At 48.5% G+C, this 57,207-nt stretch carries 49 protein-coding genes, 1 tRNA gene and 2 pseudogenes (1 of these 52 only partly in view); 25 read left to right on the plus strand and 27 right to left on the minus strand.

Going from position 1 to position 57,207, the window contains the following annotated elements; translation table 11 throughout:
• From ACJAYR_RS03030 to ACJAYR_RS03040, 3 genes and pseudogenes are all read right to left on the minus strand, one after another.
• Window positions 1-527: pseudogene (locus ACJAYR_RS03030) on the minus strand (two-component sensor histidine kinase); the annotation flags it as partial.
• On the minus strand, window positions 515-1,198 hold the full coding sequence (locus ACJAYR_RS03035; protein WP_415235235.1) for a response regulator: 684 nt from the start codon (window positions 1,196-1,198) through the stop codon (window positions 515-517). The gene ACJAYR_RS03035 and the pseudogene ACJAYR_RS03030, both read right to left, overlap by 13 nt.
• Before the next feature lie 20 nt (window positions 1,199-1,218).
• Window positions 1,219-1,713: a MarR family winged helix-turn-helix transcriptional regulator gene (locus ACJAYR_RS03040; protein WP_169543049.1), complete on the minus strand. Its 495-nt coding sequence runs from the start codon at window positions 1,711-1,713 to the stop codon at window positions 1,219-1,221.
• A gap of 103 nt (window positions 1,714-1,816) precedes the next feature.
• Between ACJAYR_RS03040 and ACJAYR_RS03045 the strand changes: the two genes are divergently transcribed.
• Together ACJAYR_RS03045 and ACJAYR_RS03050 are read left to right on the plus strand one after the other, a co-directional pair.
• A complete protein-coding gene (locus ACJAYR_RS03045) occupies window positions 1,817-2,701 on the plus strand; it encodes a branched-chain amino acid aminotransferase (RefSeq protein ID WP_415235236.1) in 885 nt (294 codons plus the stop codon).
• Between the two features lie 182 nt (window positions 2,702-2,883).
• Window positions 2,884-4,311, plus strand: coding sequence for a hypothetical protein (locus tag ACJAYR_RS03050; protein WP_415235237.1), 1,428 nt, complete (start codon window positions 2,884-2,886; stop codon window positions 4,309-4,311).
• 35 nt (window positions 4,312-4,346) lie between these two features.
• On the opposite strand, the gene ACJAYR_RS03055 is transcribed toward ACJAYR_RS03050, so the two are convergent.
• The 10 genes from ACJAYR_RS03055 to ACJAYR_RS03100 form a co-directional block, all read right to left on the minus strand.
• Window positions 4,347-4,796 (minus strand): molybdenum cofactor biosynthesis protein MoaE, encoded by a 450-nt coding sequence (locus tag ACJAYR_RS03055; RefSeq protein ID WP_415235238.1) that lies wholly within the window; start codon window positions 4,794-4,796, stop codon window positions 4,347-4,349.
• Between the two features lie 2 nt (window positions 4,797-4,798).
• Complete coding sequence (gene moaD, locus ACJAYR_RS03060) at window positions 4,799-5,050, minus strand: molybdopterin converting factor subunit 1 (protein WP_415235239.1); 252 nt, start codon at window positions 5,048-5,050, stop codon at window positions 4,799-4,801.
• The gene (gene glp, locus ACJAYR_RS03065; protein ID WP_415235240.1) at window positions 5,047-6,300 is read right to left on the minus strand and encodes a gephyrin-like molybdotransferase Glp; all 1,254 of its coding nucleotides are present in this window, start codon (window positions 6,298-6,300) and stop codon (window positions 5,047-5,049) included. The genes moaD and glp overlap by 4 nt, the downstream gene beginning before the upstream one ends.
• 3 nt (window positions 6,301-6,303) lie before the next feature.
• Window positions 6,304-6,804: a molybdopterin-guanine dinucleotide biosynthesis protein B gene (mobB, locus tag ACJAYR_RS03070; RefSeq protein ID WP_415235241.1), complete on the minus strand. Its 501-nt coding sequence runs from the start codon at window positions 6,802-6,804 to the stop codon at window positions 6,304-6,306.
• The gene (gene pgsA / locus ACJAYR_RS03075; RefSeq protein WP_169543042.1) at window positions 6,801-7,373 is read right to left on the minus strand and encodes a CDP-diacylglycerol--glycerol-3-phosphate 3-phosphatidyltransferase; all 573 of its coding nucleotides are present in this window, start codon (window positions 7,371-7,373) and stop codon (window positions 6,801-6,803) included. Before pgsA ends, mobB begins: the two co-directional genes overlap by 4 nt.
• A gap of 82 nt (window positions 7,374-7,455) precedes the next feature.
• Window positions 7,456-9,354, minus strand: a complete 1,899-nt coding sequence (gene uvrC / locus ACJAYR_RS03080; RefSeq protein WP_415235334.1) for an excinuclease ABC subunit UvrC — start codon at window positions 9,352-9,354, stop codon at window positions 7,456-7,458.
• A gap of 405 nt (window positions 9,355-9,759) precedes the next feature.
• Window positions 9,760-10,182 (minus strand): dihydroneopterin aldolase, encoded by a 423-nt coding sequence (folB, locus tag ACJAYR_RS03085; RefSeq protein WP_415235242.1) that lies wholly within the window; start codon window positions 10,180-10,182, stop codon window positions 9,760-9,762.
• A gap of 4 nt (window positions 10,183-10,186) precedes the next feature.
• The gene (locus tag ACJAYR_RS03090) at window positions 10,187-10,927 is read right to left on the minus strand and encodes an SDR family oxidoreductase (protein WP_415235243.1); all 741 of its coding nucleotides are present in this window, start codon (window positions 10,925-10,927) and stop codon (window positions 10,187-10,189) included.
• A 51-nt stretch (window positions 10,928-10,978) separates the two neighbouring features.
• Window positions 10,979-11,956 (minus strand): calcium/sodium antiporter, encoded by a 978-nt coding sequence (locus ACJAYR_RS03095; protein WP_415235244.1) that lies wholly within the window; start codon window positions 11,954-11,956, stop codon window positions 10,979-10,981.
• A 169-nt stretch (window positions 11,957-12,125) separates the two neighbouring features.
• Window positions 12,126-13,049, minus strand: a complete 924-nt coding sequence (locus tag ACJAYR_RS03100) for a TraB/GumN family protein (protein WP_415235245.1) — start codon at window positions 13,047-13,049, stop codon at window positions 12,126-12,128.
• A gap of 140 nt (window positions 13,050-13,189) precedes the next feature.
• On the opposite strand from ACJAYR_RS03100, the gene ACJAYR_RS03105 reads away from it, so the two are divergent.
• On the plus strand, window positions 13,190-13,648 hold the full coding sequence (locus tag ACJAYR_RS03105) for an SRPBCC family protein (protein ID WP_415235246.1): 459 nt from the start codon (window positions 13,190-13,192) through the stop codon (window positions 13,646-13,648).
• A gap of 31 nt (window positions 13,649-13,679) precedes the next feature.
• Here the strand turns inward: ACJAYR_RS03105 and uvrB are convergent.
• Window positions 13,680-15,803 (minus strand): annotated as a pseudogene (gene uvrB / locus ACJAYR_RS03110) (excinuclease ABC subunit UvrB); the annotation flags it as partial.
• A gap of 189 nt (window positions 15,804-15,992) precedes the next feature.
• Window positions 15,993-16,220 carry a DUF1127 domain-containing protein gene (locus ACJAYR_RS03115; protein WP_415235247.1) on the minus strand — a complete coding sequence of 76 codons (228 nt, stop codon included), beginning with the start codon at window positions 16,218-16,220 and terminating at the stop codon, window positions 15,993-15,995.
• 150 nt (window positions 16,221-16,370) lie between these two features.
• Between ACJAYR_RS03115 and ACJAYR_RS03120 the strand changes: the two genes are divergently transcribed.
• The 4 genes from ACJAYR_RS03120 (at window position 16,371) to msrP (ending at window position 22,004) form a co-directional block, all read left to right on the plus strand.
• A complete protein-coding gene (locus tag ACJAYR_RS03120) occupies window positions 16,371-17,297 on the plus strand; it encodes a transcriptional regulator GcvA (protein WP_415235248.1) in 927 nt (308 codons plus the stop codon).
• 176 nt (window positions 17,298-17,473) lie between these two features.
• Window positions 17,474-18,676, plus strand: coding sequence for a pyridoxal phosphate-dependent aminotransferase (locus ACJAYR_RS03125; protein WP_415235249.1), 1,203 nt, complete (start codon window positions 17,474-17,476; stop codon window positions 18,674-18,676).
• 206 nt (window positions 18,677-18,882) lie between these two features.
• Window positions 18,883-20,910, plus strand: a complete 2,028-nt coding sequence (locus ACJAYR_RS03130) for an elongation factor G (protein WP_415235250.1) — start codon at window positions 18,883-18,885, stop codon at window positions 20,908-20,910.
• Between the two features lie 122 nt (window positions 20,911-21,032).
• Window positions 21,033-22,004, plus strand: coding sequence for a protein-methionine-sulfoxide reductase catalytic subunit MsrP (gene msrP, locus ACJAYR_RS03135; RefSeq protein ID WP_415235251.1), 972 nt, complete (start codon window positions 21,033-21,035; stop codon window positions 22,002-22,004).
• A gap of 852 nt (window positions 22,005-22,856) precedes the next feature.
• Here the strand turns inward: msrP and ACJAYR_RS03140 are convergent.
• The 3 genes from ACJAYR_RS03140 to ACJAYR_RS03150 form a co-directional block, all read right to left on the minus strand.
• Window positions 22,857-23,747, minus strand: coding sequence for a LysR family transcriptional regulator (locus ACJAYR_RS03140; RefSeq protein WP_169543030.1), 891 nt, complete (start codon window positions 23,745-23,747; stop codon window positions 22,857-22,859).
• Window positions 23,748-23,878: 131 nt separating this feature from the next.
• The gene (trxB, locus tag ACJAYR_RS03145; RefSeq protein WP_415235252.1) at window positions 23,879-24,850 is read right to left on the minus strand and encodes a thioredoxin-disulfide reductase; all 972 of its coding nucleotides are present in this window, start codon (window positions 24,848-24,850) and stop codon (window positions 23,879-23,881) included.
• A 106-nt stretch (window positions 24,851-24,956) separates the two neighbouring features.
• The gene (locus tag ACJAYR_RS03150) at window positions 24,957-25,937 is read right to left on the minus strand and encodes a mitochondrial fission ELM1 family protein (RefSeq protein ID WP_415235253.1); all 981 of its coding nucleotides are present in this window, start codon (window positions 25,935-25,937) and stop codon (window positions 24,957-24,959) included.
• A gap of 159 nt (window positions 25,938-26,096) precedes the next feature.
• Between ACJAYR_RS03150 and ACJAYR_RS03155 the strand changes: the two genes are divergently transcribed.
• The 3 genes from ACJAYR_RS03155 to ACJAYR_RS03165 all read left to right on the plus strand — a co-directional run bounded on the left by ACJAYR_RS03155 (window position 26,097) and on the right by ACJAYR_RS03165 (window position 28,677).
• Complete coding sequence (locus tag ACJAYR_RS03155) at window positions 26,097-26,585, plus strand: Lrp/AsnC family transcriptional regulator (RefSeq protein ID WP_169543027.1); 489 nt, start codon at window positions 26,097-26,099, stop codon at window positions 26,583-26,585.
• Between the two features lie 42 nt (window positions 26,586-26,627).
• Window positions 26,628-28,247 (plus strand): acyl-CoA synthetase, encoded by a 1,620-nt coding sequence (locus ACJAYR_RS03160; protein ID WP_415235254.1) that lies wholly within the window; start codon window positions 26,628-26,630, stop codon window positions 28,245-28,247.
• Between the two features lie 151 nt (window positions 28,248-28,398).
• Window positions 28,399-28,677 (plus strand): hypothetical protein, encoded by a 279-nt coding sequence (locus tag ACJAYR_RS03165; protein WP_219821543.1) that lies wholly within the window; start codon window positions 28,399-28,401, stop codon window positions 28,675-28,677.
• A gap of 11 nt (window positions 28,678-28,688) precedes the next feature.
• Here the strand turns inward: ACJAYR_RS03165 and ACJAYR_RS03170 are convergent, their stop codons facing one another.
• The 3 genes from ACJAYR_RS03170 to ACJAYR_RS03180 all read right to left on the minus strand — a co-directional run bounded on the left by ACJAYR_RS03170 (window position 28,689) and on the right by ACJAYR_RS03180 (window position 31,621).
• Window positions 28,689-29,477: an alpha/beta fold hydrolase gene (locus ACJAYR_RS03170; protein ID WP_415235255.1), complete on the minus strand. Its 789-nt coding sequence runs from the start codon at window positions 29,475-29,477 to the stop codon at window positions 28,689-28,691.
• A gap of 10 nt (window positions 29,478-29,487) precedes the next feature.
• Window positions 29,488-30,804, minus strand: coding sequence for an O-acetylhomoserine aminocarboxypropyltransferase (locus tag ACJAYR_RS03175; RefSeq protein ID WP_415235256.1), 1,317 nt, complete (start codon window positions 30,802-30,804; stop codon window positions 29,488-29,490).
• Window positions 30,805-31,438: 634 nt separating this feature from the next.
• A complete protein-coding gene (locus ACJAYR_RS03180) occupies window positions 31,439-31,621 on the minus strand; it encodes a DUF1192 family protein (RefSeq protein WP_415235257.1) in 183 nt (60 codons plus the stop codon).
• A gap of 121 nt (window positions 31,622-31,742) precedes the next feature.
• On the opposite strand from ACJAYR_RS03180, the gene ACJAYR_RS03185 reads away from it, so the two are divergent.
• The 3 genes from ACJAYR_RS03185 (at window position 31,743) to ACJAYR_RS03195 (ending at window position 35,679) form a co-directional block, all read left to right on the plus strand.
• Window positions 31,743-32,744 (plus strand): NAD(P)H-quinone oxidoreductase, encoded by a 1,002-nt coding sequence (locus tag ACJAYR_RS03185; protein WP_415235258.1) that lies wholly within the window; start codon window positions 31,743-31,745, stop codon window positions 32,742-32,744.
• 124 nt (window positions 32,745-32,868) lie between these two features.
• A complete protein-coding gene (locus ACJAYR_RS03190) occupies window positions 32,869-33,627 on the plus strand; it encodes a DUF1013 domain-containing protein (protein WP_169543022.1) in 759 nt (252 codons plus the stop codon).
• A gap of 150 nt (window positions 33,628-33,777) precedes the next feature.
• A complete protein-coding gene (locus ACJAYR_RS03195; protein WP_415235259.1) occupies window positions 33,778-35,679 on the plus strand; it encodes a propionyl-CoA synthetase in 1,902 nt (633 codons plus the stop codon).
• Between the two features lie 70 nt (window positions 35,680-35,749).
• On the opposite strand, the gene greA is transcribed toward ACJAYR_RS03195, so the two are convergent.
• From greA to carA, 3 genes are all read right to left on the minus strand, one after another.
• Complete coding sequence (gene greA / locus ACJAYR_RS03200; protein ID WP_169543020.1) at window positions 35,750-36,223, minus strand: transcription elongation factor GreA; 474 nt, start codon at window positions 36,221-36,223, stop codon at window positions 35,750-35,752.
• Between the two features lie 94 nt (window positions 36,224-36,317).
• The gene (carB, locus tag ACJAYR_RS03205; RefSeq protein WP_415235260.1) at window positions 36,318-39,542 is read right to left on the minus strand and encodes a carbamoyl-phosphate synthase large subunit; all 3,225 of its coding nucleotides are present in this window, start codon (window positions 39,540-39,542) and stop codon (window positions 36,318-36,320) included.
• Window positions 39,535-40,710 (minus strand): glutamine-hydrolyzing carbamoyl-phosphate synthase small subunit, encoded by a 1,176-nt coding sequence (carA, locus tag ACJAYR_RS03210; RefSeq protein ID WP_415235261.1) that lies wholly within the window; start codon window positions 40,708-40,710, stop codon window positions 39,535-39,537. Before carA ends, carB begins: the two co-directional genes overlap by 8 nt.
• Before the next feature lie 211 nt (window positions 40,711-40,921).
• On the opposite strand from carA, the gene ACJAYR_RS03215 reads away from it, so the two are divergent.
• From ACJAYR_RS03215 to ACJAYR_RS03230, 4 genes are all read left to right on the plus strand, one after another.
• On the plus strand, window positions 40,922-41,380 hold the full coding sequence (locus ACJAYR_RS03215) for a GatB/YqeY domain-containing protein (RefSeq protein WP_169543017.1): 459 nt from the start codon (window positions 40,922-40,924) through the stop codon (window positions 41,378-41,380).
• A 52-nt stretch (window positions 41,381-41,432) separates the two neighbouring features.
• Window positions 41,433-43,322 carry a DNA primase gene (gene dnaG / locus ACJAYR_RS03220; protein ID WP_415235262.1) on the plus strand — a complete coding sequence of 630 codons (1,890 nt, stop codon included), beginning with the start codon at window positions 41,433-41,435 and terminating at the stop codon, window positions 43,320-43,322.
• A 61-nt stretch (window positions 43,323-43,383) separates the two neighbouring features.
• Complete coding sequence (rpoD, locus tag ACJAYR_RS03225) at window positions 43,384-45,417, plus strand: RNA polymerase sigma factor RpoD (protein ID WP_415235263.1); 2,034 nt, start codon at window positions 43,384-43,386, stop codon at window positions 45,415-45,417.
• Window positions 45,418-45,568: 151 nt separating this feature from the next.
• Window positions 45,569-45,645: transfer RNA gene (locus ACJAYR_RS03230), tRNA-Ile, on the plus strand.
• Between the two features lie 26 nt (window positions 45,646-45,671).
• Here the strand turns inward: ACJAYR_RS03230 and ACJAYR_RS03235 are convergent.
• Entirely contained in the window at window positions 45,672-46,265 is a 594-nt protein-coding gene (locus ACJAYR_RS03235; protein ID WP_415235264.1) for an NAD(P)H-dependent oxidoreductase, read from the minus strand.
• A 103-nt stretch (window positions 46,266-46,368) separates the two neighbouring features.
• Here ACJAYR_RS03235 and ACJAYR_RS03240 point away from each other — a divergent pair, with 103 nt between their 5' ends.
• Window positions 46,369-46,965, plus strand: coding sequence for a TetR/AcrR family transcriptional regulator (locus ACJAYR_RS03240; RefSeq protein WP_415235265.1), 597 nt, complete (start codon window positions 46,369-46,371; stop codon window positions 46,963-46,965).
• Window positions 46,966-47,262: 297 nt separating this feature from the next.
• Window positions 47,263-48,981 (plus strand): PAS domain-containing sensor histidine kinase, encoded by a 1,719-nt coding sequence (locus ACJAYR_RS03245; RefSeq protein WP_415235266.1) that lies wholly within the window; start codon window positions 47,263-47,265, stop codon window positions 48,979-48,981.
• A gap of 2 nt (window positions 48,982-48,983) precedes the next feature.
• On the opposite strand, the gene ACJAYR_RS03250 is transcribed toward ACJAYR_RS03245, so the two are convergent.
• The gene (locus ACJAYR_RS03250) at window positions 48,984-49,592 is read right to left on the minus strand and encodes a LysE family translocator (RefSeq protein WP_415235267.1); all 609 of its coding nucleotides are present in this window, start codon (window positions 49,590-49,592) and stop codon (window positions 48,984-48,986) included.
• Window positions 49,593-49,688: 96 nt separating this feature from the next.
• Between ACJAYR_RS03250 and ACJAYR_RS03255 the strand changes: the two genes are divergently transcribed.
• Both ACJAYR_RS03255 and ACJAYR_RS03260 read left to right on the plus strand, forming a co-directional pair.
• Window positions 49,689-51,077, plus strand: a complete 1,389-nt coding sequence (locus ACJAYR_RS03255) for a PLP-dependent aminotransferase family protein (RefSeq protein WP_415235268.1) — start codon at window positions 49,689-49,691, stop codon at window positions 51,075-51,077.
• A 52-nt stretch (window positions 51,078-51,129) separates the two neighbouring features.
• A complete protein-coding gene (locus ACJAYR_RS03260; protein ID WP_415235269.1) occupies window positions 51,130-52,074 on the plus strand; it encodes a nucleoside hydrolase in 945 nt (314 codons plus the stop codon).
• On the opposite strand, the gene ACJAYR_RS03265 is transcribed toward ACJAYR_RS03260, so the two are convergent.
• Complete coding sequence (locus ACJAYR_RS03265; protein WP_415235270.1) at window positions 52,067-52,477, minus strand: YbaN family protein; 411 nt, start codon at window positions 52,475-52,477, stop codon at window positions 52,067-52,069. The two genes, ACJAYR_RS03260 and ACJAYR_RS03265, sit on opposite strands and share 8 nt — an antisense overlap.
• Before the next feature lie 482 nt (window positions 52,478-52,959).
• On the opposite strand from ACJAYR_RS03265, the gene ACJAYR_RS03270 reads away from it, so the two are divergent.
• The 4 genes from ACJAYR_RS03270 to ACJAYR_RS03285 all read left to right on the plus strand — a co-directional run.
• Window positions 52,960-54,234 carry a branched-chain amino acid ABC transporter substrate-binding protein gene (locus ACJAYR_RS03270; RefSeq protein ID WP_415235271.1) on the plus strand — a complete coding sequence of 425 codons (1,275 nt, stop codon included), beginning with the start codon at window positions 52,960-52,962 and terminating at the stop codon, window positions 54,232-54,234.
• A 111-nt stretch (window positions 54,235-54,345) separates the two neighbouring features.
• A complete protein-coding gene (locus ACJAYR_RS03275) occupies window positions 54,346-55,296 on the plus strand; it encodes a branched-chain amino acid ABC transporter permease (protein WP_169543007.1) in 951 nt (316 codons plus the stop codon).
• Window positions 55,293-56,585, plus strand: coding sequence for a branched-chain amino acid ABC transporter permease (locus tag ACJAYR_RS03280; protein ID WP_415235272.1), 1,293 nt, complete (start codon window positions 55,293-55,295; stop codon window positions 56,583-56,585). Before ACJAYR_RS03275 ends, ACJAYR_RS03280 begins: the two co-directional genes overlap by 4 nt.
• Before the next feature lies 1 nt (window position 56,586).
• Window positions 56,587-57,207, plus strand: the 5' portion of a protein-coding gene (locus tag ACJAYR_RS03285; RefSeq protein WP_169543005.1) for an ABC transporter ATP-binding protein. Its footprint extends 135 nt past the window's final position; the window shows 621 of its 756 coding nt (coding positions 1-621); the start codon lies at window positions 56,587-56,589; the stop codon falls past the right edge of the window.

Raw genomic sequence — 57,207 nt, forward strand, 5'->3', positions numbered from 1 at the left:
GATGAGAAAAGCCGTTTATCCCGCACGACAATTTGCAGGATATCATTGGGCAACTGAAGGCGGATGACGACACTTTCCAGTTTTTCGTTGCTGGTGAGTGTGAAATTGCGGGCCGGCAGACTTTCCTGAAGAGCCCTGGCAAGTTGACGATCGAGAAAACCGGAATGTTCCCTCTGTATTTCAGAATCATCCAGTTGCCCGTTTTCTTCAAAAGAAATGGCAAGACGCATTTGGTCCCGGGCTATTGTCAGGATGCTGGCTCGGGCTTCAGGGCCTGGAAACCGATCGGTCAGCGAGATGACAGCCGCAACTTCACCTGCAACACCCTGAGCCAATCTGCGGGCAACGTTATCCCAGTGACGTTCATAGAAAATATAGGTTACCAATACCTGCAGCAGAATAATCGGCAGGACAACGATCAGCAGTGAACGGCCAAACATTGTATTTGGCATCAGTCGTTTCAACAACCTGAAGAACGTCGATAAAAGCCAGGCTTCGTTTTTAATTTTAGACCCTAGTCTGCCCATAAAACATATCCTTCGCCGCGGACGGTTTGTAAGTAACGCGGTAATTTGGGGTCTTCTTCAATTTTCCGTCTCAGGCGCGTGATCTGCACATCGACGGCTCGCCCTTGCGCGCCACTGGATAAGGACAGGTTATCCCGTGAAATGGGAACGCCTGGTGTTTCCGCTAATGTTTTTAAGAGGATCTGCTCACTGGAGGTTAAATTGACAATGGTTCCGTCTTGTGTCAGCTCGCTTTTTGTCAGATCAAATGAAAAGTCGCCAAAAACAATTCGGCTGTTTGTCTCAATCTTGGCGCGTCGCAAGATTGCTTCGATGCGCAGCAGAAGCTCTCTGGGTTCGAACGGTTTTGTAAGATAATCGTCAACGCCTGCTTCCAATCCATCGATCCTGTCAGAAGAGTCGGCCATGGCTGTTAGCATCAAAATCGGCTTGGTTTTGGACGCAATTTGATCGGCACGAATTGATTTTGCCAGTGATAACCCATCTTCACCGGGCATCATGCGATCCAGAACCATCAAATCAAAGGTCAGCCCCTTCATTTTCTGTCGCGCAATATCGGCCGATTCTGCCACAGTGACCCGGTATCCATTATCGGACAGATACTGCTTCAGCAAAGAGGCCAGCCGGGCATCGTCATCGACGACAAGAATATGAGACGCATTATCGATCATAGGGGAAGACATCCGTAACCTTATTTTTTCTGTATTCGTTTCAGTGCCTGTTCGCGATCGTCTTCGTCAATCAGGCCTTCCAGGACTTTCCGATACCCGGCGACCGCATCGCCTCCAGCCTCTCGAAATGCTTTGGCGACCTGCTTTTGTTGAACCGCACTGATTTTCTGTTCCAGTTTTTTACCTTCCTCCGTCAAGTAAAGAAGACGTTGACGTCGGTCGGTAACCCCCGGTTTTTGATGAATAAACTCTCTTTCAACAAGCGCGTTCAAAACCCTGCTTAGACTTTGCTTGGTAATGCGCAGGATATCCAGAAGTTCGGATACTGTGATTCCAGGGTTGCTGCCCACGAAATGGATAACGCGGTGATGGGCCCGCCCAAAATTATAGTCTTTAAGAATCTCATCAGGACCTGCTGTAAAGTCGCGATACGCGAAAAAAAGCAGTTCTGCACATTGTCTGAGTTCTTCTTCCCTCAAAAATAAAGGGTTTGTTCCAGATTTTACGTCAGTCATGTTGACTTATTTTTCTCATAATGTTACCAAAACCGAATTCGATGAGTAATAATCGAACAATTAATGCTATAAAACGATATATTATAACTCAAGGTGTATAAAAATGGATACCACCTCCTTTGCCGAACGGGACGGCTTTATCTGGTTTAACGGAGAATTGGTCGATTGGCGAGATGCCAATGTCCACGTCCTCACTCATGGATTGCATTATGCCAGTAGTGTGTTTGAAGGGGAACGGGTCTATGACGGTGAAATTTTTAAATTAACTGAACATAGCGAACGCTTGATCAAATCTGCAAATATTCTGGGTTTTGATCTTGGCTTGACGGTTGATGAAATTAATCAGGCCTGCCTTGATACAATGCACGCCAATAACATTGTGGACGGATACTTGCGGCCTGTCGCATGGCGCGGATCTGAAATGATGGGTGTTTCGGCACAGCAGAATAAAATCAACTTTGCTGTCGCGGCGTGGGTATGGCCTAGTTATTTTGACCCGGAAGCGCGGATGAAAGGGATCCGGCTGCAGATTTCTGATTGGCGCAGGCCGTCACCAGATACCATTCCAACACAGTCCAAGGCGGCGGGTCTTTACATGATTTGTACGTTGAGTAAGCATAAAGCAGAATCTGATGGATTTGATGATGCGGTGATGCTGGATTATCGCGGTCGCATTGCAGAGGCAACCGGCGCAAATATTTTCTTCACCAAAGATGGTGTTTTGCATACTCCTACACCTGATTGTTTTCTGGATGGGATTACCCGGCGCACTGTGATTGATCTTGCTAAAGCAAGGGGTATTGAAGTCGTCGAACGGATCATCATGCCCGAAGAAATGGCTGATTTTGAAGAATGTTTCCTGACCGGTACGGCTGCAGAAGTAACCCCCGTAGGGGCAATCAATGATTATAAATTCACGCCGGGTACAATTTGTCAGACATTGATCGAAGACTACGAAAACTGCGTTCGTCGAAAAGTGGCCGCATAATCATACCGCTATGACATTTTTAAAGCCGCTGACTTTGTGCAGCGGCTTTTTTGTTGGCGGTTTGATTTTCCTTTATAATAACGTGCAATCACGGTATGCATGGGAAGTGGTCATTTGGGCCGCAACTTGGACATATGGAATGCGTAACCTTTTAAGGTTCGCGGAGGCGCACGGGAAAGATAATGAAGCGAGTTGGATTTGTTGTAGGGTTAGCTCTTCTCACAGCCGGACAGGCATGGGCGGATTTTCAGTCAGGTTTGGACGCTTATAACAAAAACAATTTTTCTCTGGCTGTTGAACTCTGGTCCAATGAGGCGTCTCAAGGCGATCTCAATTCACAATATAATTTGGGTCTGCTGTTTGAAAAAGGCGTTGAGGGCTTTCCTAAGGACTTAAGTGCAGCCTATGGCTGGTACCGTTTGGCCGCCGCTCAAGGAGCGCCGCAAGCAGAACAAGCCATTTCCCGGATCAAACCGATTATGACCGCAGGTCAAATCGACGCAGGTAACGAACAGGCAATTCAGATCTTCGGCAAGTGGTTCCGGAAAAATATTGGTCGGAGTGAGGCCGAGTATCAGGCCGCCAAAGCGAAACTGGAAGCGGACCGAAAAGCCCAGTTGGAGGTCGAGCGCAAAGCCTCGGCTGCACGGGCACAGCGCCAGAGAGATTTAGCCGAACAGCGCAAAGCGGATGCACAACTTGCGGATCAGTTAGAGCGGGAAAGCAGGCAGGCCGCAATTAAAGCCGCGCAGGAAAAGGCAGAAGAAACCAAAAGACGCGCCTTGATCGAACAGCGCCGCCGTGAAGAAGAAGAACGCCTTGCGGCGTTGCAGGCTGAACAGGATAAGCAGCGTCAAATAAACGACGCGCGTGCACGCCTTGCCGAGTTACAGGCAAAAAGCAGTGGGGGCGCTATTGTTGTCCCTCAGGCATCCCCTACCCAGCCTGTTGCAGGCCAGACTTCAGCCACAGTGGCCGCCGCCCAGCCAACTGTTCAAGCCAGTCCGGCTGCAACAACGGCGCTCAGCAAGCCTGTTGCCAAAGCGGCCCCGACACCAGTTGTTGAAGCTGTTCCGAGCCAGAGCCTTGCGAGTAAAACAGACGCGGCCTCGAACACAGCTATGTCCGCGCCGGTACAAACGCAACCCGCTGTAAAGACGCCAACCGTTACCGCGCAGTCCGCACAAGCACCAACTATAAAGAATACTCCTGCTAAGGCCCCCGCAGTAAAAGCAGCGACACCCACACCGGCAACGAAAGTTCCTGCCGCGAATACTACCGCACCGAAACAGGCTTCCGTGGTTGCCAAGGCGACTTCGCCAAAAGTTTCTGTACCCGTTCTTACAAATGGATTGGATGCGACGGTGATTACCGAGATTGTTGCCGCTGCTAACCGGGTTCCGCTTGATACACCCGCAGCAAAAGCAGAAATTTCCAATGGGCGGACTGATATTGAGGCCCTTAAATGGTCTTTGATTTCAGCAGCGCGCGGCAAGGGAAGTGCAAAAAAGATGAACGCCATTCTTGTTCAAAGCATGAGCCCGGTGCAGATAGCAGAAGCCAATCGTTTGGCAGCTGAGTGGATTAGCAAGCGTCAAAAACGGCAATAAAAGCGTTATGGAAGACAGCTGGAGGTAGCGTTCTGTTACTTCCAGCGGTCGGCGGCCGTATGATCACTTTGTCGTTCACTGACCCAGTCTTCTGTTCCGTCTTCGCCAGCTTCAAGTTTCCAAAACGGTGCCTTTGTTTTAAGCCAATCCATTAAGAACTGCGCGGCTTCAAAAGCATCCTGACGGTGTTTGGAGGCTGTCAGGACAAGAACGATGGGTTCGGCAAGCTCCATTTTTCCATAGCGGTGGACAAGGATGCATTCCTGAAGATCCCAACGACTGCGTGCTTCGGTTTCGATCTTCTCCAATTCTCGTTCCGTCATTCCCGGATAATGTTCCAGAGTGAGCGTGCGAACGGCCGCGCCTTCATTAAAATCACGCACCAGACCGGTAAATGTCACAACAGCCCCAATATCGGTTCTATTTTCGACCGCTTTTCTCAGAATTTCTCCGGTATCAAAAATATCATGTTGGACAATGACCATTTCTACCCTCCTGTAACGGGGGGAAAGAACGCGATTTCAGAAGCATCTGCCAAAGGAATATCCGTTGTCACATATTCCTGATCAACGGCGATGCGAATGACATCCAGATCATCAAAGACTTCGGCAAAAGCGGGACCACGCGATTTCAGGTGACCGACCAGTTGATACAGTGTCGTGACGTCAGAGGGCAGAGTGATGGTTTCCTCAGCCATACCAAGCTTGCTTCTAAGCCATGCGAAATACAAAATTTTCATTTAAATAACTCCGTAAACGGATAGAAGCGTATCATATTGCCAGGCTCCACCCTGTTCACATCTTCGCCAAGTTCTATCAGGCCGTTGGCCCATGTTAGAGACGAAATGATACCGGATCCATCTTGAGAATATTTGTCAATAACAGGCTCGTTCTGTTCGTTTATCCGGTAGCGTCCTCGCAACCATTCTGTACGTCCGGGCTTTTTATCCATCAGAAAACTGCTTTTGCCAAAGACAGGTAAAGCCGCATCCATCATGTTCAGTCCCGAGAGGCCTGTGATAAGGGGGCGAACAAATTGTAGGGCACAGACGAGGGCGGCTACGGGATTTCCCGGGAGGCCCACAAAGGCCGTGCTTTTGACCTGACCCATAGCAAGAGGACGTCCAGGTTTTATGGCAATCCGCCAAAAGTGGAGATTGCCCGTCGCTTCTACAGCAGCCTTGACGTGATCTTCGTCGCCCATTGAGACGCCGCCCGACGTCAGAAGTAAATCACACTCATCCGCAGCTTTGGCAAGCGCATCTTTGACTGTGGCAAGTTTGTCTTCCAGTATGCCGTAATCCTGAATACTGCAGCCGTAATTTTCGAGGAGGGTTCGGATCATGAAGCGGTTTGTATCAAAAATAGAGCCGGGCTTATGAGCATCGCCTGGATTGCACAATTCGTCGCCTGTTGAAAAAAGGCCAACCTTCAATTTTGTATGAACTGGTATGTCGCATATCCCGATTGATGCGAGTTGACCCAGTTCCTGTGGCCTCAAACGTGTACCGGCCTTGAGTATCAGGCTCCCTTTTTTAAGGTCTTCCCCTGCTTTTCTGTGGTTTGCCCCGTCCTTCAAGCCTTCAGGGAAAAAGACCCTTTTGCCGCGAACGGTTACATCCTCGACCATCGCAATCGTATTGCATCCAGCGGGTAACAGGGCGCCCGTAAAAATCTGGATACACTCCCCTTTTTGAACAGAACCCGAGAAGGGAGCGCCAGCAGCGCTTCTTCCAACACACTCCAGGGTTCTGCTGTCTTGGTAACTGGTATACGAAAATGCGTAGCCATCAACTGCTGAATTCCCTGCCGGTGGGACATCCATATTGGCAATGATGTCTTCGCCCAGAATTCTGAAGCCCGCCTTGTCGATCGAAACCTGTTCAATGTCAGTGCATGTTTTTGCGACCTTGGCAATCTGTTCCCGCGCCTGATCTACAGAGATCATATCAGCAGAGTTTGCAAAGCAGTCATTCGGCAGGCGAGGCATTATTCAGGCCTTTGTCATGAATTTTTGTATAATAAATTCTGCAACGGCATCCTCATCGTTTAGATCTAGAAGAGGAAGATCCGTTTTTAATGTGCCACTATCTGTTGCAACAGCAACGACGGTTTCATCCTTCAGGTGAAGAGGCGGTGCGTCACTTTCCTCTCTCCAAACTTCAATTTTTGGGAAATTCTCAGATTTGAAGCCTTCAACCAGCAAAATATCAACAGGAGTCATTTGGGCAATCAGGCTTACCATGTCGGCTTCCTGACCATCCCGGTTTTCATGCATGAGAGCCCAACGGTTTGACGACGAAATCAAAACCTCCGTTGCCCCGGCTTCCCTGTGCCGAAAAGAGTCTTTTCCCGGCTTGTCGATGTCAAAATGATGATGGGCATGTTTGAGCGTTGAGACGCTATAGCCCTTTGACATGAGAGAAGGGATCAGTCGTTCAAGGAGAGTGGTTTTACCGTTTCCACTCCATCCGGAAATGCCAATTATTTTCATTGACCATCCTCGTCACGCTCAATCATGTGTTTTAATCCTAGGTTCAGGTAATCATACCCCGTCCAAACGGTCAGTATACCGGCAATCCATAAAAGAATTTCACCGGTCAGCAAAGCGTCGAAATCCTCTTGAACGGCGGGCCCTCCCAAAAGAAAGCACAGGGCCAAAATCTGAGAAGCCGTTTTCCATTTGGCCAGTTTGCTAACAGGCATGCCCACACGTAGTTCAGCCAGATATTCACGCAAACCAGAAACCATAATTTCCCGGCAAAGAATAATCACAGCGGGGATTAGGGCTAGGCCAGCGATACGGTCGACCCCCACAAGAAATAGTAAAACGGCGGCGACAAGAAGTTTGTCGGCAACCGGATCCAAAAAACGACCAAGGTTGGACGTCTGGCGGTTTCTGCGTGCAAAATAGCCGTCGAAAAAATCGGTAATGCCTGCCGCGATAAAAAGGACAAGCGGAACCCAGCTTGATGCCTTACCCGGAAGGTAAAAGGCCGCAAGTAAGAGCGGAATAACAACTATTCTGGATAAGGTCAGAATGTTGGGAAGACTAAACAACATATCCGAATTATCCTGACATATGTTGACGGTGTTGAATTGGCGTCAGTATAAGGACAGGCTGCTCGGAATTAAAGGCCGCAATTCATCTTTCTTCATGGAAAAAATCAAAGATGGATTGTGCCAGTGCTGAGGATATCCCTTCAACGCCTTCCAAGTCGGCAAGGGCCGCCCCTTCGACGCCCTTTGCAGAGCCAAATCTGTTCAGCAAAGCTTTCTTCCGTTTGCCGCCGATCCCCGGAATTTCATCCAATGGTGATTTACCAATTGCCTTAGATCGTTTTGCCCGATGGGTCGTGATGGCAAAATGATGTACTTCGTCACGCAAGCGTTGAAGAAAATAAAGAGTAGGGTCCTTTTCAGGTAAGGAGAAAGGGGCTTTTCCTTCCATGAAAAACCGTTCTCGCCCGGCATTTCGGTCAGGTCCCTTTGCAATACCGACCAAAGTCACGTCTTTTATTTGTCGTTCTTTAAATACATCCAGTGCGGCGCTTAATTGTCCTTGTCCGCCGTCGATTAAAACGAGGTCAGGCCATTGCTCGCGGGAGCCGGATCCTTCCCCAATTTTGTCGGGGTCTTCTTTTTGCAAACGGGTAAAGCGTCGCGTCAGGACTTCACGCATCATTCCATAATCGTCACCCGGCGCGAGATCAGCATTTTTAATGTTGAATTTTCGATAGGCCTTTTTAACAAAACCTTCCTCGCCCGCAACCACCATGCCGCCCACCTGATGGGTGCCGGAAATGTGACTATTGTCGTAAACCTCAATTCGTTTGGGAGGATGGGGCATTTCGAACAACTCACCAACTGCCTGCAGGTGTTTCTTCTGAGATGCGTTTTCGGCCATTTTCCGGGAGAGAGCCCCTTTTGCATTGAAAATCGCGTGATCCAGCATTTCCTTTTTCTCGCCCCGCTTCGGTGTTGAAATGGAAATTTTCTTTTCTGCTGCAATGGATAGGGCTTCCTCAAGCAGGCTGCTCTCCTCCAATTCGTGGCTCACCCAAATATTTTTTGGTGCGGGTCTGCTATCATAGAACTGGCTCAAAAAGGCACTGATAACATCTGCTGGTGTGGCCTCTTTGGTATGGGATGGATAATGCGCCCTGTTGCCCAGATTTTGTCCGGAACGAATGAAAAAGATCTGAACGCAGGTTTGCCCGCCCTCCTGATGGGCCGCCACAACATCGACTTCGTCAACATTGCTTAGATTAATGGTTTGCTTGGACTGGATATGCGCCATTGCCTTTAGGCGATCTCGAAGAACGGCGGCCTGTTCGAAATCCAGATTGTCACTTGCCTGCTGCATTTTATCTGCAAGTTGCTGCTGAATGGAATGACTTTTGCCCGAAAGGAAGGCTCTGGCTTCGGCAACGACAACGTCATAATCTTCATGTGAAATACGATCAACGCACGGGGCGGAACATCTTTTGATTTGATATTGCAGGCAGGGACGCGTCCGGGACTGGAAATCAGAATCTGTACAGGATCTGAGCGGGAACAGGCGTTGGAATGTTGCCAGCGTTTCGTTAACCGCGCCTGCAGAAGCAAACGGCCCAAAATATTCGCCCTTGCGAGACCGACTTCCGCGATGCTTGGTGATTTGGGGCCATTCGTGATCGCCCGTGATCAGGATATAGGGAAACGATTTGTCGTCGCGCAAAATGATATTGTAGCGCGGCTTTAGTTTTTTGATCAGGTTGGCTTCAAGGAGAAGGGCTTCCACTTCCGTATGGGTTGAGACAAACTCCATGGCATGGGTGAGGGACACCATGCGCAAAATGCGCGACGATTGACCGTTGGATTTTGTATAGCTTGTTACCCGGTTTTTGAGGTTCTTGGCTTTGCCGACATACAGGATTTGATCGTCCGCATCGATCATTCGGTACACCCCGGGAGAAGAGGGGAGTGTCTTCAAAAACTTCTGGATGACCTTTGCGCCTCTTTGGAACGGCGATTCGAGATTTCCAAGCTTCGATTCTTCCATTTTCTGACTACTTTTTGTCTTCACTTTGGAGGGCTTTCCGAACGATAACCCTGAATAAAATGCTCTAAACCCCTTAAAGAAAACAAACATTAGAGTTCGAATTCTACCTGCAGGTTAACTGTTTTACAGTTTTTTTACACTATCCACCGAAGTTGTGGATAACTTTGTGTGTAACCTGATGACATCGTGCTGTATCTCACTCTATACCTAGGGTTTCAACTCATTGCCTATTTTTTGTGCAATTATTTAAGCTATTGTTTTTATTGATATTTATTGTTGTCAAGGCCGCCTGAGCCTGTTCCTTCAATATTTTTTTTTAAAATCAACATTTTTTAGCATTGCTTTTTTTTGCTGTGCACAACTGCAATGCTTGATAATCATCGAATCACGAATTTCGAGCTATTTTCAGCGATTTAGGTGCTTTGACCGGTTAATTTCGATACCGACACTGGCCGTGTTTGCAACTGCCGTCAGTTTTTCGACTTTGACCTTGGCATTAATGACACGCTGATGTTCAAGGCAGATGTCTGCAACGCCTTCTGCAAGTGTCTCAACCAGGTTGATATGTTCTTTCAAGGCATAGGCATGGATGGCTTTTGCCAGCGTCTCGTAGCAGACAACATTATGATAATCATCGTTCATCGGGCCCAAATGGTCGGTCACAGTAAGGTCCACATTCAGTCGGACCGGTTGGGTTATGCCCTGCTCGTGTTCGTAAACACCAATTTGCATGTCGATCAGGTAGTCACGGATAAATATCTGGTGTGTTCTTTCTGCGGGTTCTGCGCGCGGGAGGGCACTGATTTTACTGGGTTCAATCTGGGTCATTCGCCTAATCCTCTTCCGCGCGGGACGTGGGCAAATGTTGCCCGCCATCCATCATAATAATATCGCCAGTAATGGACGGGCTGTTCACTAAAAACAAGACCCCATCGGCGATTTCGTCTGGTGTTGGCCCATACTCTAGCGGGACAGCTTCGCACTGCTGTTTAAATTTCGCCGCTGACTGTCTTTTATTAGCCAGTGTCGGCCCCGGACCAATGGCATTTACCCGTATTGTGGGCGCAAGTTCCATCGCGGAGGTTTGCGTGAGTGTCCATAAGGCAGATTTAGCCAATGTATAGGATAAAAAGCCCGGTCTCAAATTCTGCACGCGCTGGTCAATGATGTTAACAATATTCCCTGTGCCGCCGTTTATCTGCGCGGCAAAGGCTTTTGTTAAAAGAACCGGTGCGGTTAGGTTGACAGCCAGATGGTCATGGTAACTGCTTTCTGTGATCGTCGCCAAGTCATCATGTTCAAACAGCGAGGCGTTATTGATCAATGCTGTAATGGACCCAAGCTGTTCGCTTGCTTGGTCCATGATGAATTGTGGTGCGTCGAAGGAGGTTAAATCCCCCTGGATCGGGATGGCTTTTTGGCCAAGATCTTCAATTGTCCGAACGAGATCAGCGGCCTGAGCTTCTGAACGATGGTAATGAAGAGCAATATTCCAACCGGCTTTAGCGAGGCGGATTGCAATAGAACGTCCGATACGTTGACTGCTACCCGTTATAAGAACATTTTTTTCCATGTCCGGAGGCTGTCCTTCTTTTGCGTGCGCCTGTTCCAAATGCTGGTGTGATTATGACATCATCGCGACAGAATGAACACCCGACATCCCCAGAAACTGAGCGGAGATGTAGGCAAGATACGCGATGCAGAAAACAGCTCCAAGGACCCGACCGACAGGTTTACGTGTCCAGAAGATAAAGATCAGGCTTGCCGAAGTGATAAGCATGATGTTGAGGTCAAAATGGAGGATCTGAGACGGCGCTTCCATGGGCTTGATGATCGCCGTGGCTCCAATGATGCCTGTGATGTTAAACAGGTTAGAGCCAAGAACATTTCCGATAGCCACATCACCATGCCGGCGAAAAGCTGCAATCAGGGATGTTGCTAGTTCGGGTAAGGACGTTCCCAAAGCAACAAGTGTCAGACCAATAATTTCTTCTGAAACACCTGCCGCGGTTGCAATCATAACGGCACCATCGACAAGCAAGCGAGAGCCCGCAACCAAACCAATCAAACCGATGAAGATGAACAGAAAGCTCATCCATTTGCTTTTCGGCATGTTCTCTTCATATTCTTCAAGCGCGTCATCCGCACTGTCTTCGCCCGTCTCCTTGGCTCTGCGATAGGCAAGAAAAATGACGAACGCCAGCGCAGCGACCAATATGGCACCTTGCCAAAATCCGATAAAGCCGGTCCAGGCGAGTATTGCGAACAAGATTGAACCGCCGATCATTATGATGCTGTCGCGCATCGCGGATTGGTTGTCGCAGGCCAAAGGGTAGATGAGAGCAGGAACGCCAAGGACTAACAGAACGTTGGCGATATTGCTTCCGACAACGTTACCAAAGGCGATACCGGGGGCCCCTTCCAGTGCTGCATTAATGCAGACCACCAGTTCAGGCGCGGATGTGCCAAAGGCGACAATTGTAAAACCAATAATAAGCTTGGAAATGCCAAATTGTTCTGCAAGGGCAACAGCGCCCCGTACGAGAAGTTCACCACAAATGAGCAAAATGACCAATCCAGCCGCTACTTGAAGATACATCATACAGGATATCTACCTTCTTGGCGGTTCATGTGGTGCCCTTTACAACGCTTGATACAATACGAATTTGATTGGTGATATATAGACATGCCTTTTAGGCAGTAAAAGGGGGAAAGCCAACAAATTTGGAAATAGTGGTAAAAATGTGCATGGGAAAGCACACTAATTAGCATCAATATACTCGGGTTACCGTATAGCCTTCTTTTTGCAGCATCGAAAGAATCCCCTTTTCTCCCGGCATATGCAAGGCACCAACGGCGATAAAAATACCGCCTCTCGGCAAGATATTTTTGATGCGTTCGACCATTGTAAAATTGCGATCGACAAGAAGTGTTCGGCGAATGAAATCATTAAGGGCGCGGCTGCTTCCTTTCATTTGGTTGATCATCCGGCAATAAATCCAACCCGTTTTGCCCCTGATATAATAATCCGTCATACGGCCCAACTCTTCCTCCAGGGTCACATGATCCTGAATTGCCTCGTCCAGAATTTCGATTTGTAGGTTCTCAGGCTGGTCAGCAAATAAGGAGAGCTGTTCCGTTATGGTTTCAAGAGACAGAACCTGCTTTTTTTGCACGCGGGCCATTTTTTCCAGTTCTTTGTCTAGATACTTTATTTCGTTGTTTGAACCTTTGATTTTTTCTGGCGGTTGCCCGACGATTGTTGCAGCGGCCCAAATCTCCATTTTATCAAGCAGCTCTGGCGGAATTTTGTAACTGGCCATTATCTGTTCGAGCTGGGAAAAGCGGCTGGCGCCAATGGTTCTTTTAAGGCTATAGGGCGGTTTCCGAAACATCATACTCATGCTTTTCTGGGGATTGCTATCTGCCAGCGAAATTTCGACAACAAGGGTATTGACTGCGTTAAATGCCTGTAAAATGAGGCCCGGCATTTGCATGATTTTAGGGTCACCAGAATGCATCGTTCCAAAGGCATAGCTTTTGGGTAAGCCGGGTTTGGTTATCGAAAAGAGCCGCCCACTGCCAAAGGGAATTTCGGTGCAGTTTTCAGGCTCATTATACCGCGCATGGGAGGCATCCGAAACGATGATCCCGATAAAGATTACAAGAAAGCTGAGCAACCAAGATTTCCGCATTATGCGCCCTTTGTTAAGTTGGTTTTTCCATCACAAGTGAGAAGAAACCCGAAATTTTCTTGAATTTAACGAGGTATCCATACACCATGAAATTAAAACTAAGGACTGCGCCACAAAAAGAAACATAAAAAGGAAACGGCATGACAGAAAAAGTTACGTCCTATTTTTCCCATGAGATTATCATTGATGCGCCAGCGGGGGCGGTCCTGGATTATGTTTCCAATCCAAATTCATGGCCGGAATGGATTGCAGCCTCTCACGAAATGGACAGCCCGGACCGGCCATTGGAAGAGGGGGATACCTTTATTGAACAATGGCAAACCCGAACAGGGCCAGCTCAATTAAAGTGGAAAGTGACAAAACGGGAGCATCCGTATGTGTGGAAATGCGAAACCAGCACACCTTTCACAGGGCCAATTCTAATTACCTATACGGTGGTGTCGTTGGATGATGGTCGCAGCCTCTATACCCGTATTGTGTCCAACCCTGATCGTCCAAAATCGATAACAGAAGCGGCCAACAAAGCCATGAACGAAGAGGCGGCTATATCGCTTGCCAACATCAAAGCCAATGTAGAAGCCCGGCAGGCCCAGCAGTAACAGGGAAAGACGGATCGGCTTATTTCCGTTTTCCGCTGCTTGAACGACCGCCAAGGATATGACCGCTGCCTGATTTTCCTGCCCGTGAACGGCCTTGCGGTTTCCCGCTGCGCGGTGCACCGATACCAAGTTCCCTGTCCTGTAGTTTTTTGATTTCATCTCGAAGACGGGCGGCTTCTTCAAATTCAAGGTCAGCGGCTGCCGTTTTCATCTTTTTCTCTAGATCTTCGATATGTGCCGACAGGTTATGGCCCACCATATTGTTTTTGTCTTCAAGGCCAATATCCAAATCATGGTGGTCCTGCTCGTAAACGCTTTCCATGATGTCGCCAATATTTTTGCGGACAGATTGTGGGGTAATGCCGTGTTCAGCATTATAGGCTTCCTGTTTGTCTTTACGGCGTTTAGTCTCGCTTAAGGCGCGTTCCATGCTGCCTGTCATTTTATCGGCATAGAGGATAACACGGCCGTCAACATGTCGGGCTGCCCGTCCTATTGTTTGAATAAGCGAAGTTTCTGACCGCAGGAACCCTTCTTTATCCGCGTCCAATATTGCAACCAATGCACATTCCGGAATGTCCAGGCCTTCCCGGAGCAGGTTAATGCCAACAAGAACATCAAACGCACCAAGCCGCAGATCACGGATAATTTCGATGCGCTCCAGCGTATCAATGTCTGAATGCAGATATCGTACCTTAATCCCGTTTTCATGAAAATATTCGGTCAGGTCTTCGGCCATTTTCTTGGTGAGGGTCGTGACCAGTACGCGCTCCCCTTTTTTTGCGCATTCGCGGCATTCCGCCATTAGATCGTCAACCTGACTTTCGACAGGGCGGATAAAGCAATCAGGATCAGTTAGCCCGGTCGGCCGAATTACCTGTTCCGCATAGGTGCCGCCGGTGCGTTCAAGTTCCCATTTTCCAGGTGTGGCAGAGACGAAAATTGACTGGGGGCGCATCAGGTCCCATTCTTCGAATTTAAGAGGCCGGTTATCCTTGCAGGATGGTAATCTGAAACCATACTCGGACAATGTTGATTTGCGCCGGGCATCGCCTTTATACATCGCGCCGATTTGACTGACGGTAACGTGACTTTCATCCACCATTATCATGGCGTTGTCCGGAAGATATTCGAAAAGTGTGGGGGGCGGATCTCCAGGGTTGCGGCCTGAAAGGTAGCGGGAGTAATTTTCAATGCCAGCGCACGCACCGGTGGCTTCCATCATCTCCAGATCGAAGGTGGTGCGCTGTTCAAGCCGTTGCGCTTCCAACAGTTTGTTTTGCTCTTCAAACTCAGCCAGTCGTTCTTTTAGTTCAGCCCGAATTTTCTGTTGCGCCTGTCGCAATGTCGGTTTTGGCGTCACATAGTGGCTATTCGCGTAAATACGGATTTCATCCAGCTTTCCGGTTTTTTCTCCGGTAAGGGGGTCAAATTCGGTGATACTTTCAAGCTCATCGCCAAATAGGGATAAACGCCAAGCACGATCTTCCAAGTGGGCCGGAAAAATTTCGACGGTGTCACCGCGTACCCGAAATGTACCTCGGGTAAAACTGGCATCGTTCCTGCGATACTGTATCTCGACAAGTCTTTTTAACAGGTCCTGCCTGTTCAGCATTTCCCCCTTTTTGATGGTGAGGGTCATTTCGCTATAAGTCTCTACGGACCCGATACCGTATATGCAGGAAACCGAGGCAACGATAATAACATCATCCCGTTCCAGCAGGGCCCGCGTCGCTGAATGTCGAAGCCGGTCAATCTGTTCGTTTACGGATGCATCTTTTTCGATATAGGTGTCCGTGCGCGGGACATAGGCCTCTGGCTGGTAATAGTCATAATAAGAGACAAAATATTCGACAGCATTATTGGGGAAGAACGACTTCATTTCGCCATATAGCTGAGCGGCCAGTGTTTTATTGTGTGCGAGAATAAGCGTAGGACGTTGAACCTTTTCAATCACCTTGGCCATTGTGAAGGTTTTTCCTGACCCTGTAACACCAAGCAGAACCTGATCTTTGTCAAGCTCTTCAATACCGGAGACCAGTTCGCCAATGGCTTTCGGCTGATCGCCTGCGGGTTCATATTCTGAGACGACTTCAAAGGGGATGCCGCCCTGCGTTTTTTCAGGTCGTTCGGGACGATGAGGGAGAAAAGTCTCTGATGTTGCAGTTTTGTTCTCGTTTTCCATGGGCTGTATATAAGCCGAGAATGGTCAATTGCCAATTCAAAAGAGCAGTGGAACAAAAATTAAATTGTAAAATATACGGAGAGGAAAGGCTGGGTGCCATCCGGAGAAACTAAAAGACAGGAAGGAATTTTAAGTTGGCTCCAGATGGCTTGGGAAATCTTAGTCTTGCCAGAAGTATTTGTTTGTTTCTTTAGAAACTTCTTCAAATGACAATCCCATATCGTTCAAATTTTCTTCATTAAGGGCGGCGAGCTGATAACGCATTGAAGCGCGCTCTTGCCATCCGATAACTGTTCGTGTCAAAGCTGCAAGTGGTCCAGATTTCTGGGCCTTTGAGTCGAAACCGAAATTGTTGGAATGCCCGGCGTATAGTGTTTTCATTGACATAATGATGACTCCTTTCTTACAGTTTGATGGAGCGATGAGAAAAAACTCTGTGCTTTTTCGATGATCTGTATATGGAATAAAAAAAGGTTGGTTTCAAACGATACTTTCTAATAGTCTTTGTTAGAATTTCTAATCTGAAAGGGAGGGCCAATGCGGTTGCCGCCTCTAAATGCATTGCGGGCGTTTGAAGCCGCAGCAAAATATCTAAGCTTTTCAAAGGCCGCCGACGAGCTGTCTGTCACCCCGGCAGCCATCAGTCATCAGATAAAAGCCTTGGAAGAATGGCTGGGGGTTCCTCTTTTTAGAAGAATGAACCGTGTTGTGATTTTGACGGACGAGGGACAGTCCTATGTCGTCGGCATTCGAGAAGGCTTGTTTGCGATTAACGATGCAACTGAAAAACTGATGAAACAGGAGGTGTCCGGAGCCCTGACCGTCAGTACATTGCCGTCCTTTGCCGCCCGATGGCTATTGCCTCGCATCGGAAGGTTTCGGGAATTGCACCCGGATATTGATGTGATGATTTCTGCAACCGATACAATTACGGATTTCTCCAAGGAGCCTGTCGATCTGGTTATCCGGTATGGCAGCGGAAATTATCCGGGGCTGCATGTTGAAAAATTATTGACCGAAGATAGCCTGTTTCCGGTTTGCAGCCCGAGCCTGCTGGAAGGAAAGCATCCTCTGAACACGCCTGAAGATCTTGTACATCATAATCTGTTGCATGATGATCTGCGGGTTGATTGGGAAACCTGGCTTTACGCTGCGAATGTAAAAGGGGTCGACCCTCGCAAGGGGTTAAGTTTCAATGATTCGTCCATGGTGCTGACAGCGGCAATAACGGGGCAAGGAGTCGCGCTGGGCCGCAGTACGTTGGCCGCTGACCTTTTGGCATCGGGGGTTCTGGTCAAACCTTTTGAGCAGGAGTTGAAGGCGGGACATGCCTATTTCGTTGTCTGCCCGGAAGATATGGTTGAACGACCACGTTTTGTCGCGTTCCGTGATTGGCTTATGTCAGAGGCAGCGACAGATCCGGGACGCTTCATGTCAACACCAGACGAACTGACTGAGATTTGATCTTTTCTTCGGTGAAAGTGACTAACCGGTTACAGTTCACGACAGTTTTGACGAAAAGTGCAATTATCTGGGGTCTGTCTCGGCTTAATCGTTGAAACCTTTTGCGGACAGGCGTAGCTTGGCCAAGGCTATGGGAGCCATTGTGAATTTCACACTTAAAATTGAGAGAAAAGGTTATGTCTATCATTGCGGAAAGTCTGGGGCGAATTAAACCATCCCCGACAATTGCTGTTACTACCAAAGCAGCAGAATTACGAGCAGCTGGTCGCGACGTTATTGGTCTTGGCGCAGGTGAGCCTGATTTTGATACGCCGGACAATATTAAAACGGCCGGAAAAAACGCAATTGATGAAGGCAAAACGAAGTACACGGCGGTTGACGGTATTCCTGAATTGAAGCAGGCGATCTGCGCAAAATTCAAGCGCGAGAACGGACTGGATTACGAGCCTTCACAGGTTACTGTTGGCAGCGGCGGAAAGCAGATTATTTACAATGCCATGGTCGCGACGCTAAATCCTGGCGATGAGGTCCTTATTCCTGCACCTTATTGGGTTTCATACCCGGATATGGTCCTGTTGGGCGGTGGTGAGCCGGTTTTCGTAGAAACAACCGTTGAAAACAGTTTTAAAATGAAGGCTGCTGATCTTGAAGCAGCGATCACACCAAAAACCAAATGGCTGATCTTTAATTCACCCAGCAATCCATCCGGTGCGGGATATACAGCAGAAGAGCTAAAAGAGCTGACAGACGTTCTTGTGCGTTATCCGCATGTATGGATCCTGACGGACGATATGTACGAGCATCTGGTCTATGATGATTTTAAGTTCGTGACACCAGCTCAGGTAGAGCCAAAGCTGTATGATCGGACGCTGACAATGAACGGCGTTTCCAAAGCTTATTCAATGACCGGTTGGCGGATTGGCTATGCTGCAGGACCGCAAGTCCTGATCAAAGCAATGGCCAAGGTTCAATCACAAAGTACGTCAAACCCTTGTTCGATCAGTCAATATGCGTCGGTTGAAGCGTTGAACGGCCCTCAGGATTTCCTTGCCAGTCGCGCAAAAGTTTTTGAGGAACGTCGCAATCTGGTTGTCGACATGCTGAATGCGGCTGAGGGTATTCTTTGTCCTATGCCCGAAGGTGCCTTTTACGTTTATCCGTCGGTTGCCGGCTGTATTGGTAAGAAAACACCGTCTGGGAAGGTCATTGAAAATGATCTGGATTTTGTAAGTGAATTGCTGGAAGCCGAAGGCGTCGCTGTTGTGCATGGTGAAGCGTTTGGTCTGTCTCCTTATTTCCGGGCTTCTTATGCAACTTCAACAGAGGCACTGACAGAAGCCTGTACCCGTATTCAAAAATTCTGCGCAAGTCTGGTTTAAGCAACCCGAATTGTCCGAAGTTTAAAAGGCAGCCGTTGATTCGGCTGCCTTTTTCCGTTTTTGGCCACAGGCATAAAGGTAAGCATCTTTGACCTGACGGAGAAAAGAGCATGTCTCCAAGCTCCTAGAACCCTGTCGAGATTCTACTTGCTTCTTCTTCTGAAGTTAAGAACATTAGAAGAGTCTAAAGAATAGGGAGGCATGGTATGAGCTCAATCAAGCCAACGGGGCCTCGCAGCATTGCGCTGATAGGTCCCTATTCAAGTGGGAAGACAACGTTACTGGAAACAATTTTGCATATTTGCAAGGAGGTGGACCGGAAAGGCAGTATTTCCAAGGGGACAACAGTTGGAGACGCGTCGAAAGAGGCGCGGGACAGGCAAATGAGCGTTGAGGTAAACTCCGCTCATTTTTCATTTATGGGGGATGACTTTTATATTCTGGATTGCCCCGGTTCAATTGAGTTTTTGCAAGAGAGTGAAAATGTTCTTGTTGGTGTCGATGCGGCAATTATCGTGTGCGAACCTGTAGAGGACCGATCTGTCACACTACTCCCTTTGATGAAATTTTTGGAAGGGAGAGAAATTCCAACCTTCATCTTTGTGAACAAAATCGATACGGCCTATGGCACGGTGAGCGATCTGTTCCAGGCGTTGGAGTCGATTTCAAATCGTGATCTAGTCTTGCGGCAGGTTCCCATTGTCAAAGATGGGATCGCCACCGGTTATGTGGATCTCGCGTCTGAGCGCGCATATGTTTACAAGGAAGGAAAGCCTTCCACCGTTATCGATATGCCCCCGGACATGGCAGAGGAGGAGGGGAGCTCGCGTTTCACGATGCTGGAAACTCTGGCAGATTTTGACGATCATCTGATGGAAGAATTATTAGAGGATATCGAGCCGGAAAAAGACGAAATTTATGATTTATTGAGCGAAGACTTGCAAAAAGGATTTGTCCTGCCCGTCTTTCTAGGGTCGGCAGAACAAGGCTTTGGTGTTCGCAGGCTGCTTAAGGCATTGCGCCATGAAGTACCCGCAGCGGCGACTACTGCGAAGCGGGCAGGTCTTCATAGAGAAGATGGGCAGCCGGTTGCACAGGTTTTAAAAACTTATATGAGTGCACAGGGCGGAAAACTGTCTTTGGTCCGGGTTTGGTCAGGTCAGTTGAATGACGGGGATAGTTTTGAGAAGGGTCGGATAGGTGGCATGTTCAAGTTGCAGGGGAGTAAACCTACAAAAGTAACATCCGTTGTTGCAGGAGAAGTGGTGGCGCTTGGTCGCATGGACGACCTGCATACGGGCGACTTTCTGCAAGCGAGTGATCAGCAGTCTGTAGAGCCGACCGAAATTTTGACCCCCGTTTATAATTATGCTCTGTATTCTGATAACCGGGATGACGATGTGAAATTGTCCGCAGCTTTGAACAAGCTGGTTGAGGAAGACCCTTCGCTGATTGCAGAGCATAAGCAGGAAACACAGGAATTATTATTAAAGGGACAGGGGGAAATTCATTTGCGGGTCGCGCTGGAACGACTGCGCAACAAGTATGGACTGAACGTTGCGTCCCGGAAGCCAAAGGTCGCTTACAAAGAAGCAATTCGCAAAAAAGTTGTGCAACATGCGCGCTACAGAAAACAAAGCGGCGGGCATGGACAATTTGGGGATGTTCAGATCGAGATAAATCCGCTGCCAAGAGGGTCCGGGTTCTTGTTCGAGGAAAAGGTCGTCGGCGGATCGGTTCCCAAGCAATATATACCCGCTGTTGAAAATGGTGTGAAAGAATCGCTTATTGAAGGCCCGCTCGGGTTTCCGGTGGTTGATATTGCAGTGACCCTGTTTGATGGACAGCACCATTCTGTCGATAGTTCTGAAAACTCGTTTCGTTCGGCGGCCCGAATTGCTATGACCGAGGGTATGCCCAAATGCTCGCCAGTATTGCTGGAGCCGGTCTACAAGGTCGAAATATCGATGCCCAGTGAATATACGTCCAGGGTAAACGGGATTGTAAGTTCACGCCGCGGACAGATCTTGGCCTTTGATGCAAAAGAAGGCTGGGTGGGGTGGGACGTGTTGACCGCCATGATGCCAGAAAGCGAACTGCAGGATTTAATTGTCGATTTGCGATCTGCAACGTCGGGTGTTGGCACGTTTCGGTATGAGTATGACCATTTGCAGGAATTGACGGGTCATATTGCAGATAAGGTCATTCAGTCCCACTCTTCTGAGAAGCATTAGCTGCAAGGATAACGTCTGTTTGCTCACTTACGTCTCACAGACAGTTGACTTGAGTTTAAGCCCCTGATGATCCATTTGTTAGTCTAAATATCTCATATGATATCTGGAGGGCAAAGGGCCGCATGCTTATCAGGAACAAACAAGGCTGGGAAATCAGCGAAAACAGGGCGACATCGGAAGATGTCTTTTTAAATCGGCGACACCTGCTGAAGATGATGGGGATTGGTGGATTGATCGCAGGAGGCTCCAGTCTTGCGTTCCCCGGCATACCGGGCGCTGCTGAAACTGATCCGAGTGCAGCGTTATATCCTGTGCCCAGGAATGATGCATTTGTCGGCGGACGTCCCATTACGCCTGAAGAAATTTCGACGACCTATAATAATTTCTATGAATTTGGATCTCACAAAAATATATCCAAAGCGGCACAGGCGCTAAAAATTCGGCCTTGGACAGTCAAGATCGACGGCATGGTCGAAACGGAGATGGAAATCGGTATAGATGATCTTCTGGCAAAGATGCCTTTAGAAGAGCGGGTCTATCGCCACCGTTGTGTCGAGGCATGGTCAATGGTCGTGCCATGGAGCGGCTTTCAACTGAGCGAGCTTGTGAAATTGGCAGCCCCTAAGGCGTCGGCTAAATACTTGGTAATGCAGACATTTGAAGATAAATCGGTGGCCTCTGGTCAGAAGCAGTTTTGGTATCCTTGGCCTTATACAGAAGCCCTTACTCTTGCCGAAGCAACCCATGAGCTGGCGTTTATGGTGACAGGCATGTATGGCAAACCGATGCCAAAACAGAACGGCGCGCCGCTTCGTTTGGCGGTTCCGTGGAAATATGGTTTTAAGCAGATTAAATCTATTGTGCGATTCCATTTTACAGACAAGCGTCCGGAAACCTTCTGGGAAAAGCTGAATAGCCGCGAATATGGTTTTTGGGCCAATGTAAATCCTGAAGTCCGTCACCCGCGCTGGTCACAGGCAACAGAACGGGACCTCGAAACTGGTAAGCGTATTCCGACCCTTCTCTATAACGGATATGCAAACGAGGTTGCTTCTCTCTATAAAGGCTTAGGGAGCGAGCGTTTGTTTATGTAACAAATTGACTTAGCAACGATCTGAAGTAGCCCGTTTTTTGCGGGCTTTTTCTTTGGAAAAAAAACGCCAGCCCCTTAAAGAGGCTGGCAAGTCTAACAGGGAGGTCCTGCTAAAAGCAGGGGGCGATCTACTTGGGAGATGTTGATCGCCAAATACCGGACTAACCCGGTGAGGCAAACCCGCATTGGGGAACGACCTTGCCCTATCCTACATATAGGTAGCGACGGATGTTTTTGATTTGATGAAAATGCATGCCTGCTATGCGTTAGTCGCATATGTCGGGCAAAAAAAGGCCAGCCCCAAAAGAGGCTGGCAAGTCTAACAGGGAGGTATGTCATCCAGAGATGACATATCGTTACTTGCAACTGGGAGGAAAACAAGTAACGGGAGCACCAACAATATGAGGTTGATACTCGATCATTGCTGCAGTGCAGCGCTGATGATTGAAATATATGCAACTGCTCAAAAAAAACCACTATTTATTTTGCAGTGCACCTATGCATTCTCTGCAACTCTATATTTTTTGGCTATTTATAAGGCATTTGCGTAAAAATAAACTGGTTGCGACGCAGCAAAATGAGCAAAAAAAAGCCAACCTCAAAAGAGGTTGGCAAGTCTAACAGGGAGGTTCATGCCTGGGAGGGCATGAATATCTGTATGTCTTGGGAGAGAACATACAGTCAATTCGCGAAGAGTTGGGAGACTGACGCGAATTGGATGCGCTCATGAGCGACATCGACATCCCGTTTTTACGAAAATATTTCATGAATGAGTAGTTCAATATTGGCAGATCCGATATGCATTTGCTGCATAGCACCGTCAAGGGCCATGTTTCCTGCCAAAAATGACGCTTTAAAACGGAGTTTCTGCGACTTTTTGAATGAGAAAATCGCGGAAGATTGTCACTCTTTTCGATTTTCTCAGTTCTTCTGGGTACACATAATAGGTATCAAAGCTGGGCCCCTCGATCTCTGGCAGGACTTTTACAATATTCTGATGCCCCTGAACGATGTAATCAGGCAGGCTTCCAATACCAAGGCCACTTTGAATAGCCAGTAGCAAGCCATAGACATTGTTCACTTTAAAAACGGGGTCAACGCTTTTGTCATACTCACGCAGGGTATGAAGAACCCAGTTAATATTTGAGATGTTGGACGGAGCTTCTTCGCCATATACCAAAATATTGTAGTCGGTCAGGTCTTCAATCCGGGTTGGGGTGCCGTTTGCTTCCAGATATTCCGGGGACGCGTAGAGATGGTGGCGCACCGCCATTAACTTCCTCTGGATTAGGTCCGGCTGAACCGGGGCCCGCAAACGAATAGCGATATCTGCTTCACGCATGCTCAGGTCCAATTCCCGGTCAGCCAGGATCAGATTGACCGTGACGTCTGGGTATAACTCGGTAAATTCACGGATGCGGGGTGTCAGCCAGTTTGATCCCAACCCAACTGTCGCTGTCACTTTGATTTCGCCAGACGGTTTTTCCTTGGTGTCCGTTAGCATGACTTCTGTCATGGCTAGTTTGGCTGAAAATTCATGAGCTGTCCGATATAGCATTTCACCTTGCTCTGTGAGCAGCAAGCCTCTGGCATGGCGGTGAAAAAGAGGTGTTTTAACGCTTTCTTCAAGCGCACTCACCTGACGGCTAACCGCAGACTGGCTTAAATGGAGCATTTCGCCCGCATGTGTGAAGCTTCCTGCTTCAGCAACAGCATGAAAAATGCGCAATTTATCCCAATCCATAACCTGCCCCCCAATAAAGTACGGATGCCGAACGTGACGTCTCAGACCCTCATTCAATCAGAATAAAGGCCCAGAACCTACCAATTATTTAACTTTTTACAGCTGACAGTACCGATTAGTGCGCAGGGGCACTATTCAGCGGCAGCGTTGGCTCCTGCATCTTCCAACTCAGAAATAAACCGTTCGGCTTCCAACGCAGCCATGCAACCTGTACCCGCAGCGGTAACGGCCTGACGGTAGATTTTATCCTGAACATCGCCGCAGGCATAGATGCCGGGAAGGTTGGTGGCAGTCGAATCAGGGGCGGTAATCAAATACCCTTCATCGTCCATCTCCAGCTTGCCTTTAAACAAGTCTGTATTTGGGCTATGGCCGATTGCAATGAAGACGCCATGAACAGAAATATCTCTGAGTTCGCCGGTCTTGGTGTTTTTCAAGCGTGCCGCCACGACGCCAAAAGGATCTTCTTCACCCAGAATCTCTTCAAGAACATGGTCCCAGATGACGTCGATTTTTGGATTTTTATGCAGGCGGTCGACTAGAATTTTTTCTGCGCGGAATTGGTCCCGGCGGTGAACAATAGTTACCTTGTCGGCATGGTTGGTCAGATACAGGGCCTCTTCAACCGCTGTGTTTCCGCCGCCAACAACAAGAACCTCTTTCTGGCGATAGAAGAACCCGTCACAGGTTGCACAGGCAGAGACACCAAACCCCATATATTTTTCTTCAGACGGAAGTCCAAGCCATTTTGCTGCCGCGCCTGTCGAGATAATGATGCTTTCTGCGATGTAGGTTGCGCCAGAATCAGCCGTCGCCACATAAGGGCGTTTGGAGGTATCAACGGCGGTGATGACATCATTATGGATCACAGTGCCGACGTTTTTTGCCTGAGCTTCCATCTGTTCCATCAGCCAGGGACCTTGAATGGGATCGGCGAAGCCCGGATAGTTTTCCACGTCAGTTGTAATGGTAAGTTGCCCGCCCGGCTGAATGCCGTGCACCATGATTGGATTGAGGGAAGCCCGCGCCGCGTAAATTGCCGCAGTACAACCGGCAGGGCCGGATCCGATAATCAAAACACTGGTTTTATGGGTTTCAGCCATATCTGACGACTCCTGACAAACATTTTGCCCACTTTGGACAGTTGCCATTATGTATTATGCCGTTCTTCTGCTGGCAAGGGGGCAAGCGGGTAAAAATTGGAACTTCTTATTTCTGATCAGTGCGCCATATATCCTGGACGATCTTTGCGATGCGCACTGTTTCTGAAAGGGCAGGAGGGGTCCAAATGGTAAGATCGTCGCTCAAGGGGCGGCAAAACCCTTGCTGCTGCATCGATCGATGAAAGAAATTGAACTTCCGATTGCCGCCGGGAAGTGGGAAAATCAAGACCGGTTTGCCCGCTGTCGCGGCTTCGCAGATCATGTTGACCGAATCAGAGGTCGCGATAACGGCGTCTGCTTTTTCCAGATAAGCAAAATAGGGGTTCTCTCCATCGCCCGACCACATCTTGTGCGGAAGCGTCTGGAGAGCCTGTTTTAATTTTTCCGTGTTCTCCGGTCCAGTGCGCCGGGAGGTGGTGACCAGGAATTCACAATTGCTGTTTTTGTGAAGCGCGGTTAGTTGTTGGCATAACTTGTCCATCGTCTCAGGGGTAACGTCATAACAACGGTTGGGGCCGCCCACCAAGACGGTCACAACAGGGGAATGAACATCTCGAAGGTCAGCATCAAATTTTTGTTTTTCGGCGTGGAGTTTTTCAGCAGTGATCCGTGTGAGGGATCCCATACTGACAACTACATTTTGCCCGCGCAATTTGTCGTGTTCAGGCACGACTACCAAATCGAAAGAGGACGGATGAATGTTTGGCGTCTGAATATGAACCGTAAAGGTTTGGTTCTGGCTTGCTTTTCGAACGGCGATACAGATCGGGATGGCTTGTCGGCCGCAGGATATGACAAGATCGGGCCAAGGAGGGGTTGCCAGATCTCCGTCTTTCTTGAGAAAACGCAAGGGTGCCAACCAAAGTTGAGGTGGAAGCCATTTCCAGGGTTTGGCTGTTTTGATGCGTTTTACCAGAAATGGGACTTCCATGGCTTCCGCTAAACCAACGCACTGATTCTCCATTCCCGCGCTTCCATCGGTAATGATCCAACAGGATTTGATGGATTTGGGCATATCAGAAGGCATTCAGGCGGTTTCTCCACAATAAACAGACCACTAGTGTGGACTAAAGCTTCTCATTCCTGTCGGTCAAGCCCTTAAATTCGCAAAATCAAACTTTCTAAGCCTTGGCGTTATGCTGTTGTTGTAATAATGTTGCGTGAAATTGATTGTTGGAGACAATTTATGCAACGAGTAAAACTCGATGATATTGATCGGCGTATATTACACGATTTACAGGAAAATGGCCGGATTACGAATGTAGAGCTGGCGAAAAATGCTGGAATATCGGCACCGCCCTGTTTGCGGCGTGTGCGTGCCCTTGAAGAGGCGGGCTATATCGAAGGATATCATGCACAACTGAATTCAGAGAGTCTGGGATTCGGTGTGACGGTTTTTGCGCTGGTTGGCTTGCAAAGTCAGGCCGAAACCGACCTGAACGCTTTTGAAGAACGTGTCCAGCATTGGCCTTTGGTTCGAGAATGTTTCATGTTGGCGGGTGAAAACGACTTTATCTTAAAAGTTGTGGCTAAGGATTGGGATGCCTATCAGCAATTTCTGACCCATGAATTGACAGCTGCACCAAATGTTGAACATGTGAAAACCTCGCTTGGTATTCGCGTGTCCAAGTTTGTACCTGGGGTTCCGGTGAATTTGGAAAATAGTGGTAGTTAAACTCGGAATAAGAAAACTGATTAAAGCATAGGGTCGGGAACAATGGGTCTGTTTGATATTGGGCTTGAACAAAGGCGGGCAAATTATGATCCGCTTTCACCCCTCACATTTTTAGAGCGGTCAGCGTCGGTTTACCCTGACAAGACAGCAATGATCCATGGAGATTGGTCCTATAGCTATTCAGAGTTTTTTGCCCGGTGCAAAAGGTTAGCCAGCGCTCTTTCCAAGCGGGGTATCGGTAAAGGAGACACTGTTTCCATAATTGCGCCGAATATTCCGGCGTTGCTGGAAAGCCATTTTGGCATTCCGGTGACCGGGGCTGTATTAAATGCCCTGAATACCCGGCTGGATGCAGAAACACTTGCCTTCATACTCGATCATTCAGAATGCAAACTCCTTTTTGTTGACCGTGAATTTTCCGAAGTGATGAAACAGGCGCTGTCGCTGGCCACTTGCGCGCCAATCGTCATTGATATTGACGATATTCTCGGCGCTGGCGGTGAGTGCATCGGGGAAATGGACTATGAGGACTTCCTGAAAACAGGGGATGAAGCATTTCCCTGGGCCGGGCCGGATGATGAATGGCAGGCTATTTCTCTGAATTATACGTCAGGCACCACAGGGGATCCCAAAGGGGTCGTCTATCATCACCGCGGCGCCTATCTGGCAGCAACGGGTAATTCGATGTCATGGGACATGGCAAAGCATCCGGTCTATTTATGGACGCTGCCCATGTTCCATTGTAATGGCTGGTGCTTCCCATGGACGATCACCGCAGTTGGTGGTACCCATGTGTGCCTTCGAAAGGTTGAGGCGGACGGTATTTTTGACGCAATGGGGAAATACAAAGTCGATCACATGTGCGGCGCACCCATTGTTTTGTCCATGCTGATCAATACCTCTGATGAAAATAAAGCCAAAGCCCAAAAGGGTATCAAGGTTATGGTTGCTGCGGCGCCCCCTCCTGCGACGGTGTTGGCGGAAATGGATCGTTTGGGGTTTGATGTAACCCATGTGTACGGACTGACAGAATGCTACGGACCGGCAGTTTATTGCGATTGGAATTCCGACTGGAATACAAAATCCGTTGAGGATCGCGCGGCACTGAAAGCCCGTCAGGGGGTCCGGTATCACGCGCTTAGTGAACTGGATGTTCTGGATCCGGAAACCATGAAGCCGGTTCCGCGCGACGGGAACACCATGGGTGAGGTGATGATGCGCGGGAACCTGATCATGAAAGGATATCTGAAAAATCCCAAAACCACCGAAAAAACCTTCGAAGGGGACTGGTTTCGGACTGGCGATCTGGGAGTTATTCACGAGGATGGCTATCTGGAACTTAGAGACCGTTCAAAGGATATCATTATTTCAGGAGGCGAAAACATTTCCACCATCGAAGTGGAGGGTGTTTTATACAAACATCCTGCCGTTCTTGATGTCGCCGTCGTTGCAAGACCGGATGAAAAATGGGGCGAGACACCCTGCGCGTTTGTTACCTTGCGAGAGGGAATGACGGCAACAGACAAAGAAATTATCTCCTTTTGCCGGGATAATATGGCCCATTATAAATGCCCTAAAACAGTGGTTTTTGATGAATTGCCGAAAACATCGACGGGGAAGGTGCAAAAGTTTGTTCTGCGCGAACGGGCGCGAAATCTTTAAGCGTCTTTTGACGTCTATCTGTCCAGATAAGGAAAGGGTGATAGCGTGGCCTGGCTTGGCAAGGGCTAGCCTGTCGTGTTGACCCTGTTATCTATTTTTTAACCAGGAATATTGCATGCTCTTTTAACCACTAACTGCATGCAGGTTAAAGATGATGACCCATTTTCTGGTAACTGAAGAGAATCCCGGCGGGCATAAACTGGAAGAAATACTGGCAATGGTGCGGGCTGATATTGTTAACCGCTGTACCCTTATTGTTGATGATAGTCGTCCGGAAGCACAAGCCGTGCTCGCCAACAATATGAAGATATTAGGATTGCTGACAGATGCTGTCGCATTGGCCGATGACAGCACGCGTATTCTGGACAAGGCTTTTGGGCCTAGTCAGGCGTCAAAAGGGGGGCCACCACGCATTGGTGTCAAAGCGTGATGGCCGTTGCTCTATAGAAAGGCGCGAATGGCGACCCTGACTTCGTCCGCTTTCTCGATCATCTGCATGTGACCACAGTCCTTTAACAGGACTGTTTCGCTGTTCTCAATTGTTTTGATGAGCTTCTGCGCCGCCCGGGGCATTGTCATCATGTCATTTTCACCGAGAATAAACAAAGCAGGGCAGACGACTGAACTGGCCGCGTCGAAACCGCCCTCGTAGCTGTTACAAATGGACAGCCCTTTGTACAATGTGTCGTCCCCTGAATTCTCAACTGTTTTTAATGCATTCCCGATCATCCATAACCCGGGCACTTCTGAGGCTCCGATGTGGGATGGGCGCGCATGTGACCAGTCAATCATCATTTTAAAGGCATCAGGGCTATTTTCTTTCGCCTTGTTAAGAAAGAACTCCCCGACCACCATGGGAAAGGCAACACCGATCATAATCAGATGACTGACCCGGTTGGAATGCCGTCCGGCAATCGAAAGCGCCGTCAGGGCACCCATGCTATGACCGACCAGAACGGCCTCATCAATTTTGGCACAATCCATAAAAGCGACAACCGCATGTGCAAGGTCATCGATACTTGCGGGGATGTCGCCACCGCTTTTCCCGTGGCCCGGTAAATCCAGCGCAAACACATTGTACCCATGATGGGCGAAATAGCGACTTTGCAAGGCCCAAGCCGTATGATCCATCGCGGCACCATGCAAAAAAATCATCGTTGGTTTTTCGGTATCGTAGGCCTGACCACCTGTTGCCGCAAATACTGGTATCTCGTTTACATTTATTTTCATTATTTCCTCGTTACGCAGCGTCTGCTTTTTCAGCAGCTTTCGCAGCCGATCTCAAGCCAAGTTTCAAATCTTTGATCAAGTCATCGGCATCTTCAATGCCCACTGATAGACGGATCATACCTTCTGAAATTCCAGCGGCCTTCAAAGCGTCCTTATCCATTTGCTGGTGGGTCGTGGATGCTGGATGAATAACAAGGCTTTTGGCATCTCCCACATTGGCGAGATGGGAGAATACCTGCAATGCGCCAATAAATGCTTTACCCGCTTCGCGGCCCCCCTTAACAGTGAAGCTGAAAATAGAGCCACAGCCTTTGGGGAACATCTGTTTGGCAAGTTCATGATCTGGATGGTCGGGAAGTTCCGGATAGGAGACGCTTTCCACCGCGTCATTGCCTACGAGGAAGTCAATAACTTTGCGGGCATTCGCGACATGCTTTTCCATTCGAATAGACAGGGTTTCGACACCCTGAAGGATTTGAAAGGCGTTTGTCGGACTAATGCAGGCACCGAAATCACGGATCCCTTCAGTCCGTGCCCGCATCAAGAAGGCAAGGGGACCAAATTCTTCGGCATACTGGATACCATGATATCCTTCATAGGGCTCAGTCATGGTCGGAAATTTGCCGCTTTTTTCCCAGTCAAAATTACCGCTATCAATCAGGGCGCCACCCATTGCAATACCATGTCCGCCCAGAAATTTGGTTGCGGAATGCATTACCAGATCGGCCCCAAATTCAAACGGGCGGCATAGATAGGGAGTGCCAAAGGTGTTGTCGATCAGGAGTGGAATTCCTGCGGCGTGGGCGATGTCGGCGACTTTTCGGATATCGGTCACTTCCAGACCGGGATTACCAAAGGTTTCAGAGATAACCAACCGGGTCTCATCATTGATCGCATCGGCAAAGGCCTGAGTATCCTGCGGATTAACAAATGTCGTATGGATGCCAAACCGCGGCATAGTGTGTTTCAGGAAGTTATAAGTGCCGCCGTAAACGGATCCCGAACAAACAATATGGGCGCCGGCGCTCATCAGGGTAACGATGGCCAGATGAAGGGCCGCATGGCCAGATGCTGTACAGATCGCGCCAATACCCCCTTCCAGGCTGGCCAGACGTTCTTCCAGCACCGCTGTCGTAGGGTTGGACAGTCGTGTGTATATATGGCCCGTCGCTTCCAGATTAAACAATGAGGCAGCATGGTCTGCATCTTTAAACACGTAGGACGTTGTCTGGTAAATAGGAACAGCACGGGATCCGGTAACTGGATCTGGGCGATGACCTGCATGAAGGCTAAGGGTATCGAACTTTAAAAAATTTGGATCTGCCATGTGCTTCCTCTGACTGAATGTATTCTTTTGCTGCAAGCTATACTGAGTGAGAAAACAGGTCCAGATGAAATCAAAAAGCAGGACGGGATTTATCAGGTATCCAATCGGTCGTATATTTAAGAGGAATTTTAGGAGGTTCGCAAAGACATTCTTTTGAAGGGTGCCTTTATTGAAGACGGGCTTAACAAAGATGCTCTCAACAAAGACACGCTTGATAAAGATGTGAAGAAAGAAGTCTCTGAAAATTAGTGAGGGGGCTGCCGGTTAAAGCGCCCCCTCGTTTTGTTTTTAACCTCAACCTGTCAGACTCGACATGTTGGGAGGAATAAAACGATTTATTGAGATAAGAGTCAAGGAGAAGTGTCATAAAAAAATAACAAATATGCTAAAAATATTTCTTGACAAATTCAGGCAAAAAAAGAGCCGCCAGAAGGCGGCTCAAGTCAACAGGGAGGCGTCAAACAGATTGGATGAGATCCAATCGGCAACCAATTTCTCGGCTGCTATAGATAAATTTAGGACCATTTTATTAAATTACAATTAACGAATACAAAAAAAGAGGCATAAACCGTCATTTTTTGAAATAAATGCAAAAAAAGTACACCAACTGCAGCAATAAGCGGGTTCTTTGGATTTAGTTATTAAAAATACTATGGGCTGATGCCGCAGCTTTGGTTTTTGAATCGATCGCTATTTTTGCTTTTTCTATTTCTGAATGAAGTTCTTCAATATAATGCTTCAGTTCTTCAATTGACATTTCGTTTAACTGATCACTCTGAAGGGATTGCAGTATTTGCTTGCTCTCATCACTTGCCATAACGGAATTCCTGAATATTGTATGTATCCCACGCCAGTATGTAGGGGCCATGCTGATAACAAAGTTACGTATCTTCGGATTGTGACAATAACAGAATAAAATGTAGGACCTGGAGAGAAAAATGACTTCCTTACCGACGGAAATGACTGCAATCGAAATCAAGGAGTTTGGCGGGCCAGAAAATCTAATCCCTGCAACGCGTCCAGTACCGTCACCTGAAAATGACGAAATCCTGATTAGGGTTGAGGCCGCGGGCGTGAACAGACCGGATGTCCTTCAGCGGATGGGTGGATATGCACCGCCTCCTGGGGCGTCTGATATCCCGGGGCTCGAAGTGGCCGGAACCGTTGCCGCCGTTGGTAATGGCGTTACAAAATATAAAGTCGGTGATGCTGTCTGTGCATTGGTGGCCGGCGGTGGATATGCAGAATATTGCGTTGCCCCTGAAGCACAATGCCTGGATATCCCGGATGGAATGACTATGGTACAGGCTGCCGCTATTCCAGAAACGTATTTTACGGTTTGGACCAATGTGTTTGACCGGGGCCGTTTGACGGGCGGCGAAACTTTTCTGGTTCATGGCGGCGCCAGTGGAATTGGAACAACCGCGATCCAGCTTGCCAAGTCGGTGGGCGCGCGGGTTTTCGCGACGGCATCAACAGATGAAAAATGCCGTGAAATAGAAGCGCTGGGGGCGGAAAGAGGCATTAACTACAAGACCGAAGATTATGTCGAAGTCGTAAAAGAGCTGACCGATGGAGAAGGGGTGAACCTGATCCTGGATATGGTCGGCGGCGACTATATCCAGCGGAACATCACCGCTTTGGCGGTTGAGGGACGCTTGGTGTATATCGCTTTTCTGGGCGGTCCGAAGGCTGAAGTTAATTTTGCGCCGGTTATGTTGAAGCGGCTGACAATTACCGGTTCTACATTGCGTCCGCAGTCTATTGAAGCAAAGGCCCAAATCGGAAAGAGGCTGGTTGAAAATGTCTGGCCACTTTTATCCGCAGGGACAATTGGACCGATCATTGACAGTACCTTTCCTTTGGCTGAGGCGGAGGCTGCACATCGGAGAATTGATGATTCCGGGCATATCGGGAAAATTGTTCTGACAGTTTCATAGAATTGGTGCAAACTGCATGATTATTGAGAGCCGGCCCTAGACTTCCGGTCGGTTTTCAGCCATATATGCATGTAATAGTGCGAAACGATTGCGGGGTTGTCCCGCCTTCGAGTGAGGAGAAGATATGTCAACGCCGTTGATGCCAAAAGCAACCGCTGTATGGCTGATTGATAACACAATGCTGTCCTTTGAACAGGTTGCAGATTTCTGCGGTCTGCATCGTCTGGAAGTTCAAGCAATTGCAGATGGAGATTCTGCTTTTGGTATTGTTGGTCATGATCCTGTTGCAAATGGTCAGTTGACCCAGGAAGAACTGGATCGTTGTCAAAAAGATAGCAAGGCGCGGCTTGAATTGGCCAAACCTGTCGGAGATGTGCCGCAGCCCCGCAGAAGTGGTGGCAGATACACACCGGTATCCCGTCGTGGCGATCGCCCGGATGCGATTTCCTGGCTGTTGAAATTCCATCCGGAACTTTCAGACGCGCAGATCGGAAAATTGATCGGAACGACGAAAACGACGATCAGCGCCGTGCGAGAGAAAACACATTGGAATGCGCAGGCTATTAAGCCACGTGATCCGGTAAGCCTTGGTATTTGTACACAGCTTGAACTCGACGAATTTGTCAAAAAATCTGCTCATCTGCGGAATGACGATGATCGTGAAAAACTGATGGATGAAGTCGCCGCGAAAGTGGCAGCTGATGCGGCCTCTGTTCCTCTTACGGAATATGAACGCAAGAAAATGCAGATGCAAAAAGAAGAAGAATATAATCCGAAGGCAGATGCGGATGCTGTTTTTGGAAGCAGCAGCAGTTCCAGAAGCGAGGAAAAAGCAAAAGCGGTCAAGAATTTCGAGGATTTGTTTAAATCCAACAAGGACTGACGAGTAAAAATTTAAAAAAAGCCGTGATGTCTTTCACGGCTTTTTTTATGTCTGAATTATGGGCATAGTAGGATCGGACGTAGGGTAAAGAAGTCTCGAACGAATACGAGCACTGCCCGGATTAAACAAAATGGTGGGAGGGACGCTATAATGCCAACCTATGAAGAGGATTTCCAACGGTCACTAACAGATCCTGAGGGGTTTTGGGCGGACGCGGCAAACGAGTTGAAATGGTCTAAGAAGTGGGATCAGGTGCTGGATGATTCAAAGTCTCCGTTTACCCGTTGGTTTCCTGGGGGAGAGCTGAATACCTGCTATAACTGCCTGGACCGGCATGTCGAAGAAGGCCGTGGAGAGCAAACAGCGCTGATCTACGATAGTCCCATGACAAATCTGGTCGAGAAATTCAGTTATCGTCAACTGACAGAAATCGTCGCCCGGTTTGCAGGGGGGCTTGCTTCCCTTGGTATTAAGAAGGGAGATCGGGTCATCATCTATATGCCGATGGTCCCTGAAGCGGCTATTGCGATGCTGGCTTGCGCCCGTATCGGTGCAATCCACTCGGTTGTTTTTGGTGGCTTTGCGGCCAAGGAATTGGCAACCCGAATTGATGATGCCAAACCGGTTGCCATAATTGCAGGATCCTGCGGGTTGGAGCCGGGGCGGGTTGTTGAATACAAACCTCTGTTGGATGAAGCCATCGAACTGTCGGCCCATAAACCAGAGAACTGCGTTATTCTTCAGCGTCCTGAACTAAAAGCTGATTTGATCCCCGGCCGAGACGTGGAATGGAAAGCCCTTGTCGCGGAGGCAGATCCGGTCGATTGTGTTCCTGTTGCCGCAACGGATCCGTTATATATTCTGTATACGTCTGGAACAACAGGGGTGCCCAAGGGGGTTGTTCGTGATAATGGCGGTCATGCTGTCGTGCTTAAATGGTCGATGAAGCATGTTTATGACATTGATCCGGGCGAAGTATTCTGGGCAGCCTCCGATGTGGGCTGGGTGGTCGGACATTCCTACATTGTCTATGCCCCCCTGCTTCATGGCTGTACCACTATTTTGTTTGAGGGGAAACCTGTGGGTACGCCTGATGCAGGCACCTTTTGGCGGGTTATTCAGGACCATAACGTCAAGGCCCTGTTTACGGCCCCCACGGCCTTTCGCGCGATTAAACAGCAGGACCCGGAAGGGAAACTGGTTGGCAACTATGATCTAAGCCATTTCAAAACCCTTTTCCTGGCGGGCGAACGAGCGGATCCTGACACAATTATTTGGGCGCAGGAGACCCTTCAGGTGCCTGTGCTCGACCACTGGTGGCAGACAGAGACAGGTTGGCCCATGGGGGCGAATTGTGCGGGATATGGTATCAAACCGGTGAAGTTGGGTAGCCCAACGCTTCCGGTTGCGGGATACGATATCCAGATTATTGATGAAGAAGACCCGTCAAAACAAATGCCCGCGGGTGAAATTGGTGTCATTGCTGTCAAGCTGCCGTTACCGCCGGGGACCTTGAAAACCTTATGGGAAAATGATGAAGGGCTTATCAAATCCTACATGAGTGAAATACCTGGTTATTATAAAACGGGCGATGCGGGATATATTGATGAGGACGGCTATCTGTTTATCATGGCGCGTACTGATGACATCATCAATGTTGCGGGTCATCGATTATCTACGGGCGGAATGGAAGAAGTGCTTGCTGGGCATAAAGATGTTGCCGAATGCGCCGTCATCGGCGCAAAGGATCAATTGAAGGGACAAATTCCTATGGGATTTGTGGTCTTGAACGCCGGTGTCAATCGTCCGGATGCTGATATCGTGAAGGAATTGGTAACACGGGTTCGCGAAAAAATCGGGCCTGTTGCAGCGTTCAAAGAGGCGATGATTGTTAATCGTTTACCCAAGACCAGGTCGGGTAAAATTTTGCGCGGCATTATGAGAAAGATTGCAGACGGTGAGCCTTACAACCCTCCGGCAACCATTGATGATCCGGCGATCCTGGACGAAATCACTGAAATTCTTAAGAAAATCGGGTATCCAAAGCAGTAATATTGCTGGAAACGAGCCAAACAAAAAAGCCCCGTTTTACACGGGGCTTTTTTTTCGTCCTACAGTCAGATTAGACATATTTGACTTCAAGAATTTCGTAAGCTTTTGAGCCGCCGGGCGTTGTGACTTCAACACTGTCGCCCTGCTCTTTATTGATCAACGCGCGTGCAAGAGGAGCCCGAATGGAGAGGCGACCTTCTTCAATATTGCTCTCATCCTCACCAACGATCTGATAGGTCGTTTCTTCATCGGTGTCTTCATCGACAATCAGAACGGTCGCACCAAACTTGATTTGACCACCCGTAATGGCGGCGACGTCGATAACTTCCGACCGTCCAAGCTTGTCTTCCAGTTCCGCGATGCGACCCTCGATGTGAGACTGCTGCTCTTTTGCAGCATGATATTCTGCATTTTCCGAAAGGTCACCATGCTCGCGTGCTGTGGCAATTGCCTGAATAACAGCTGGGCGTGAGTTGGACTTAAGGTTTTTCAGTTCTGCTTCCAGCCGGTCGAAACCGGCGGCAGTCATAGGTAATCTTTCCATAAAATCTCTGTTTACGCTATCACGCAAATGCTCTCTTGTTGCGTCTGATGTTTGAGACGCATCGTGTTAATGCTCTTTTCGTTTGCACAAAGAGTTAAGAATAGGATTGAAGTGGATTGACTTCAAGTGTTCCTGACTTAATTTTCTCAATTGCCATTGCAGATGCTCTGGCGCCAGCGATTGTCGTCGAGTATGGCGTCTTCATTACAAGGGCTGTGTGGCGAATATCATAACTGTCTTTTAGAGCCTGTACACCCTCAGTTGTATTAATAACCATTGCGATTTCTCCATTTTTCATGAGATCAACAATGTTGGGGCGTCCTTCCATCACTTTATTGATGCGAGAGACATCTATTCCGTTTTCTTCGAAATAGGCGGCTGTACCGGCTGTTGAGACAAGACTGAAGCCAAGTTCTACGAGCTTTAAGGCGACGTCTTTGACCAATGGTTTATCCAGATCTTTCACAGAAATGAATACGTTGCCCGATGTTGGTAAAACGACCCCTGCGGCCATCTGTGATTTCAGGAAAGCAGAAGCAAAGTCTTTATCTATGCCCATGACTTCACCAGTAGAGCGCATCTCCGGTCCGAGAATAACGTCAACGCCCGGGAACCGTGCAAACGGGAATACCGCTTCCTTGACCGTAACATGATCAAGCGTTTTTTCTTCAAGGTTAAAGGATGCAAGTGTTTCGCCAGCCATGATCCGTGCTGCAATTTTAGCAATCGGATAGTTGATGCTTTTTGCAACAAAAGGAACTGTCCGGCTTGCTCTTGGATTGACCTCCAGGATGTAGACGGTGCCTTCTTTAACCGCAAACTGAACATTCATCAGTCCGACAACATTGAGGGCAATCGCCAGCGATTCAGATTGTTTGCGAATTTCAGCGATGGTTTCTTCGCTTAATGTGTAGGGCGGTAGGGCACAGGCACTATCACCGGAGTGAATGCCCGCTTCTTCGATATGCTCCATAATGCCGGCAACATACACGTCTTTGCCGTCACAGAGGCAATCAACGTCAACTTCAATGGCGTTCTGAAGATAGCCGTCAATCAAGACAGGATTTTCGCCAGACACCTGAACAGCTTCTGTCATGTACCGGTTCAAGGCGTCATCACTGCGCACAATTTCCATCGCACGGCCGCCAAGAACATAGGATGGGCGGACAACGACGGGATAGCCAATTTTATGGGCTGCTTCAAACGCTTCTTCAACTGAGCGCGCAATACCATTTTCAGGCTGGACCAGCCCCAATTTATGGAGGAGTTGCTGAAAACGTTCGCGGTCTTCAGCCAGATCAATCGCATCCGGACTTGTTCCCAAAATCGGAACGCCCGCCGCTTCCAGGCCGGCGGCAAGCTTCAGGGGTGTTTGCCCACCAAACTGCACGATAACACCGTGCAGACTTCCGTTGCTTTGCTCTTTTCTGATAATCGCAAGGGTATCTTCGATCGTCAAAGGCTCGAAATACAATCGATCCGATGTGTCATAGTCGGTGGACACAGTTTCCGGATTGCAATTGACCATAATGGATTCGTAACCTGCGTCTTCCATGGCATAGGCTGCATGAACGCAACAATAGTCAAATTCAATCCCCTGACCAATCCGGTTCGGGCCGCCGCCCAGAATGATGACTTTCTTCCGGTCGGTTGGCATTGCTTCGCAGACCGCCGGATCCCATTCATTTCCTTCAAACGTGGAATATAAATAGGGAGTTTGCGAGGTAAATTCACCTGCACAGGTGTCGATTTTCTTGTAGACCGGCTGGACGTCGAGGGTGGCGCGTAAAGCGCTGACTTCTTCCGCGGTTTTTCCTGAAATTTCAGCAAGACGCGCGTCCGAAAAGCCCATTTTTTTAAGGGTCAGCAATCCGCCCTTGTTGGTCGGAAGGCCTTTTTCACGAACCGCTTCCTCAGCAAGAACCAGGCTTTCAATTTGTGAGAGAAACCAGGGTTCAAACTTGCTGGACGCTCTGATCTCTTCAAATGTCAGGCCGGCCCGGAAGGCCTGTGCAATATTTAGAAGCCGATCAGGTGTGCTTTTAGCAAGCACGTTCATGATGCCTTGTTTGTCGTCGCCAATGGCGGTCTCGTTCAGACCGGTCAAGCCGGTTTCAAGGGACCGCAGGGCTTTTTGCAGGGATTCCTGAAAAGTCCGTCCGACAGCCATGGCTTCGCCCACCGACTTCATCGCAGTGCCAAGGATAGCTTCCGCGCCTTGGAATTTTTCGAATGTAAAGCGCGGGATTTTGGTGACGACATAGTCGATCGTTGGTTCGAAAGACGCAGGCGTGGACCCCGTGATATCATTGTCTAGTTCATCCAGCGTGTATCCAACAGCCAGCTTTGCCGCAATTTTGGCGATCGGAAAGCCTGTTGCTTTTGACGCCAGAGCACTGGAACGAGACACCCTTGGGTTCATTTCGATAATAATCAGGCGCCCATTTTCAGGATTTACGGCAAATTGAACGTTTGACCCGCCTGTTTCAACACCGATTTCCCGAAGGACCGCCAAAGATGCGTTCCGCATGATCTGGTATTCTTTGTCCGTCAGCGTCAGGGCTGGCGCGACTGTAATGGAGTCGCCGGTATGAACGCCCATTGGGTCAACATTTTCAATGGAACAGATAATGATACAGTTGTCCGCCTGATCGCGGACAACTTCCATTTCATATTCTTTCCAGCCAACAATGCTTTCTTCGACCAGCACTTCCGTTGTTGGAGACGCGTCCAGACCAGAAGCGATAATTGTTTCAAATTCTTCACGGTTATAAGCGATACCGCCCCCTGTGCCGCCCATCGTAAAGGAGGGGCGAATAATGCAGGGAAGTTTGACTTCCTCAAGAACGGTCCACGCTTCTTCAAGACTGTGTGCAACCGCACTTATCGGCATGTCGAGGCCAATTTTCATCATGGCAGTCCGGAATTTATCCCGGTCTTCTGCCTTTGAAATAGCTTCGCGGTTGGCGCCAATCAGCTGAACGTTGAGACGATCAAGCGCGCCGCTCTCGGCCAGCGCAAGTGCTGTATTCAGGGCCGTTTGTCCACCCATTGTTGGCAGAAGAGCGTCTGGTTTTTCTTTTTCCAGAATTTTCTCGACAACCTCAGGGGTGATCGGCTCGACATAGGTCGCGTCGGCCAGACCAGGGTCTGTCATGATCGTGGCCGGATTGGAGTTGACCAGAATAACCCGGTACCCTTCTTCTTTCAGCGCCTTGCAGGCTTGAGTTCCGGAATAATCAAACTCACAGGCCTGACCGATAATAATCGGTCCGGCGCCAATGATCATAATGGACTTGATATCGGTACGTTTAGGCATGTGCGTCCACCATATCTACAAAGCGTTGGAAAAGGTAATGGCTGTCCTGCGGTCCGGGACTTGCTTCCGGATGGTACTGGACAGAGAAGACAGGCTTGCCATCCAGAGAGATCCCCTCAACGACACCGTCAAACAAAGACTTGTGGGTTTCGGTCACTCCGGCGGGCAGACTTTCGCGTTTCACCACGAAGCCATGGTTCTGCGATGTGATTTCCACCTTCCCGGTGGTCAGATCCTTTACCGGCTGGTTAGCGCCTCGGTGTCCCTGCTGCATTTTCACTGTCTGCGCCCCAACCGCCAAGGCAAGCATTTGGTGTCCTAGACAAATACCAAAGGTTGGAATGCCGCTTTCAATGCAGTCTTTAATAACTGGTACAGCATATTTCCCTGTCGCTGCAGGATCCCCTGGCCCATTTGCCAGAAAAATGCCGTCAGGGTTATGCGCCTTGATATCCGCAAAGGTAGCCGATGCCGGAACAACCGTAATTGAACAACCAAGAGAGGCAAGGCATCTCAGAATATTCCGTTTCACACCATAATCGACAGCTACGATGTGTCGTTTAGGGGATTGCTGCTCGCCAAAGCCGTCGTTCATTGTCCAGTTGGTCTCGGTCCAAGTATAGCTTTCTTTGCAGGAGACTTCCTTGGCAAGATCCATTCCTTCAAGACCGGGCCATTCGGCCGCCTTCTTCTTAAGGGCTTCAATATCAAATTTGCCCTCAGGATCAAAAGCGATGATACCGTTCGGGGCGCCGCTTTCTCGAATGACGTGGGTGAGGCGGCGAGTATCGATACCGGCAATGCCCGTCAGCCCCCGCGCTTTCAGCCAATCGTCAAGGTCGCCAACAGCGCGCCAGTTTGCAGGGTCTGTAATATCCGCCCGGATTATCAATCCGCCTGCTGCGATACCTGCGGTTTCGATGTCTTCCACGTTAAAACCGACATTCCCAATATGGGGGAATGTAAAGGTAATCAATTGTCCGGCAAACGATGGGTCTGTCAGGCTTTCCTGATAACCTGTAATGGAGGTGTTAAAGCAAACCTCTCCGATCGTTTCGCCTGTTTGTCCAATTCCAAAGCCATGGAATATGGTGCCGTCACCGAGCACGAGCAGGGCCGTCGGCGTCCGCTCTGCATGTAATTGTGTAATATTAATCGATTTAGACATGACTATAGGGACCCCCTGCGATACTGCTGGGCCGCTTCCTTCCGCCGATATTGATATTGACGCGGGACATTAAGCGAAACAGCATTTAAGGTCAAGTTCTCGTTTGCAAAAATTTCCCTTTAAAAACAATGACTTACATAAAAAATTTGGTTTGCTATAATTCGACCATTGAGTTAGTATGGCTCCTTTCTTCACAATAGTTTAATGAATTATGTTACGCACCAGATTGAAAGACTCTTTAAAAGAGGCAATGAAATCAAAGGATAAGCGGAAAGTTTCCACTTTGCGTTTGATTTTGGCTACCCTCAAAGACAGGGATATCGCAGGCCGGGAGAAGGGATCTGAAGATGGAATCGGCGAAGATGAGATTCTCCAGATGCTGACCACTATGGTCCGTCAGCGCCGCGAGTCCGTCAAAGCCTACGAAGAAGGCGGCAGAATTGATCTGGCGACTTCTGAGCAGGAAGAAATCGAGATCATCTCCGAATATCTGCCTAAGCAGTTTGGCGAGGACGAGACAAAAAAAGCAGTTGAAGAAACCATCGCCGAAATTGGCGCTGTTGGACTTAAGGATATGGGTAAAACCATGGGTGCCTTAAAAGCCAAATATGCAGGACGCATGGATTTCTCGAAAGCCAATGCATTTGTAAAAGCAGCGCTGGGGGCGTAAAGTCATCCGGTATTGCTGCTGAAGTTCTTTTCGGCTTTTCATTGGAGACTAAATGGCTTTTCCACCACATTTTCTGGAGGAAATAAAAGCGCGCGTCGGTTTATCGGACCTTGTCGGCCGACGCACAAAGCTGACCAAAAAGGGGCGGGAATATTCTGGCCTCTGTCCCTTTCACAATGAAAAATCCCCTTCTTTTACAGTGAACGAAGAAAAAGGCTTCTACCATTGCTTTGGTTGTGGGGCCCATGGGGATCATGTCGAATTCGTCAAGCAGACCGAGGGCGTCTCTTTTCCGGAAGCCATCGAAAGGCTCGCCGATCTGGCTGGTTTGCAAATGCCGGCGCAGGATCCGTATGAAAAGCAGCAGCAGCAAAAGTCGGCGACACTCCACGAGGTAATGGATCTCGCTGCAAAATGGTTTTCCTCACAGCTAGCCTCACAGGCAGGGGCCGGCGCCCGCGCCTATCTGGAACGCCGTAAGGTTTCTGATCAGGCGGTTAGTCAGTTTGGCATTGGGTTCGCCCCATCAGCAAGAACCGCCCTGAAAGAAGCATTGCATGCCCGCGGGGTTACTGAAAACCTGATGATGGAGGCCGGGCTTATCATTAAGCCTGAGGATGGCCGACCTTCATATGATCGGTTCAGAGATAGATTGATGTTTCCAATTGGCGACCGGCAGGGCCGTGTCATTGCTTTTGGGGGACGGGCGCTGGGCGATGCGCCAGCAAAATATCTAAACTCACCGGATACGCCGCTTTTTCACAAAGGACATATTCTCTACAATATGGCGTCTGCACGGCGCAAAGCATTTGATGCCGGGAATGTCATCGTGGCCGAAGGGTATATGGATGTCATTGCTTTGGCAGAGGCTGGGTTTGAACAGGCTGTGGCCCCTCTTGGGACAGCGGTAACCGAGGATCAGCTTCGCATTTTATGGAAGATGGCTCCTGAACCTATTATGTGTCTCGATGGGGATGCTGCTGGATGGCGAGCTGCGCAACGGACCTCGGAACGGGCGTTGCCTCTGTTAATGCCGGGCAAATCCCTGCGATTTGCGTTGCTGCCGGAAGGTGTGGACCCAGATGATCTGATCAAGTCTGAAGGGCCGGGGGCGATGGCCGATATCCTGAACAAAGCTCTACCGCTTTCTGAATTGCTGTGGAAAAAAGAGCTGGAAGGGCATGCTGTTAAAACGCCCGAGCAAAAGGCTGCCTTTGAGCGATCTCTCATGTCTTTATGCGATCAGATGGAAGATCAGACTGTTCGCGATTACTATATAAAGCATTTTAAGGATCGTTTATGGCGTTGGAGCCGCGAGCAGTCGTTTCAGCAAAAGGGTTCTTATTCGGCAGGTAAAAAACCGGAGCGATTCGGGAGATTCGCGAATCAAAAGAATAAATTTGGAAAAAACCAAGTCGCGGAAACCCCGATTGCCAAGTCAACGAAGATGGGCCGCCGGGAAGAATTATTGCTCTTAACCGTCGTTAACCACCCGGAAATACTGGAAAGTTACTTTGATGAATTTGCCGCGATTCAACTTTTTTCGGCTGATCTTGACAGGCTCCATAATGCAATCATAGAAATTGCAACTTCCGAATCAGATCTTGACTACGATAGGATGAAGCACCACTTAACCAAACGTAGTCTTTTTAGCGTGGTGGAGAAGTTTAGTAAGGACACATCTGGGAGCCTTGACTGGTTCGCAGAGAAAGACGCCGCTTTGGAAGATGCTACACAGGGTTGGTTGCATTTGGTGGCACGATATGAGCGCGTGAAGTTAGAGCAGGATCTGAAAGTAGCGCAAAAAAATTTAGAACAGGATGTGACACGCGAAAATCTCGACCGTTTGAAGCTTGCGCAAAAAGCTCTGCAGGAAGCAGAGGGAAATGAAGCGGATCTTGATGGTTTTGGAGTGGCATCTGGCCGGAATACCGGATTTTAAAGATTAGGTACGGCGTCGGGCTTTGGGTCTGATGTCGGTACAATTCAGGAGTTAGAACTATATGGCCATGAAAAGTGCAGAAGCAGCGGAAGCGCCGGAACAACGGGAAGATGCACCAGATAGCCCGCTGATCGATGCCTCGCAGGCTGCTGTTAAAAACATGCTGGCAAAGGCAAAAGAAAAAGGCTTCGTGACATTTGACGAGCTTAACGAAGTTTTGCCGCAGGACCAGATGTCGTCCGAGCAGATCGAAGACACAATGTCTTTGCTTTCAGAAATGGGCATTAACGTCGTCGAGAATGACGAAGCAGGTGAAGAAGCCTCTTCGAACGAAAATGAAGAAACTTCTGACGAAAAAGTTCCTGAAAAACCAGCTGACAAACCAACTACGACAGGGGACCGCACGGACGACCCCGTTCGCATGTATCTTCGTGAGATGGGAACGGTCGAATTGCTGTCTCGTGAAGGCGAGATTGCGATTGCCAAGCGTATAGAAGCTGGCCGCGGCAAAATGATTGGCGCGATTTGTGAAAGTCCGCTGACCATTCGGGCAATTCTTAACTGGCGCGAATTGATGCTGCAAGAGCAGTTGCTGCTTCGGGATGTGATCGATCTGGACGCCACTTACGGAGCGGGTGCTGCGGCTGAAAAGGCATTGCAGGAAGGCTTCGATGAAGACGCCGACGATGATTTGCCTGCCGCGGATTTGAGCGATAGTGATGATTCATCCGACGACGATGATGATGAGAGCGAAGAACAGGAAGTTGATGAAGACGGCAACCCTGTTCAGCGCGAAGATGATGACGCAGACGACGCCGAAGAAAACACCATGTCGCTCGCGGCGCTGGAAGAAACGCTGAAGCCTCAGGTCTATGAGCGGTTTGATGAAATCGCGAAAACATATAAAAAACTTCATAAGCTTCAGGAGGCCCGTTTGACGGCTGCAATGGAGAATGAAGCCGTTCCTGCAACGCAGGAAAAGAAATATGACAAGCTGAAAAATGAGTTGGTAAAATTGATGGATGATGTCCATCTGACCAATAATCGGATCGAGGCTCTTGTTGACCAGCTCTACGGCATCAATCGCCGGCTTATGAGCCTGGAGGGTAAACTGCTGCGGTTGGCTGAACGTAACAAAGTCGCGCGGACAAGTTTTCTCGAAAATTATTTTGGCTCGGAACTGGACCCGAACTGGGTGGAAAAAGTTTCCAAACTGAAAGCCAAAGGGTGGAAAGATTTCACCGGAAATGAACTGAGCGGTATTAACGAAATTCGCGGTGAGATTATCAAGATTTCATCAGAATTTGGTATGCCGATGACTGAATTCCGCCGGATTGTCAGTACAGTGCAGACCGGTGAAAAAGAAGCCAGCCGTGCGAAAAAAGAGATGGTAGAGGCCAACCTGCGACTGGTGATCTCTATTGCGAAAAAATACACAAACCGCGGCCTGCAGTTCCTTGACCTTATTCAGGAAGGTAACATTGGTTTGATGAAAGCCGTGGATAAGTTTGAGTATCGCCGCGGCTATAAATTCTCAACCTATGCGACCTGGTGGATCAGGCAGGCGATTACACGTTCGATTGCGGATCAGGCGCGGACAATCCGTATTCCGGTCCACATGATCGAAACGATTAATAAGCTGGTTCGGACTTCCCGTCAGATGCTTCACGAAATTGGCCGGGAGCCAACACCGGAAGAGCTTGCTGTTAAATTGGGCATGCCGCTTGAAAAAGTGCGCAAGGTCATGAAAATTGCGAAAGAGCCGATTAGTCTTGAAACACCGATTGGTGATGAAGAAGACAGTCATCTGGGCGATTTTATTCCCGATGAGAATGCAGTGCAGCCTCTTGATGCGGCCATTCAATCAAACTTGCGCGAAACAACGACCCGCGTTCTGGCTTCTTTGACGCCGCGTGAAGAACGGGTTCTTCGCATGCGTTTCGGTATCGGCATGAATACGGATCACACGCTGGAAGAAGTCGGTCAGCAGTTCTCGGTTACCCGTGAACGTATTCGCCAGATTGAAGCGAAAGCACTTCGCAAGCTGAAGCATCCAAGCCGGTCCAGAAAGCTTAGAAGTTTCCTGGATACTTAAAATCAACAAGGCGACCTGAAAAAAGCGAACCAAACAACGGTTCGCTTTTTTTGTGGTTGGTGCGTTTCAGGAATTGCTTCTTTCTTCTGAACGCTGTAAATAATCACGAAACGGGACGTGTCTCGTTTTGTTAGCGCGTAAGCGCTTCGGTGGGCCTGTAGCTCAGTTGGTTAGAGCCGACCGCTCATAACGGTCTGGTCGCAGGTTCGAGTCCTGCCGGGCCCACCACTCCTTATTTTCTTTTGACTTTTCAATTAAGCCGCTGTCAGTCCAAATTTCCGGACCTCGCTGATCCATTTTTCCACATGGCCTGATTTAGGGTGGCTCGCGCCAGCGAAAAAGCTGACCCGGGTTGGCTTGATGCCGACAAATCCAAGAATTTGATCCTGCAACTGCCGTAGGGCAGCATTGCGATAAATCCAGCGCATAAACCAGCCCGGCGTGTCCGAAGTCATAATAATCCGACCTGTTCTACCGGTCAGGAGGGGCTGGGGCATTCCAAGCCAATTGGTTGTGCGCGTATCAAAGGTTCGGCCGGGAAGAAAGGCTCGATCGATCAGGCCTTTTAGCTTAGCTGGAAACCCACCCCACCAAAGGGGGGTTGTTAAAACGAGATGTTCACTCCAACTCAGATCCTGAAGAACCTGCTCGAGGGCGGCTTCAAGGGGTTTGTGTTTTTCAAATCCGCCGAAACCATAATCCGGATCAAAATCCAAATCGCACAGATGGGTTAGCCGAACATCATGACCTGCATCGCGCGCTGCGTTAGCATAGGCTTCCGCCAATGTCCTGTTTAGTGAGTTGGTGGCCGGGTGACCGTTGAGGATGTAGATCCGTTTCGCGTCCATGGCATATATCCTTATAATTGACCGTGGTCAATTTACTAATCATTAAAATGACCACGGTCAATAGTTAATTTGACTATGGTCAATTTTTCTGTCATAAGCAGGCATGACAAGAGCAACACAAAAAAGAACATTACAAACCCGTGCCCGACTGGTTGCAGCCGCTGAAGAAATCATAAAGGAAGACGGCTTTGAAGCGTTGCGGGTTGAGCAGGTAGTGCTGCGCGCCGGAACAGCGAAGGGAACATTTTTCTCCCATTTTAAAGATAAGGATACACTGATGGATCTCATCATCGGTGCTCGTATTGATGGTTATCTGGATGATTTACAGGCGATGGCGCCGCCACAAAATGTTGAAGAATTTGTCGAGGCGGTGATTCCGCTTTGCGAGTTTATGACATGCGAGCGATATGTTTTTGATGTGATTTTGCGGTATTCCGGGGCTGCCGGAATTGCCGAAATTGGTCCGATCGCGGCAACCTTTGAGCGATCCATTCATGTTTTCGCCGGATGGTTTGAGCGTTCTGGCTTCCGACGGGATGTATCCTCTGTTCTTCTGGCGGAGGGCGTTCAGGCGTTTGCTACTCAGGCAATGGCGCTGCGTTTTTGTGCCCGGCACGGGGATCAGCCATTGCGCCAGCAATTGGAAGTCTATATGCGGGCTTGGCTATTGCCGCCCGCTGTGCCCCTTCACCAACAATAACATCGTTTGAAAACTCCTTCACGATAGAATAAGAATATTCCCTGACCAATCCGTATTTGGCTGGATCCGCAGCAAGAAGGTTTGTTGACGGCAGGCTATGATCATTACATAAAATTAACGAAATTTACCTATACTCTTTAGTCATAAAACTTAGTGGTGTTTAGGCCAATGCCGACACCCCGAAAAGTTTGGCAGAAATAAAGTTTTCTGTTGCAATGGGAAGAATGAAAACGAGTGTCTGAAAACCGGAGAAAACGTTACTTGCACGGCGGGTTTATACTGTGGGCAGCTACTTTTTTGGCACTTACAGGAGCTCTTTTTTACTACGTGCAATTCTCATTGAGAGAGGTAGAGGAAAGCCTACCTGTTCCGGTGCTCTACGAGCAGATGATCGTAGATCAATTTTATTCTCAGACATATGAAGCAATCGAACAGCTGGAACGTGGCGATGAGTTGGATGGCAAGGCTCAACTAGAACTCCTACGGTCAGTGTTATACACCCTATCAAGTCAAAAATCTGATCTTCAATCAGCGGTCAGCCTTGGTTTTGACCAGCAGGTTTCTGTAGAATACAGCTTGGGCGCGATTGCAAAATCCGTTTCAGTTCAAATCGATAGTTTGCGCAGCATTGTCGCCCGCGAGAACCCAGAGGAATACGGTATCGCTTTTGACGATATTGCCGCTGGATTGAGAGAGATTCTCAAAACTGCCGCTGTTCTTCAGGACAATGCACTCGATTTAGCGGTAAGTGAACTTCACCGCCAAGCTGAAAAGGTTCAGGAATTTCGAAACAGTATGCGGGTGGTCTTCGTCGCTGTTTTCCTGATGGCTGCTGGCATGGTCTATTTTGCTTATTTGCGTCATCGGGCGCGAAAAGGCTTGGAAAAAAGTCAGTTGCGCCATCGTCGTATTTTTGAAAATGCGACGGAAGGGATCTATCAGTTGACCCTATCAGGCGAGATTCTCGACGTGAATCCTGCATTGGCCAATTTGCTGGGATATCAGGATCCGATCGCGCTTCTCAAAAGTCACAAGCCGGATTTTGAAAGCCTGTACAGAGAACCTGCTGTTGCAAGAAAGCATCTTGAAAAATTGCGCACTGGGCAGAATTTGCTGGATCAGGTCCATCGCTGGACGAAAATCGATGGAGGGTATGTCTGGGGGGCGGTCAATGCCCATCCTGTCTTTGATGAAAATGGGCAGATTGAATATTTTGAAGGCACCTTTACGGATATGACAGCGCGGGTTGAGGCAGAGTTGAGCTTGAGAAAAGCAAAGGAAGCCGCGGAACTTGCAAATGGTGCAAAATCGGTTTTCCTTGCAAATATGAGCCATGAGCTACGAACCCCGCTTAATGCTATTATCGGCTTTTCAGAATTGATAAAATCCGAAGTCTTTGGAAGTCTGGGGCACGAAAATTATAAAGAATATGCGCGGGATGTGCATTCTGCGGGTGAACATTTGCTTCAGGTCATTAATGATATTCTTGATGTGGCGAAAATTGAAGCCGGTCAAATGCAGTTGCAGGAACGGGAAATCAACATTGTGAATTCTGTTGATACCTGCTTCAGGATGCTGTCGGTTCGCGCTGATCAGGCTGGTGTTAGCCTAAAAAGTGAAATTCCAGCCGACATCCCTAACGTGATTGCGGATGAAACGCGGATCAAGCAGATCTTGGTCAATCTGGTCAGTAACGCCGTTAAATTTATGGAAAATAACGGGACTGTAATTGTAAAGGCATTTGTAAAGCCGGATGGGTGTTTGGCCCTGCAGGTGATTGATACCGGGATTGGTATTGCTGATGCAGATATCCCCCGCGTTCTTTCACGTTTCGGGCAGGCGCAAAATTCATACGCCCGCGCGTCTGAGGGGACAGGGCTGGGCCTCACATTGGTACAGCTGATCGCCGAAATTCATGGAGGAACCTTTAAGTTGGAAAGTGTGCTGGGCGTTGGAACGACCTGTACGGTTATTCTGCCCGCCTCCCGAATAGTGCCGATACAGGTGCGGGCATAATCTCAGTTCAAAATTCCAGAGCGGAATATTGCAAGCGCTACGACAATGATCATTAGGACGGCGAGAAATTGGTTGATCCGGCTCATAAGCTTTTCTGATTTAACATGCTTGTGGACAAGGGCTCCGGCAAAAACCCAAACTGAATTAAGAACCACGCCGGTAAGGCTGAAGACAATCTGGATTGTTACAAGCTGGATGATCTGCGCTTTGCCGGGATCCACAAACTGAGACAAGGCAGCAATCATCATAACCCAAGCTTTTGGATTAAGAGGATGGATCAGGCAACCAGAAAAATAGCCCGGTTGTTCCAGAGCTTCGCCAGATTTGGGTTTTTGAAACGCAATCTTATAAGCCAGATAGAGAATGTAGCCAGCAGACAATACGAGAAACGTCGTTTTTAGGGCGGGGAAGTTTGCAAATAAGGTGCCGACACCGACAGCCACGCCGATCCCTACAAGAACAAATCCCGACAAAGTGCCAAAAAGAAATGGAACTGATTTCCGATATCCAAAACGGGCACCGGAAGCCATTAAGGCCATATTGGCCGGCCCGGGAGAACCCACCATGGATACAGCAAAGAAAAAAACAAGTGCGATTGTCTCTATTGGCATGGCAATAATCCTTGATACAAAACTAATTGTCTTTATATTGTCTCTGTAATTGGTGTGTCAAAAATTATATTGTATCTACTACAATTTGGGGGAAGTATGGCTAAATCGGGCGAGATCGTGGACCGGCTGCTGACGAAAATCGGCTCAGGCGAACTGGCACCAGGGGACCGTTTGCCCACCCACAGAGAGCTGGCTTGGGATATGAAATGCAGCGTGGGGACCGTTACACGGGCTTATGCAGAGCTTGAGCGCCGTGGCATCGTTTATGGACAGGTTGGGCGTGGCACCTTCGTTTTTGGTACAGGCCGCGATAAGCAGGAGATTGGATCGGGCATGTTTATGCCAACGACGGATAATACGCGTCAGGAGCCGGATCAGCTGATCGATCTGTCGCTTAACCGCTTTTATCATCCGCAAATGGAGATGGCTTATAAGCAGGCGTTAGAGCAGGTTTCCAAAAACTTTAATGTTGAAGATTATAGCCGGTATTTTGATTGTCGGGGGCGCCCAGTGGATGCCGCGGCAGCACAGGAATGGATGAAGCCCCTCATCGGGCCAGTGGAAAAGAGGAATATCCTCATCACACAAGGGGCACAGTCTGGATTATTTTTAGCGATGTCCGCTTTGGCGAATTCCGGGGATAGTATTGCTACTGAGGAATTTGGGTATCCGGGCATCAAGGCAGCGGCTCAAGAGCTTGGTTTGCGGATTAGTGCTATTGAAATGGATGATTTGGGAATGATCCCAGAGGCGTTCGAGAGTGTTGCTAAGCGTGGTAAACTCAAAATTCTGGTGACAGTGCCAACGAATCATAATCCAACGGGATCAACTCTATCCCTTGATCGGCGAAAGAAAATTGTCACGATTGCCAGAGAGCACCATATTTCGATCGTCGAGGATGGTGTTTACAATCCTTTGCAGCGTAATCGTTTACCGTCCTTTTGGGAATTGGCTCCTGATATATCCTTGTATTTGACCAGTTTTTCTAAGCTATTCAGTCCCGGACTAAGGGTTGGCCATATTGTTGCACCCGATAAGCTGATCCCCAGATTAGTGAATAGGATGACGGTCATAAACTGGATGACATCTCCGCTTACTCTGGATGTGGTGAACATGCTTTTGAAAATGGGAACGCTCTATCAGCAGCAGGATGACTTATTGGCTGAAAACCAGAGACGGTATTCGCTGGCATGCAGGTTATTTGAGCCATGGATGTCAAAAGGACAGATGAATGTCCGAAGTCCTCTTTCTCATATTTGGGTGAAGCTGCCGGCTACGATGGCTACCACTGATTTTGTAACGCAGGCCAAAGAAGACGGTATTCTGCTGATTGGTGGGGACCGTTTTGCCATGAACCGACAACTTGATGATAATTACGTCAGGGTTTGTTTGATGAGTGTCCCCGATTACTCTGTTCTGGAAAATGCATTGTCCCGATTGAAGGCGTTATTGCAGGTTGGCGAAACGCGGGCGTTGATTAGTTAGTTTTACCGCAGGACATCTTGACAGCAGCAGCCAGCCAGTGGAATTTACGCGAATGAAAAAAAGATCGGTCATATTAGATTGCGATCCAGGTCAGGATGATGCGATAGCCATCCTGCTGGCACTCTCATCTGAAGAAGAAATTGAACTACTTGGCATTACGACAGTGGCGGGAAATGTCCCACTTGCCCTAACTGAAAGTAATGCACGCCGGATATGTGAGCTTGCCAACCGCCCGGATGTCAAAGTTTTTGCGGGTGCCCGTCAGCCTTTGATGCGTCCACTGGTCACAGCAGAATGGATCCATGGCCGAACAGGTATTGATGGTGCGGATCTTCCTGATCCGACGATGCCTCTGCAATCTCAGCACGCGGTTGATTTTATTATTGAGACCTGCATGGCAGCCGACGATAAGTCCATTACCCTGTGCCCGATCGGCCCGATGACAAATATCGCTCTTGCGATGATGAAGGAACCCGGCATCGTTCCCAAAATTCAGGAAGTCGTTTGCATGGGGGGTGCAATCAAGGAATTGGGCAATACAACTCCGGCCGCTGAGTTTAATATTTATGTAGATCCGCAGGCGGCTAAAATTGTTCTGGATGCTGGTGTCGATTTCACAATGATGCCGTTGGATGTCACCCATAAAGCATTGGTGACGCCTGAGCGGCTAAAGCGCATGACAGACCTTGATTCGCCAGTTGGGGATGTTTGCGGGGGGATGTTGGACTATTTTAATCGATTTGACATGACCCGTTATGGCTTTGATGGAGGTCCATTGCACGATCCATGCGTCATTGCCTATCTCTTAGATCCAGAGTTGTTTTCTGGACGAAAAGTCTTTCTAGATATCGAAATCGGATCTGAATTGACGATGGGGCAAACCCTGGCCGACTGGTGGGACATTCAGGAAAAGACTCCGAATGCCTATATTTGTGATGCGTTAAATGTAGACGGCTTTTTCAACTTACTCATCGATAGGTTGGCGCGGTTTAGCTAGCCGGCGGAACGTCATTTGTTGGCACTGGTGGGCGTTTGCTCGGGCGTGTAAGGATGAAGCCTGCGCCAACGGCCATTAGGGCCAGCATGCCGGACAATCCGTACCATGGGACGTTCGAAAAAATGACCACCAAAGTCGCGCTGATTGCCATTGTTCCAATGGAAAATACTTTGGCACGCAAAGGGATAACGCCATATTTCGACCATTCCTGAAGTGGGGGGCCAAACAGTTTGTGGTGATATAACCAGTCATGAAACCGATCGGAAGACTGGGAAAACGCCCATAGGGAAATAAGCAGAAACGGGGTTGTTGGCAAGACAGGTAAGACTACGCCCACGCCGCCTAATCCGACAAAGAACCAGCCGATAAACATCAGAACAATTTTTTTGGATTTCTCAGTCATAATTGTGCCGATGGGACCGTTCTATGTGTGTTGGGTGGGACTGTAACTGTTTGTTGCTTAAGGTTCAAACATTCTTCGCAGCCAAGGTTTAACAATTAAATTTTATTGAGGCACGTGAGTGCCCTTTGGTTAGACCTTTTGGTCCGCGGAAAGACCCAATTTTTTTATTTACTGCGATGTATAGTCGCGGGCCGAAGTACTCAAACTGTTTTATTGAAAATGGCAGCTCAATTACTTTCAGGAGAGGTATGTTTTTCATAAAACAATTTAAAAAATGGGCAATGCCTAATTTTTAGGCGCAACTAGGCGACATTTTGGGTTGAAATCTTTGAGAAATGAAAATTATACTGTTTGAGCTTCGGTCACAAAAATGGGTTCAACAATAATATTATAAAAACGCACGGAAGTACCGGGAAGGATAAAGAGTTATCTAAATCCCGGATGTTTTTCCCAAATAAGAAAAAAATAGACCAGGCAGAAAAATGGATAATCAATCCCGATGGGAGGAAAAATTGAAAATAAGATCCAAGATCCTAACAGGCGCTACCCTCGCAGCCCTTACTGCATTTTCTGCACAAGCAGCAGACACGATTAAAATTGGATTTATCGATCCACTTTCAGGACCGTTTGCCGCAACCGGAACAAATGGACTGGCTCAGTTTAAATATGCTGTTGAAGAACTCGTAAACAAAAAGGGCGGTGTTCTCGGTGGCAAAAATTTTGAAATCGTTCCTTACGACAACAAAATCAGCCCTAAAGAAAGCCTCGTGCAACTGAAGCGGGCAATCGGTGAAGGTGTTCAATATATTGCTCAGGGCAACAGCTCTGGCGTTGCGAACGCTTTGACGGATGCGATTAAAAAGCACAATAAACGTAATCCAGACAATCGGGTTCTGTTTTTGAACTACTCAGCAGTTGATCCTGCTTTGACAAACGCAAAATGTAACTACTGGCACTTCCGCTTTGATGCTAATGCTGACATCAAAATGAACGCATTGACGGACGTGATCAAGACCAAAGAGAGCATTAAAAAAGTGTACTTGATTGGTCAGGATTATTCATTCGGTAAGGCTGTTGCTGCTGCGGCTGTTAAGTTCTTGGGTGAAAAACGCCCTGATATTACAATCGTAGGCAACGAACTGCACCCGATCGGAAAAGTGAAAGACTTTACACCATACGCAACTAAAATCCGGGCATCCGGTGCCGATGCGGTTATCACAGGTAACTGGGGTGCCGATATGGTTGGTCTTGGTAAGGCCATTGGTGAAACAGGCCTTGATGTTCCGATTTACACATACTATGCCGCCAATGATGGTATTACGAAAACAATTGGTGCCAGCGGTAAGAACAAAATTCGCCTGGTCCATGAAGGCCCTTTGAACCCTCCAAGCACAGATGCTTACACGACATATCACAAAGGATTTAAAGCGAAAAATCCTGAAAAAGATATTTCTCAGTTCCGTATTGCAAATGCAATCCAGATGCTTGCAGCTGCAATGGAGAAAAGTGGAAGTGAAAAGCCAATCGATGTAGCGGCTGCACTTGAAGGCATGGAATTCACCTCTTTGCATGGTGAAAAACTAGTGATGCGTGCTGATGACCATCAGCTTATCCAGCCGATCCATGTTTCTGTTCATACTGACGAAAACATCACGTTTGATTCTGACAATTCAGGATTTGGCATGAGAACAGAAAGCACTGTTGCAGCTGCGGATACCGCTCTGCCTACGACCTGCAAAATGCGCCGGCCTAAATAACGGCGTTTTACTTCTAGGGTTATTCGGGCTGCCTGACTCTGTGTCAGGCAGCTCTCTTTAAGCAGACGTAAGATCTGTTCCCTCTCATTTTGCGTAAAAGAGATTCAACCAATGTTTGAATTGATATTCTTTTCCCTATTAAACGGGATTGTGACAGGGCTGTTGCTCTTCATGTTGGCAAGTGGTTTGACACTAATCTTCTCTATGATGGGTGTTTTGAACTTTGCCCACGCCAGCTTCTATATGCTTGGCGCCTATTTTGCCTATACAATCAGTCTATATGTCGGGTTTTGGATCGGGTTGATTGTTGCCCCGATTGTTGTTGGCTTGTTAGGAGCCATGATTGAAAGATATGGATTACGATATGTTCACCGATGGGGACATGTTGCCGAGTTGATCTTTACTTTCGGTCTCGCCTTCCTTATCGAAGAAATTGTCCAGTTCATCTGGGGTAAAGATACGAAAGCCTATCACGAACCAGAAATCCTGCAGTTTTCTCTGTTTACCTTTTTTGGTCAGGACTTTCCGGCTTACAAAGCGTTCATGCTGCTGGTTTCCATCGCCATCTTCATAATGCTCCTGCTCATTCTGACGCGCTCTCGTGTGGGTCTGATCATTCAGGCAGCAATCACGCAACCTAATATGACAGCTATGCTGGGCCATAATGTCCCCTTGGTGTTCATGGGTGTATTTGGCGTAGGCTGTGCCCTTGCGGGTCTGGCCGGTGTTATCGCTGGCCCGGCGCTGGGAACGTTCCCCGGAATGGCCGTGGTGCTTGGAAGTATTGTGTTTGTGATTGTGGTTGTTGGTGGCCTTGGGTCTTTGGCAGGTGCGTTTGTTGCATCGCTATTGATCGGTTTGCTGCAAACCTTTGCAATCGCATTGGATTATTCCGTCAGCGATCTTCTATCCGCCTTTAACATAACAACAGATACGGAAAGCGCTCTTCGGGATTTGTGGACTTTGTCCCTGCCGCAGGTGGCGCCAATTTTGCCATATTTGTTGCTGGTGTTGATCCTGATCTTCCGTCCAACAGGTCTGTTTGGGAAGCGTGAAACATGAGTGAAATTACAAATGCGCAGGCAGGAGGAATGTCCGCACCGTTCGCAAAGCGTTTTGGTCCCTGGATTTTCCTTGCTGTAACACTCATCGTTTTACCGTTTATTTTCAGCAGTAATATTGCTGTTTATACGATGAACCTGATGGGTATCTTTATCATCTTTGCCCTGAGCTATAATATGCTTCTTGGTCAGGGTGGGATGCTGTCTTTCGGCCATGCCGTCTATTTCGGTCTTGGCGGATTTATGTCCGTCCATTTCATGAATTATATTGAAGATGAGATCATTGTTCTTCCGATGATTTTCCTTCCAATATTCGGTGGCCTGATCGGTTTGGTGTTTGCGGTGATTGTCGGCAGTTTCTCGACACGTCGCGCAGGCACAGTCTTTGCGATGATTTCGTTGGGAATTGGCGAACTAATTGCGGCAAGTTCTTTGATCTTTGTTGCGTTCTTTGGTGGCGAAGAAGGTGTCAGCGGTGATCGGACTATGGGGCCGGTTATTATGGATGTCGATTTTGCCCAGGATATCGAAGTCTATTACCTGATTGCCGCTTGGGCGTTTGTCACAATCGGTTTGATGTATCTATTCTCCCGTACGCCAATGGGACGTATGGCGAACGCTGTACGTGACAATGACGAACGGATCGAGTTTATCGGCTATTCGCAGCGGAAAGTTCGGTTTATCTCATTTTGTGCGTCAGGCTTCTTTGCGGGTATCGCCGGGGGACTGTTTGCGATCAACTTTGAGATTGTAACAGAAGAAAACCTCAATGCTCTAACATCGGGTGTTGTACTTCTGATGACATATATCGGTGGCGTAGGCTTCTTTATTGGCCCTATTGTTGGCGCTGTCATCTTTACCCTTCTGCAAACGCTGCTCAGCAATTACACGGAAATCTGGCAGCTCTATGTTGGTGTTATGTTCGTGCTGACGGTTATGTATGTTCCGCAAGGACTGACCGGTATCATGGCGATGCATATTCCAGCCTATCGGATGAAACGGCTGAACGGTTTGCTGGTTCCTTATATTCGGGCAGGCATTCCGACATTGATGATGCTGGCCGGTATTGTTGGTTTCCTTGAAATGATCCACCACGTTCGTTCTGCGGCTGTAGGAGAAACCCAGATGACATTGATCGGGATGGATTTTGACACGCATACAGTTCTTCCATGGGTGATCGTTGGTATTCTTGGAACCGTTGGTGCTTATTTAACGAAAACTCAAATGCCTCAGTTGCGAGAAGCCTGGGAGGTCGCAAACGCACCTCTGAAGTCGAAGGAGGGAGCGTAATATGACGTCTGCTATTTTACTGGAAGATGTTCGGAAAAGCTTCGGGCCGACCGAGATTATCCGAGGTGTTAATCTTGACATCGCAAAGGGTGAAAGACATGCGATTATTGGTCCGAATGGGGCCGGTAAATCTACGTTGTTTCACTTGATTAGTGGCCGGTATGATTTATCAGGAGGTCAAGTGTCGCTGAACGGTGAAGATATCAGCAACCTTCCTCCTTATGAAATCTACCGTAAGGGTCTGTCACGGAGTTTTCAGGTTACCAATATTTTCCCGATGTTAAGCGTCTTTGAAAATGTTCGGTGCGGTTTGATGTGGGTAAAGGATTACAAATATTCTTTCTGGCATCTGGTTGACCGTGAAAAAGAGCTGAACAAACGGACGGCCGAAGTGCTGGAAGAGATCGGACTGACCTCGCGCCAACATGTTCCTGCCGGTGTTTTGACCTATGCTGAACAACGAGCTCTGGAAATTGGTATTGCCTCTGCCGGGGGCGCCGATGTGATCATGTTGGATGAACCAACAGCAGGTATGAGCCATTCTGAAACGGATCAGGCCATGGCATTGATCCGGAAAATTACAGAAGGCAAGACCCTGGTGATGGTTGAGCACGACATGGGC

Source organism: Sneathiella sp. (genome assembly GCF_047631475.1).
Classification (GTDB): Bacteria; Pseudomonadota; Alphaproteobacteria; order Sneathiellales; family Sneathiellaceae; genus Sneathiella.

What these genes read in the sequence shown, in the direction of transcription:
- ACJAYR_RS03035 (WP_415235235.1), bottom strand. Translation starts at nt 1,198, where the DNA reads ATGATCGATAATGCGTCTCATATTCTTGTCGTCGATGACGATGCCCGG.
- ACJAYR_RS03040 (WP_169543049.1), bottom strand. Translation starts at nt 1,713, where the DNA reads ATGACTGACGTAAAATCTGGAACAAACCCTTTATTTTTGAGGGAAGAA.
- ACJAYR_RS03045 (WP_415235236.1), top strand. Translation starts at nt 1,817, where the DNA reads ATGGATACCACCTCCTTTGCCGAACGGGACGGCTTTATCTGGTTTAAC.
- ACJAYR_RS03050 (WP_415235237.1), top strand. Translation starts at nt 2,884, where the DNA reads ATGAAGCGAGTTGGATTTGTTGTAGGGTTAGCTCTTCTCACAGCCGGA.
- ACJAYR_RS03055 (WP_415235238.1), bottom strand. Translation starts at nt 4,796, where the DNA reads ATGGTCATTGTCCAACATGATATTTTTGATACCGGAGAAATTCTGAGA.
- moaD (WP_415235239.1), bottom strand. Translation starts at nt 5,050, where the DNA reads ATGAAAATTTTGTATTTCGCATGGCTTAGAAGCAAGCTTGGTATGGCT.
- glp (WP_415235240.1), bottom strand. Translation starts at nt 6,300, where the DNA reads ATGCCTCGCCTGCCGAATGACTGCTTTGCAAACTCTGCTGATATGATC.
- mobB (WP_415235241.1), bottom strand. Translation starts at nt 6,804, where the DNA reads ATGAAAATAATTGGCATTTCCGGATGGAGTGGAAACGGTAAAACCACT.
- pgsA (WP_169543042.1), bottom strand. Translation starts at nt 7,373, where the DNA reads ATGTTGTTTAGTCTTCCCAACATTCTGACCTTATCCAGAATAGTTGTT.
- uvrC (WP_415235334.1), bottom strand. Translation starts at nt 9,354, where the DNA reads ATGGAAGAATCGAAGCTTGGAAATCTCGAATCGCCGTTCCAAAGAGGC.
- folB (WP_415235242.1), bottom strand. Translation starts at nt 10,182, where the DNA reads ATGACCCAGATTGAACCCAGTAAAATCAGTGCCCTCCCGCGCGCAGAA.
- ACJAYR_RS03090 (WP_415235243.1), bottom strand. Translation starts at nt 10,927, where the DNA reads ATGGAAAAAAATGTTCTTATAACGGGTAGCAGTCAACGTATCGGACGT.
- ACJAYR_RS03095 (WP_415235244.1), bottom strand. Translation starts at nt 11,956, where the DNA reads ATGATGTATCTTCAAGTAGCGGCTGGATTGGTCATTTTGCTCATTTGT.
- ACJAYR_RS03100 (WP_415235245.1), bottom strand. Translation starts at nt 13,049, where the DNA reads ATGCGGAAATCTTGGTTGCTCAGCTTTCTTGTAATCTTTATCGGGATC.
- ACJAYR_RS03105 (WP_415235246.1), top strand. Translation starts at nt 13,190, where the DNA reads ATGACAGAAAAAGTTACGTCCTATTTTTCCCATGAGATTATCATTGAT.
- ACJAYR_RS03115 (WP_415235247.1), bottom strand. Translation starts at nt 16,220, where the DNA reads ATGTCAATGAAAACACTATACGCCGGGCATTCCAACAATTTCGGTTTC.
- ACJAYR_RS03120 (WP_415235248.1), top strand. Translation starts at nt 16,371, where the DNA reads ATGCGGTTGCCGCCTCTAAATGCATTGCGGGCGTTTGAAGCCGCAGCA.
- ACJAYR_RS03125 (WP_415235249.1), top strand. Translation starts at nt 17,474, where the DNA reads ATGTCTATCATTGCGGAAAGTCTGGGGCGAATTAAACCATCCCCGACA.
- ACJAYR_RS03130 (WP_415235250.1), top strand. Translation starts at nt 18,883, where the DNA reads ATGAGCTCAATCAAGCCAACGGGGCCTCGCAGCATTGCGCTGATAGGT.
- msrP (WP_415235251.1), top strand. Translation starts at nt 21,033, where the DNA reads ATGCTTATCAGGAACAAACAAGGCTGGGAAATCAGCGAAAACAGGGCG.
- ACJAYR_RS03140 (WP_169543030.1), bottom strand. Translation starts at nt 23,747, where the DNA reads ATGGATTGGGATAAATTGCGCATTTTTCATGCTGTTGCTGAAGCAGGA.
- trxB (WP_415235252.1), bottom strand. Translation starts at nt 24,850, where the DNA reads ATGGCTGAAACCCATAAAACCAGTGTTTTGATTATCGGATCCGGCCCT.
- ACJAYR_RS03150 (WP_415235253.1), bottom strand. Translation starts at nt 25,937, where the DNA reads ATGCCTTCTGATATGCCCAAATCCATCAAATCCTGTTGGATCATTACC.
- ACJAYR_RS03155 (WP_169543027.1), top strand. Translation starts at nt 26,097, where the DNA reads ATGCAACGAGTAAAACTCGATGATATTGATCGGCGTATATTACACGAT.
- ACJAYR_RS03160 (WP_415235254.1), top strand. Translation starts at nt 26,628, where the DNA reads ATGGGTCTGTTTGATATTGGGCTTGAACAAAGGCGGGCAAATTATGAT.
- ACJAYR_RS03165 (WP_219821543.1), top strand. Translation starts at nt 28,399, where the DNA reads ATGATGACCCATTTTCTGGTAACTGAAGAGAATCCCGGCGGGCATAAA.
- ACJAYR_RS03170 (WP_415235255.1), bottom strand. Translation starts at nt 29,477, where the DNA reads ATGAAAATAAATGTAAACGAGATACCAGTATTTGCGGCAACAGGTGGT.
- ACJAYR_RS03175 (WP_415235256.1), bottom strand. Translation starts at nt 30,804, where the DNA reads ATGGCAGATCCAAATTTTTTAAAGTTCGATACCCTTAGCCTTCATGCA.
- ACJAYR_RS03180 (WP_415235257.1), bottom strand. Translation starts at nt 31,621, where the DNA reads ATGGCAAGTGATGAGAGCAAGCAAATACTGCAATCCCTTCAGAGTGAT.
- ACJAYR_RS03185 (WP_415235258.1), top strand. Translation starts at nt 31,743, where the DNA reads ATGACTTCCTTACCGACGGAAATGACTGCAATCGAAATCAAGGAGTTT.
- ACJAYR_RS03190 (WP_169543022.1), top strand. Translation starts at nt 32,869, where the DNA reads ATGTCAACGCCGTTGATGCCAAAAGCAACCGCTGTATGGCTGATTGAT.
- ACJAYR_RS03195 (WP_415235259.1), top strand. Translation starts at nt 33,778, where the DNA reads ATGCCAACCTATGAAGAGGATTTCCAACGGTCACTAACAGATCCTGAG.
- greA (WP_169543020.1), bottom strand. Translation starts at nt 36,223, where the DNA reads ATGGAAAGATTACCTATGACTGCCGCCGGTTTCGACCGGCTGGAAGCA.
- carB (WP_415235260.1), bottom strand. Translation starts at nt 39,542, where the DNA reads ATGCCTAAACGTACCGATATCAAGTCCATTATGATCATTGGCGCCGGA.
- carA (WP_415235261.1), bottom strand. Translation starts at nt 40,710, where the DNA reads ATGTCTAAATCGATTAATATTACACAATTACATGCAGAGCGGACGCCG.
- ACJAYR_RS03215 (WP_169543017.1), top strand. Translation starts at nt 40,922, where the DNA reads ATGTTACGCACCAGATTGAAAGACTCTTTAAAAGAGGCAATGAAATCA.
- dnaG (WP_415235262.1), top strand. Translation starts at nt 41,433, where the DNA reads ATGGCTTTTCCACCACATTTTCTGGAGGAAATAAAAGCGCGCGTCGGT.
- rpoD (WP_415235263.1), top strand. Translation starts at nt 43,384, where the DNA reads ATGGCCATGAAAAGTGCAGAAGCAGCGGAAGCGCCGGAACAACGGGAA.
- ACJAYR_RS03235 (WP_415235264.1), bottom strand. Translation starts at nt 46,265, where the DNA reads ATGGACGCGAAACGGATCTACATCCTCAACGGTCACCCGGCCACCAAC.
- ACJAYR_RS03240 (WP_415235265.1), top strand. Translation starts at nt 46,369, where the DNA reads ATGACAAGAGCAACACAAAAAAGAACATTACAAACCCGTGCCCGACTG.
- ACJAYR_RS03250 (WP_415235267.1), bottom strand. Translation starts at nt 49,592, where the DNA reads ATGCCAATAGAGACAATCGCACTTGTTTTTTTCTTTGCTGTATCCATG.
- ACJAYR_RS03255 (WP_415235268.1), top strand. Translation starts at nt 49,689, where the DNA reads ATGGCTAAATCGGGCGAGATCGTGGACCGGCTGCTGACGAAAATCGGC.
- ACJAYR_RS03260 (WP_415235269.1), top strand. Translation starts at nt 51,130, where the DNA reads ATGAAAAAAAGATCGGTCATATTAGATTGCGATCCAGGTCAGGATGAT.
- ACJAYR_RS03265 (WP_415235270.1), bottom strand. Translation starts at nt 52,477, where the DNA reads ATGACTGAGAAATCCAAAAAAATTGTTCTGATGTTTATCGGCTGGTTC.
- ACJAYR_RS03270 (WP_415235271.1), top strand. Translation starts at nt 52,960, where the DNA reads ATGGATAATCAATCCCGATGGGAGGAAAAATTGAAAATAAGATCCAAG.
- ACJAYR_RS03275 (WP_169543007.1), top strand. Translation starts at nt 54,346, where the DNA reads ATGTTTGAATTGATATTCTTTTCCCTATTAAACGGGATTGTGACAGGG.
- ACJAYR_RS03280 (WP_415235272.1), top strand. Translation starts at nt 55,293, where the DNA reads ATGAGTGAAATTACAAATGCGCAGGCAGGAGGAATGTCCGCACCGTTC.